This window comes from Pseudomonas sp. RA_105y_Pfl2_P56, from assembly GCF_963970845.1.
Lineage (GTDB): Bacteria > Pseudomonadota > Gammaproteobacteria > Pseudomonadales > Pseudomonadaceae > Aquipseudomonas > Aquipseudomonas baetica_A.
In genome coordinates this window covers 1-40959 of sequence record NZ_CAXAPL010000051.1, presented here as the reverse complement: position 1 = coordinate 40959, position 40959 = coordinate 1, and the positions used below count along the sequence as shown (strand labels likewise).

The 40959-nt window shown below is 57.9% G+C and carries 41 protein-coding genes and 3 tRNA genes; 17 read left to right on the top strand and 27 right to left on the bottom strand.

Annotated features, from left to right (window positions below):
* The first annotated feature begins 157 nt into the window (after window positions 1-157).
* On the top strand, window positions 158-2998 hold the full coding sequence (locus AACY11_RS25300) for a hypothetical protein (protein WP_339495986.1): 2841 nt from the start codon (window positions 158-160) through the stop codon (window positions 2996-2998).
* Here AACY11_RS25300 and AACY11_RS25295 read toward each other — a convergent pair.
* The 10 genes from AACY11_RS25295 to AACY11_RS25250 form a co-directional block, all read right to left on the bottom strand.
* Complete coding sequence (locus tag AACY11_RS25295; protein ID WP_339465927.1) at window positions 2995-4950, bottom strand: acetoacetate--CoA ligase; 1956 nt, start codon at window positions 4948-4950, stop codon at window positions 2995-2997. The two genes, AACY11_RS25300 and AACY11_RS25295, sit on opposite strands and share 4 nt — an antisense overlap.
* 33 nt (window positions 4951-4983) lie before the next feature.
* Window positions 4984-5757 carry a 3-hydroxybutyrate dehydrogenase gene (gene hbdH, locus AACY11_RS25290; protein WP_339495985.1) on the bottom strand — a complete coding sequence of 258 codons (774 nt, stop codon included), beginning with the start codon at window positions 5755-5757 and terminating at the stop codon, window positions 4984-4986.
* Between the two features lie 7 nt (window positions 5758-5764).
* Window positions 5765-7156, bottom strand: a complete 1392-nt coding sequence (locus AACY11_RS25285) for a GntP family permease (protein ID WP_339433146.1) — start codon at window positions 7154-7156, stop codon at window positions 5765-5767.
* Between the two features lie 276 nt (window positions 7157-7432).
* Entirely contained in the window at window positions 7433-8848 is a 1416-nt protein-coding gene (locus AACY11_RS25280; RefSeq protein ID WP_339433147.1) for a sigma-54 interaction domain-containing protein, read from the bottom strand.
* 168 nt (window positions 8849-9016) lie between these two features.
* Window positions 9017-10591: an ABC transporter ATP-binding protein gene (locus AACY11_RS25275; RefSeq protein WP_339495984.1), complete on the bottom strand. Its 1575-nt coding sequence runs from the start codon at window positions 10589-10591 to the stop codon at window positions 9017-9019.
* Window positions 10592-10600: 9 nt separating this feature from the next.
* Complete coding sequence (locus AACY11_RS25270) at window positions 10601-11623, bottom strand: ABC transporter permease (RefSeq protein WP_339495983.1); 1023 nt, start codon at window positions 11621-11623, stop codon at window positions 10601-10603.
* The gene (locus tag AACY11_RS25265) at window positions 11623-12684 is read right to left on the bottom strand and encodes a microcin C ABC transporter permease YejB (RefSeq protein WP_339433150.1); all 1062 of its coding nucleotides are present in this window, start codon (window positions 12682-12684) and stop codon (window positions 11623-11625) included. The genes AACY11_RS25270 and AACY11_RS25265 overlap by 1 nt, the downstream gene beginning before the upstream one ends.
* Complete coding sequence (locus AACY11_RS25260; protein WP_339433151.1) at window positions 12684-14552, bottom strand: extracellular solute-binding protein; 1869 nt, start codon at window positions 14550-14552, stop codon at window positions 12684-12686. Before AACY11_RS25260 ends, AACY11_RS25265 begins: the two co-directional genes overlap by 1 nt.
* A gap of 133 nt (window positions 14553-14685) precedes the next feature.
* Window positions 14686-14967, bottom strand: a complete 282-nt coding sequence (locus AACY11_RS25255) for a peptidylprolyl isomerase (protein ID WP_339433152.1) — start codon at window positions 14965-14967, stop codon at window positions 14686-14688.
* A gap of 96 nt (window positions 14968-15063) precedes the next feature.
* A complete protein-coding gene (locus tag AACY11_RS25250) occupies window positions 15064-15933 on the bottom strand; it encodes an esterase/lipase family protein (RefSeq protein WP_339495982.1) in 870 nt (289 codons plus the stop codon).
* A 334-nt stretch (window positions 15934-16267) separates the two neighbouring features.
* On the opposite strand from AACY11_RS25250, the gene AACY11_RS25245 reads away from it, so the two are divergent.
* Window positions 16268-17347: a hypothetical protein gene (locus tag AACY11_RS25245; protein ID WP_339433154.1), complete on the top strand. Its 1080-nt coding sequence runs from the start codon at window positions 16268-16270 to the stop codon at window positions 17345-17347.
* Between the two features lie 53 nt (window positions 17348-17400).
* Here the strand turns inward: AACY11_RS25245 and AACY11_RS25240 are convergent, their stop codons facing one another.
* Together AACY11_RS25240 and AACY11_RS25235 are read right to left on the bottom strand one after the other, a co-directional pair.
* On the bottom strand, window positions 17401-18474 hold the full coding sequence (locus AACY11_RS25240; RefSeq protein ID WP_339495981.1) for a 3-deoxy-7-phosphoheptulonate synthase: 1074 nt from the start codon (window positions 18472-18474) through the stop codon (window positions 17401-17403).
* Between the two features lie 334 nt (window positions 18475-18808).
* Window positions 18809-18937, bottom strand: a complete 129-nt coding sequence (locus AACY11_RS25235; protein ID WP_339495980.1) for a hypothetical protein — start codon at window positions 18935-18937, stop codon at window positions 18809-18811.
* 160 nt (window positions 18938-19097) lie between these two features.
* On the opposite strand from AACY11_RS25235, the gene AACY11_RS25230 reads away from it, so the two are divergent.
* The 11 genes from AACY11_RS25230 to AACY11_RS25180 all read left to right on the top strand — a co-directional run bounded on the left by AACY11_RS25230 (window position 19098) and on the right by AACY11_RS25180 (window position 26698).
* Complete coding sequence (locus AACY11_RS25230) at window positions 19098-19859, top strand: carbon-nitrogen hydrolase family protein (RefSeq protein WP_339433157.1); 762 nt, start codon at window positions 19098-19100, stop codon at window positions 19857-19859.
* Complete coding sequence (locus tag AACY11_RS25225; RefSeq protein WP_339465919.1) at window positions 19856-20299, top strand: GNAT family N-acetyltransferase; 444 nt, start codon at window positions 19856-19858, stop codon at window positions 20297-20299. The genes AACY11_RS25230 and AACY11_RS25225 overlap by 4 nt, the downstream gene beginning before the upstream one ends.
* 127 nt (window positions 20300-20426) lie before the next feature.
* A complete protein-coding gene (gene gacA / locus AACY11_RS25220) occupies window positions 20427-21068 on the top strand; it encodes a response regulator transcription factor GacA (RefSeq protein WP_016984198.1) in 642 nt (213 codons plus the stop codon).
* A 2-nt stretch (window positions 21069-21070) separates the two neighbouring features.
* A complete protein-coding gene (gene uvrC, locus AACY11_RS25215; protein ID WP_339495979.1) occupies window positions 21071-22894 on the top strand; it encodes an excinuclease ABC subunit UvrC in 1824 nt (607 codons plus the stop codon).
* Window positions 22895-22926: 32 nt separating this feature from the next.
* Entirely contained in the window at window positions 22927-23487 is a 561-nt protein-coding gene (pgsA, locus tag AACY11_RS25210) for a CDP-diacylglycerol--glycerol-3-phosphate 3-phosphatidyltransferase (RefSeq protein ID WP_221729659.1), read from the top strand.
* 60 nt (window positions 23488-23547) lie between these two features.
* Window positions 23548-23623, top strand: a tRNA-Gly gene (locus tag AACY11_RS25205).
* A gap of 44 nt (window positions 23624-23667) precedes the next feature.
* Window positions 23668-23741 (top strand) — tRNA-Cys (locus AACY11_RS25200).
* Between the two features lie 164 nt (window positions 23742-23905).
* A tRNA-Leu gene (locus tag AACY11_RS25195) sits at window positions 23906-23992 on the top strand.
* 418 nt (window positions 23993-24410) lie between these two features.
* Window positions 24411-24800 (top strand): fimbrial protein, encoded by a 390-nt coding sequence (locus AACY11_RS25190; RefSeq protein WP_339433160.1) that lies wholly within the window; start codon window positions 24411-24413, stop codon window positions 24798-24800.
* Window positions 24801-24892: 92 nt separating this feature from the next.
* Window positions 24893-25633, top strand: coding sequence for a fimbrial biogenesis chaperone (locus AACY11_RS25185; protein ID WP_339495978.1), 741 nt, complete (start codon window positions 24893-24895; stop codon window positions 25631-25633).
* 75 nt (window positions 25634-25708) lie between these two features.
* On the top strand, window positions 25709-26698 hold the full coding sequence (locus AACY11_RS25180) for a FimD/PapC N-terminal domain-containing protein (RefSeq protein WP_339495976.1): 990 nt from the start codon (window positions 25709-25711) through the stop codon (window positions 26696-26698).
* 107 nt (window positions 26699-26805) lie between these two features.
* On the opposite strand, the gene AACY11_RS25175 is transcribed toward AACY11_RS25180, so the two are convergent.
* The 9 genes from AACY11_RS25175 to AACY11_RS25135 all read right to left on the bottom strand — a co-directional run bounded on the left by AACY11_RS25175 (window position 26806) and on the right by AACY11_RS25135 (window position 34649).
* Entirely contained in the window at window positions 26806-27090 is a 285-nt protein-coding gene (locus tag AACY11_RS25175; RefSeq protein ID WP_221729736.1) for a hypothetical protein, read from the bottom strand.
* 261 nt (window positions 27091-27351) lie between these two features.
* Window positions 27352-27582, bottom strand: coding sequence for a hypothetical protein (locus AACY11_RS25170; protein WP_221729737.1), 231 nt, complete (start codon window positions 27580-27582; stop codon window positions 27352-27354).
* A gap of 121 nt (window positions 27583-27703) precedes the next feature.
* Window positions 27704-27934, bottom strand: coding sequence for a hypothetical protein (locus tag AACY11_RS25165; RefSeq protein WP_339495974.1), 231 nt, complete (start codon window positions 27932-27934; stop codon window positions 27704-27706).
* 71 nt (window positions 27935-28005) lie between these two features.
* On the bottom strand, window positions 28006-29643 hold the full coding sequence (locus AACY11_RS25160) for an ABC-F family ATP-binding cassette domain-containing protein (RefSeq protein ID WP_339495972.1): 1638 nt from the start codon (window positions 29641-29643) through the stop codon (window positions 28006-28008).
* Between the two features lie 145 nt (window positions 29644-29788).
* Window positions 29789-30826, bottom strand: coding sequence for a DNA topoisomerase IB (locus AACY11_RS25155; protein WP_339495971.1), 1038 nt, complete (start codon window positions 30824-30826; stop codon window positions 29789-29791).
* Between the two features lie 71 nt (window positions 30827-30897).
* Window positions 30898-31977, bottom strand: coding sequence for a molybdenum ABC transporter ATP-binding protein (modC, locus tag AACY11_RS25150; RefSeq protein WP_339495970.1), 1080 nt, complete (start codon window positions 31975-31977; stop codon window positions 30898-30900).
* Between the two features lie 3 nt (window positions 31978-31980).
* Window positions 31981-32661 (bottom strand): molybdate ABC transporter permease subunit, encoded by a 681-nt coding sequence (modB, locus tag AACY11_RS25145; RefSeq protein ID WP_339433167.1) that lies wholly within the window; start codon window positions 32659-32661, stop codon window positions 31981-31983.
* Window positions 32662-33429: a molybdate ABC transporter substrate-binding protein gene (gene modA / locus AACY11_RS25140; protein WP_339433168.1), complete on the bottom strand. Its 768-nt coding sequence runs from the start codon at window positions 33427-33429 to the stop codon at window positions 32662-32664.
* Between the two features lie 155 nt (window positions 33430-33584).
* Complete coding sequence (locus AACY11_RS25135) at window positions 33585-34649, bottom strand: NAD(P)H-dependent flavin oxidoreductase (protein WP_339465907.1); 1065 nt, start codon at window positions 34647-34649, stop codon at window positions 33585-33587.
* 218 nt (window positions 34650-34867) lie between these two features.
* Between AACY11_RS25135 and acuI the strand changes: the two genes are divergently transcribed.
* Window positions 34868-35851, top strand: coding sequence for an acrylyl-CoA reductase (NADPH) (acuI, locus tag AACY11_RS25130; RefSeq protein ID WP_339433170.1), 984 nt, complete (start codon window positions 34868-34870; stop codon window positions 35849-35851).
* On the opposite strand, the gene ada is transcribed toward acuI, so the two are convergent.
* From ada to AACY11_RS25110, 4 genes are all read right to left on the bottom strand, one after another.
* A complete protein-coding gene (gene ada, locus AACY11_RS25125; RefSeq protein ID WP_339433171.1) occupies window positions 35848-36915 on the bottom strand; it encodes a bifunctional DNA-binding transcriptional regulator/O6-methylguanine-DNA methyltransferase Ada in 1068 nt (355 codons plus the stop codon). The two genes, acuI and ada, sit on opposite strands and share 4 nt — an antisense overlap.
* Window positions 36916-37002: 87 nt before the next feature.
* The gene (gene alkB / locus AACY11_RS25120) at window positions 37003-37668 is read right to left on the bottom strand and encodes a DNA oxidative demethylase AlkB (protein ID WP_339495987.1); all 666 of its coding nucleotides are present in this window, start codon (window positions 37666-37668) and stop codon (window positions 37003-37005) included.
* Window positions 37669-37717: 49 nt separating this feature from the next.
* Window positions 37718-37891, bottom strand: a complete 174-nt coding sequence (locus AACY11_RS25115; protein WP_339433172.1) for a hypothetical protein — start codon at window positions 37889-37891, stop codon at window positions 37718-37720.
* Between the two features lie 28 nt (window positions 37892-37919).
* The gene (locus AACY11_RS25110) at window positions 37920-38222 is read right to left on the bottom strand and encodes a DUF1883 domain-containing protein (protein ID WP_007946189.1); all 303 of its coding nucleotides are present in this window, start codon (window positions 38220-38222) and stop codon (window positions 37920-37922) included.
* 210 nt (window positions 38223-38432) lie between these two features.
* Here AACY11_RS25110 and AACY11_RS25105 point away from each other — a divergent pair, with 210 nt between their 5' ends.
* Both AACY11_RS25105 and AACY11_RS25100 read left to right on the top strand, forming a co-directional pair.
* Window positions 38433-38789, top strand: coding sequence for a hypothetical protein (locus tag AACY11_RS25105; RefSeq protein ID WP_221729749.1), 357 nt, complete (start codon window positions 38433-38435; stop codon window positions 38787-38789).
* 71 nt (window positions 38790-38860) lie between these two features.
* A complete protein-coding gene (locus AACY11_RS25100; RefSeq protein WP_150602362.1) occupies window positions 38861-39091 on the top strand; it encodes a hypothetical protein in 231 nt (76 codons plus the stop codon).
* A 3-nt stretch (window positions 39092-39094) separates the two neighbouring features.
* Here the strand turns inward: AACY11_RS25100 and AACY11_RS25095 are convergent, their stop codons facing one another.
* Window positions 39095-39382: a hypothetical protein gene (locus tag AACY11_RS25095; RefSeq protein WP_339433173.1), complete on the bottom strand. Its 288-nt coding sequence runs from the start codon at window positions 39380-39382 to the stop codon at window positions 39095-39097.
* Between the two features lie 138 nt (window positions 39383-39520).
* Complete coding sequence (locus AACY11_RS25090; protein WP_339433174.1) at window positions 39521-39706, bottom strand: hypothetical protein; 186 nt, start codon at window positions 39704-39706, stop codon at window positions 39521-39523.
* A 257-nt stretch (window positions 39707-39963) separates the two neighbouring features.
* Here AACY11_RS25090 and galU point away from each other — a divergent pair, with 257 nt between their 5' ends.
* Window positions 39964-40803, top strand: a complete 840-nt coding sequence (gene galU, locus AACY11_RS25085) for a UTP--glucose-1-phosphate uridylyltransferase GalU (protein ID WP_105345983.1) — start codon at window positions 39964-39966, stop codon at window positions 40801-40803.
* Window positions 40804-40959 lie beyond the last annotated feature (156 nt).

Here is a 40959-nt window from a genome sequence, read left to right as displayed (position 1 = left end):
AAGCAGCATCTTAAGTAATGCGGCTCTGCGTTCAGGTGAATAGTACGGCACGACCAGTCTCTTTCCGCCCCCGATATGCTTTTTTTGGAAAAACCGGAGAGGCGACAACTATCCTGACACCGGGGGGGAATTGCAGAGCCTTCTGGTGACCAAGCAAATGGCATCAATCGATTTGGCGCCAGTGGCCGCACACTTGTTGTTGGCGGGTATTGCTCCTGAGTTCCTGGTCAAGGGTATTCCGTCTTCGTTACTGTTGGGTTCAGTAGACTGGATGAGTTATTGCCGCGCCGTGGTACTGGCCGAATCAGTACGCAAGGGCGCCTCACGTGTGCTGAGTTATGAACAAATCGTCGCTTATGCCGATCTGGAGCCCTTAACTGAAGCCCAGGTGCATCTGCGTGACCTGGCCATGATCGGTCCGATGGTCGATTGGGCATTGATCAATGAAGTGGTGACATCGTCTGAATTGGCGAGCAACGGAAAAGAAACCACAGAGCGCGCACTGTCTGCCTTTCAGGGGTATGCGGACCATTTCGTACCGCGTAATGGGCGTCTGCCGGACAGGCGCTTGATCGCAAAGCAGGCGCTGGAAGATGCGGCGCCGCTGTGTGATTTTCTGGAAGATAAAGTACTTCACCAGCATCCGGGCCTTGGGTCGTCTCCGACGGCTGCTTGCATGATCGATTTGCATATGTCTGGCGATCTGTCCGGAGGGGAGTGGGATCGGCCGCAAATCTTCCCGGATAATGTCTATTCCAATATTCCTTCCTTGCACGGTGGCGTGACCAATTACCAGCGGCCAAAACAACATGACCCTTCGGTTGCGAGTATCCACGAAGAGTTTCCCCGACTGCGTCGCCTGCGCCCCAATGACCAAGAGTTTCATCGCCAATTACGGGTCTTTGAGACAAACCTCAATCGCTCGTTGATCGCTACGGTGAAACTGGCGCTTTCCAACATGCCTCATGCAGATCTGCAGGCGTTTTTGCAAGGCACGGTCACTTTCTTTACGTTCCGCGACAACGCGATTGAAACCTCCTCGCATCGTATTGCCGGACCGCTTACCTATGAAGTGAATTACGAAACACGACAAGGCAAGGATGCCGCTACCGGACGCTTCGGGCTATTGATGTGCGTGAAAAATGGCGCTGAGCTTACCTCTTATGAGCTGTTCACTCTGCGAGGCGAACTGATCAAAAACAATCAACTGGGTAATGAACTGGTCAAGAAAGGCTTGTTTCAGCAACCCGCCAGGATTGATTTCAACGGTGACCTGAAGGCGCACGATGACCCTATCGCCAAATCGTCCTTTAATATTGATTTTTCCAAGTACCTGTATGGCGACAGTTCGGAATTCGTTTCGGGCTCTGGTCAAGCAGTTGCGGAAAAGCTTGGCGTGCTCCATGCCGATTCCACATCGGTAAAGCTGGAGCGCAGTGTTTACAGAAACTTCAGCCATCCACAACTTGTGCGCCTTGCCGAGTTCATCGTCAGTCATCATCCGATCATCAGCTTTGACGAACTGGTGGCGGCGGCTGCAGAGCCAACGGAACTGGAAAGGGAGCGGGCCAAAGGCGAGAAAATCGCCACGTATTTTGTTGATCTGGCCGTGCCTTTCAAAAAGTGCATCGAGGACATTTCAAGTGGTGAGCACAACAAAGTCGTCGATGGCGTCTATGGTTGCCTCATGGATGTCATTGCATTGGGAGGCGCATTCTACGGTGCCGGGGTCAAGGCTTTGAGTATTTCCGCCAAGGCAATCTCTGCGGCCAGCAAAGCTGCGCGGGTGACAAAACTCGTGGTGGCGACCTCCGTATCTGCTTTCAATCCGGTCGATGGAGTGCCAACGGCTATATATGGCGTCAGTAAACTCGTTCACAAGGGTTTGCTGCGATTCAGCAAGCCCACGCTGGAACTTCTGGGACTGGCCAAATCTCAATTGGGCACTATGCATGGCAGTAGTAAAGGCAAGAATCTGATCCGCTCAGTCGATAACGCCTCGGCAGCCCAGGGAACATGGCGGCCGAATGCTTCGGTCGCCGACACGCTCACGTGCCTGGCGGCGCGCAATAACTACAAGTGGTATGCACTGGATCGACTGGGCAAGCCTTGGGGGCCAGCCTTGGATAACTTCAACGTGACTGCCAGGATTCAGTTACCACGCATCAATCGAACGCTGCCTGTCAGTTACACGCGACTCTTCCTCGAGCAAAGCCTGCCGCGGGCGCGGGTAAAAATAGAAAGTGCGATCAGTGTGTTGATGAACCATGATTATCGAACTGAGCGTGATGCCCTGATAAAGATATTGATGGGCAAAACGTCAAGCGATGCGGCGAATCGTGTGTTGGATTATCTGCGGGCGATCAGGGCTGATTTTGCCGGCGTTTCCATCAGCAACTTTGTTCTCGACCCGCTCAAGCAGACGAACGATATCGCTGAGTTCGATCCGCAGGCTTACAAGCAATGGAAACGTACCGGTGGGGAGAACCCGATTGCGTTCATCCATATCAATACGCCAAATATCAATCGACAGTTTATCGATAAAGGCATGAACCATGACGTCGTGGCGGATGATGTGATCCACGAGCTATTTCATGGCGTCGCACAGAACCATGATGTTGGCTATGCCCAGGAGGTCGCTGACGCTGCCAGGGCGGGGCAGCAGTTGGACGTGACTGCACTGCTCAATCTTGCCTTGGGGCGACTGCCGGTTGCAGATTCCGACAGCCTCTTGCACCCAAGTGCCATGGCCTTTGAAAACGCTGATTCCCTGGCGGTACTCACTTCGCTTCTTGGTCAGATGAGCATTGATAAAGCGACCTTCGAAAGCAATCTGAAAGTACTGCGCGAAGCCGTTGAAAAAAATGAAGGTAGCACCGTTGCCGGCCCTGTATTGATCAGGCTGAACGTCGCCTCTACACACGATTTAACTGATCCGCCCCTGGAAGAAGGCTGGAGCAGACCGGTGTCGCAATCGGGTTCGAATATCTTTAACTAGGTCTCCAGCTCAGGCCGATCCCGAAACTGCTCCAGTGCTTCGGGATTGGCCAGTGCATCGGTGTTTTTCACCGGCCGCCCATGTACCACCTCGCGCACGGCCAGCTCCACAATCTTGCCGCTGATGGTGCGTGGAATGTCCGTGACCGCAACGATCTTCGCCGGCACATGCCTGGGTGTGGTGTTGGCGCGGATCATCTGACGAATGCGCTGCTGCAGCGCCTCATCCAGTGCCAGCCCTTCACGCAAGCTGACAAACAGCACCACCCGCACGTCATCGCGCCACAGCTGACCGATGGCGACGCTGTCGAGCACCTCGGCGATTTTCTCGACCTGTCGATAGATCTCCGCCGTGCCGATGCGTACCCCTCCCGGATTGAGTACTGCGTCGGAGCGGCCATGGATCAGCATTGCACCGTGATGCCGTTGTTCGGCGTAATCGCCCTGTGCCCAGACACCGGGAAACTGGCTGAAATACGATTGGTGCAGTTTTGTTCCGTCCCTGTCATTCCACAGACCGATCGGCATGGCCGGGAAATGCCGGGTGCAGACCAGTTCACCTTTTTCGCCAATCACTGGCTGGCCGACGTCATTCCAGACTTCAACGGCCATGCCCAGGCTCTTGCCCATGATTTCGCCACGACGCACCGCCGACATTGGATTGCCATTGACGAAGCACGAGACGATATCGGTGCCACCAGACATCGACGCCAGGCACACGTCAGGTTTGAAGTCGCGGTAAACGAAATCGTAGCTTTGTGGCGATAGCGCCGAACCTGTGCAAAGCAGCATCTTCAGGCTACCCAGATCATGACTTTCGCGGGGTTTTGCGCCGCTGCTTTCAAGGGTCGCAAGGAACTTGGGGCTGGTGCCGAACACGCTGATACGTTCTTCGTCGAGCAGGCTCAGCAAACGTTGATTGTCCGGATGAAACGGTGAACCGTCATAGAGCACCACGGCGCTGCCAACGGCGAGCGCCGATACCAGCCAGTTCCACATCATCCAGCCGCACGTTGTGTAGTAAAACAGCCGATCCCCGGGGCCAAGATCACAATGCAGAGCGTGTTCCTTGACGTGTTGTATCAGCACGCCGCCAGTGCTGTGGACGATACATTTCGGCACACCGGTGGTGCCGCTGGAATACAGCACGTAAAGCGGATGATGGAAGGGCACCGGGACAAAGTCCGGTTCGCCACCGATTTGATAAAAGTCATCCCACAGGGTCACTTCAGCCTGCGTTCGGTAAGACTCGACGCGGGCTTGCGGCCGGGCATAAGGCACGATAATCAACTGCCTCAATGTGGGCAGTTGCTCGAGTATCCCGTTGATTTTGTCGGTCTGGTCGATCGCTTTGCCGGCATAGCGATAGCCCGCGCAGGTGAGCAGCACTTTCGGTTCGATCTGGCCGAAGCGGTCAATGACCCCGTGGGTGCCGAAGTCTGGTGAAGAGCACGACCAGATCGCCCCGAGGCTGGTGGTGGCCAGCATCGCAATCAGCGTCTGCCAAGTGTTGGGCATGCACGCGGCGACCCGGTCGCCGAGGCCGACGCCCGCCGCTTGCAGGCTGGCTTGAAATCCGGCGACGTGTTGGGCCAGTTCGGCCCAGGTCAACTGTTCACGTTGACCGTTTTCCGCCACCGCGACGACTGCCACGGCATCATCGCGGCGACGCAACAGGTGTTCGGCGAAGTTCAGGGTGGCGCCCGGAAACCACTCGGCGCTGGGCATTTGCGCACCTTCGCGCAGCACGGCATCGGGCTGGTCATGAAAGTGGATATCGAAGAAATCGACGATGGCCTGCCAGAATGCTTCGCGCTGATCGATGCTCCATTGGTGCAGGGCCGGGTAGTCGTCCAGGTTCAGCGAATGGCGCTGATTGGCGAAACGCCGGAACGCGTCCATGCGCGAATCGGCGATACGTTTGGCGTCGGGTTGCCAGAGGATGTCGGACATTGTGTGCCTCTTGTTTTCTGAAGGTATCGCGGCTTATTGCGCCAACCACCCACCATCAATATTCCACGCCGCGCCGCGCACCTGGCTGCCAGCCTCGCTGCACAGGAACAATACCAATTCACCCAAATGCCGGGGCGTGACGAACTCCAGCGATGGCTGCTTCTCGGCCAGCAAATCATGCTGCGCCTGCTGTGGGTCAACGCCTTTGGCCGCGCGGTCATCAATTTGCTTTTGCACTAGTGGCGTCAACACCCAGCCCGGGCAGATGGCGTTGCAGGTGACATTGCTGGTCGCGGTTTCCAGGCCCACCACTTTGGTCAGGCCGATCACCCCGTGCTTGGCCGCCACATAGGCAGCCTTGCCGGTCGACCCGACCTGGCCATGTACGGACGCGATGTTGATGATGCGCCCCCAATCTTTGGCACGCATGCCCGGCAAGCTCAGGCGAGTGCTGTGAAACACCGAAGACAGGTTGATCGCAATGATCGAGTCCCAGCGCTCAACCGGGAATTCTTCCACGGCAGCGACATGCTGGATGCCGGCGTTGTTGACCAGAATGTCGACGCCACCGAATTCGCGCTCGGCGTAGGCGATCATGTCGGCAATCTGTGCCGGGTCGCTGACATCGGCCGGATGATGGCCGACCTTGCCGCCGAATTGGCCGACTTCGGCGATGACTGTGGAGGCATCACCGAAACCGTTGAGGATCAGGTTGGCGCCAGCCTTGGCCAGGCTCAGCGCGATGCCCAGACCGATGCCGCTGGTGGAACCAGTCACCAGTGCGGTCTTGCCCGTAAGAGTCGTCATGAATACCTCACACAATGCCAGTGGCGTAGAAAGTGCCGATCACTACGAAAACCGCCAGGGTCTTGATCAGCGTAATACAGAAAATGTCTTTATAGGCTTCACGGTGCGTCAGGCCCGTCACGGCCAACAGCGTGATCACCGCACCGTTGTGCGGCAGGGTGTCCATGCCGCCGCTGGCCATGGCGGCCACGCGGTGCAGCACTTCCAGTGGAATATTCGCTGCGTGCGCGGCGCTGATGAACTGCTCGGACATCGCCGCCAGCGCAATGCTCATGCCGCCCGACGCGGAGCCGGTAATACCCGCCAGCAGGGTGACGGTGATGGCTTCGTTGACCAGCGGATTGGGGATCTGCTTGAGCCAGTCGGCCAGCACCAGAAAGCCCGGCAACGAAGCGATCACCGCACCAAAACCGTATTCGGAAGCGGTGTTCATCGCAGCGAGTAACGCGCCGCTGACCGCGCTTTTGCTGCCTTCGGCCAACTTGCTGCGAATCGCCTTGAACCCGAATACCAGCACCATCACGATACCGATCAGCAACGCGGCCTGGACTGCCCAGATCGCTGTCAGTTTGGCAATTTCGGTGGTGACGGGCGTGGCCATGCCCGGTAGCGCGAGGCTGTGGGTCTTGCCGTACCACTGCGGAATCCACTGAGTGAACAGCAGGTTCATGATGCCCACCGCCAGCAACGGTGACAGCGCAATCCACGGGTTGGGCAGCTTGAGGTCTTCAGCCGTTTCCGGCTCATTGCGCAACGCCGTGCCGTAACCTTCACCTGCACGCTGGGCCTTGTTGCGTTGGCGCTGCAGGAACAGCATGCCAGCGCAGAAGACGAAGATCGTGCCGACCAAACCCAGCCACGGCGCCGCCCATGCGGTGGTGTTGAAAAAGGTGCTGGGGATGATGTTCTGGATTTGCGGCGTGCCGGGCAGGGCGTCCATGGTGAACGAGAATGCACCAAGGGCGATGGTCGCCGGGATCAGGCGTTTGGGAATATTGCTCTGGCGGAACATCTCCGCCGCAAACGGATAAACCGCAAACACCACCACGAACAACGAAACGCCGCCGTAGGTGAGCAGTGCGCAGACCAGCACGATCACCAGCATGGCCTGCTGGGTGCCTAGCAGGCGAATGGCGGCCGCGACGATCGATCGCGAGAACCCCGACAACTCGATCAACTTGCCGAACACGGCACCGAGCAGAAAAACGGGGAAGTACAACTTGATGAAACCGACCATTTTTTCCATAAACACCCCGGTAAACGCAGGCGCTACGGCGGAGGGGTCGGTGAGAAGGACTGCGCCGAGGGCGGCAATCGGGGCAAAAAGAATAACGCTGTAGCCGCGGTAGGCCGCCAGCATCAGCAACGCGAGGGCTGCCAAGGCAATGATCACACTCATGGTGTGTCTCTCCAGAATTGTTATTTTTGTGGGTGAAACGGGTGTGGGAGAGGCTATAGCGAGTTTTGTGCCAGGTTCGTAACGTATTGAAATGTATGGGTTTAATGAGTTTTCAGAAGGGTGGAAACAATATCTAGTCTATGTTTTGAGATTTTTATGGGGTGTGCGGGTGTCTTCACTGGCAAGTCTGCTCCTGCAGACGCAGTGATCAGCCTGTGGGAACTGGGTTGCCCGCGGTGCTTTGAATTTTGTCTTTCTTCAGAGAGTTAAGTCTCTTTATTGAGACTCTGTGATCCCCAGCGCCAGCATTTTCTTGTACAGCGTCGACCGCCCGAGCCCCAGCCGAGCCGCTGCCTCCGGCACCTTCCCCGCGCATTGCGCCAGGGCAGATTGAATCAACTGTCGGTCAAACCGTTCTCGCGCCTGAGCGAATGTTTCCTCGGTCAGCGCTTCAACCGTCGGCGTCGTCGCACGTTCAACCGGGGTAAACGTGCCGACAGCCGCACGAATGTCACTCTGCGTCAGCATCAAGTCATCACTGAGCAACGCCGCCCGTTCCAGCACATTGCGCAACTCGCGAATATTGCCCGGCCAGGCATGTTGCCCCAGTAATGCCAACGCTTCACGGTGCAGTTCATGCTGACTGCGCAGCTCTTCGAGAATGGCTTCGCTGAGCGCGGGCAAATCGTCGAGTCGTTCACGCAGCGGCGGCACCTGGATCGGCAGCACGTTGAGGCGGTAATACAAGTCCGCGCGAAACTCGCCACGCTTGATCGCTGCTTGAAGGTCGGTGGAGGTCGCCGCGATCACCCGCACATCGCTCTGGATCACTTCGTTGGAGCCTACAGGTTCGAATTCCTTTTCCTGCAACACCCGCAGCAATTTGCTTTGCAGCGGCAGCGGCATGTCGCCGATTTCGTCGAGGAACAACGTGCCCCCCTGAGCAATCTGCAGCTTGCCGGTGCGGCCCTTACGGTCGGCGCCTGTGAATGCGCCAGGGGCGGTACCGAAAAACTCGGCTTCGAGCAGCGCCTCCGGAATCGCCGCGCTGTTGATGCTGACGAAAGCTTTGTGCGCCCGGGGCGAGGCACTGTGAATCGCCTGAGCCAGCAGCTCCTTGCCGGTGCCGGTTTCACCGAGCAGCAGGACGGGCGAATCAGCACTGGCGCTGCGCCGCGCACGGCGTTTGACTTCGAGGCTGGCCGCACTGGTGCCGATGAAGTGGGCAAAGTTGTATTTGGTCTGACGTGCGCGCAGCAGTGAGCGGGTCGAGGCGAGTTCTTCCTGCATGCTCAGGTAGCGCTTGAGCATCGGGGACAGTGTGCGCAACTCATCGAACAGGGCGAAGCCTATCGCGCCGATGACTGTGCCGGCGTCGTCGTGAATCGGCAGACGCATTACCACCAACGGTTCTTTTGGCGTGTCTTGCATGTCGAGCAAAATCGGCCGTCCGGTGCGCACCACCTCACGCAAGAGGCTGCTGGGGATCACACTTTCACAAGGCTTGCCGATCGCGCCTGCGGCGGACTCCAGGCCAAACCGCCGGGCGTAACGCTCGTTCATCCAGACGATGTTGGCATCGCGGTCGACAATTACCGTGCCTTCGCTCGATTGCTCGATGATTTCGAACAGCGAGCGGATCGCCAGGGTGCGAACCCGTTGGTAGTCCTTGAGGCTTTCGGTGGTGTTCATGTGCAGACTGATCCTGATTGTGTGTTGCCAGTACCGGCCCTTTCGCGGGCAGCCCGCACCCACAGGTTTCACGGGCGTTCACAAATTATGTCTACAACAGAAGACTCTGTGGGCGCTGGCCTGCCAGCGATGTTCTAGAAACGGTTTCAAGTCGTGCGCCGATTATGCCTACCTCGAATGCGCCGCCGCCAACAACTCTTGGGTGTACGGATGCTGCGGCGAATCAAACACCTCATGACTGGCGCCGCGCTCGACCACTTTGCCGTCCTTGACCACAATCATGTCGTGGGCCAAGGCGCGGACCACCGCCAGGTCGTGGCTGATGAACAGATAAGTGAGCCCGTACTTTTCCTGAAGATCGCGGAGCAGGGCGACCACTTGTTTCTGCACCGTACGGTCCAGTGCCGAAGTCGGTTCATCCAGCAGGATCAGCGCCGGTTTCAGCACCAGTGCGCGGGCGATGGCGATGCGTTGGCGTTGCCCGCCGGAAAACTCGTGGGGATAGCGATGTCGGCTCTGCGGATCGAGGCCGACCTCCTTGAGCACGCGGATCACTTGCTCGTCGCATTCATCGGCGGTGGAATCGCGATGCACCTCCAGGCCTTCGCTGATGATCTGTGCCACCGACATTCGCGGGCTGAGGCTGCCGAACGGATCCTGAAACACCACCTGCATCTGCCGACGCCAGGGTCGTAGCTGCTTCTGATTGAGGCTGTCGAGTGCTTCGCCCTGGAAGCGGATGCTGCCCTTGGAGTCGAGCAGACGCAGGATGGCCTGACCCAGCGTCGACTTGCCCGATCCGGACTCGCCGACGATCCCCAGCGTCTTGCCGCGCTGGATGTTCAGGCTGATGCCGTCTACCGCACGCAGATACTGTTTGCGCTGAAACAGCCCGCCACCGACAACAAACTCGACCCGCAAATCTTCGACTTCCAGCACATTCTCGCGCTCATCCCTAGGCAGTGCTTCACCTTCGGGTTCGGCGTTGAGCAGGACGCAGCTATAAGGGTGTTTGGGCTCGTTGAACAGGGTTTCGCACGGCGCCTGCTCGACGATCTCCCCGGCCTTCATCACGCAGACGCGCTGAGCAATGCTGCGCACCAGATTGAGGTCGTGGCTGATCAGCAGCAGCGACATCCCGAGGCGGTGTTGCAGGGACTTGAGCAACAGCAGGATTTTGCGCTGCACGGTGACATCGAGGGCTGTGGTCGGCTCGTCGGCAATCAACAGTTCCGGTTCGCACGCCAGGGCCATGGCGATCATGACCCGCTGGCGCTGCCCACCGGACAACTGATGCGGATACGCCTTGAGCCGCTCTTTGGGTTTCTGGATGCCCACCAGTGCGAGCAGTTCGAGAATGCGTTTTTGCGCCGCTTTGCCACCGAGGCCGCGATGCAGCAGCAGAGTTTCGCCAATCTGCTTTTCGATGGTGTGCAATGGGTTGAGCGAGGTCATCGGCTCTTGAAAGATCATGGCGATGCGGTTGCCCCGCAGTTCACGCAGAACCTTGGGATCAGCGCTGATCAGTTCCTGTGCGCGATAGCGAATGCTGCCGGTGGTTTGCGCCTCGGAATCGGGGAGCAATTGCAGAATCGAATGGGCGGTTACCGATTTGCCCGAGCCCGATTCGCCCACCAGCGCCAGGCACTCGCCGGGGCGGATGTCCAGACACAGGTCGCGCACCACGGTCTGACCCTGGAAGGCAACGTTGAGGTTTCGTATTTCAATCAGGTTGTCAGTCATGGTCACGCTTCAGGATCGTGGGTCGAATGCGTCGCGTAACGCTTCGCCGATGAACACCAGTAGGGAGAGAATCAGCGCCAGGGTGAAAAACGCCGTCAAGCCCAGCCACGGTGCTTGCAGATTCTGTTTGCCTTGACCGATCAGCTCGCCCAGCGAAGCACTGCCGGCGGGCATGCCGAACCCGAGGAAATCCAGTGCAGTGAGCGTGGAAATCGCCCCGGTCAGAATGAATGGCAGATAGCTGAGCGTGGCGTTCATGGCGTTGGGCAGAATGTGCCGGATAATCACCTTGCGGTCACTCAAGCCCAACGCACGCGCAGCTTTGACGTATTCCAGATTGCGCCCGCGCAGGAACTCGGCACGCACCACGTCGACCAGCGCCAGCCATGAAAACAGCGCCATGATCCCCAGTAGCCACCAGAAATTCGGCTCGACGAAACCGGAGAGGATGATCAGCAGGTACAGCACCGGCAGCCCCGACCAAACCTCAAGCAGTCTTTGCCCCAGCAGATCGACCCATCCACCGTAGTAGCCTTGCAATGCGCCAGCCGCAATACCGATCAATGCGCTGACAAACGTCAGCATCAGCGCAAACAGGATCGACACCCTCGCGCCAAAAATCACCCGTGCCAAGACATCCCGCGCCTGATCGTCGGTGCCCAGCCAGTTGACCGATGTCGGCGGACTTGGCGCGGGTTTGTCCAGGTCATAGTTAGGCGTGTCGTCACTGAACGGGATCGGCGGAAACAGCAACCAGCCGCCGTCCTTGTGGATCAGGTTCTGTACGTAGTCGCTGCGATAATCGGCCTGGAACGGCAGTTGCCCGCCGAAGGCCTGTTCGGTGTGGCGCTTGAATACCGGGAAATACCATTGGCCCTGATAGCTGACCACCAGCGGCTTGTCATTGGCGATCAGTTCGCCGCCCAGGGTCAAGATAAACAGACCGATAAACAGCCACAACGACCACCAGCCACGGCGGTTTTTCTTGAATCGCTCGAAACGGCGACGACCCAGCGGGGAGAGATTGAGCATCAGGCGTTCCTCGCGGAAAAATCAATGCGCGGATCCACCAGCGTGTAGCACAGATCACCGATCAGTTTTATCAAGAGGCCGAACAGGGTGAAGATGAACAGCGAGCCGAACACCACCGGATAGTCCCGCGAGACAGCCGCTTCGTAGCTCATGCGGCCGAGGCCGTCGAGAGAAAAAATTACTTCAATCAGCAGAGATCCGGCGAAGAACACGCTGATAAAGGCTTGGGGTATGCCCGACACCACCAACAGCATCGCATTGCGGAACACATGTCCGTAGAGCACCCGGCGCTCGCTCAGGCCTTTGGCCCGGGCGGTGACCACGTATTGACGCGTTATTTCATTGAGGAACGAGTTCTTGGTCAGGATCGTCAAGGTCGCGAAACCACCGATCACCAGCGAGGTCACCGGCAACACCAGGTGCCAGAAATAGTCGGCGACTTTGCCCAGTGTCGACAGCGATTCGAAGTTGTCCGACACCAACCCGCGCACCGGGAACCAGTTCAGCGAGGTGCCACCGGCAAACAGCACGATCAGGAACATCGCAAACAGGAACGCCGGCATTGCATAGCCGATGATGATCGCCGTGCTGCTCCAGATATCGAAATGACTGCCGTGATGCACGGCTTTGCGAATGCCCAGCGGGATCGAAATCAGATAGGTGATCAGCGTCGCCCATAGTCCGAGGGAAATGGTGACCGGCATTTTTTCCAGGATCAGGTCGGTGACCGTGGCACCACGGAAAAAGCTTTTGCCGAAATCCAGTTGCGCGTAGTTCTTGAGCATCAGCCACAGACGCTCAGGGGCCGGTTTGTCGAAGCCGTACTGTTTTTCGATGTCCTTGATCAGTTGCGGATCGAGGCCACGGCTGGCGCGTGAAGTGCTCATGGTTTCGCTTGAGCCGCCACCGACGTTGCCGCTGCCACCGATGCCTTGCAGATGCGCAATGGCCTGTTCGACCGGCCCGCCGGGCGCGGCCTGAATAATCACGAAGTTGACCAGCAGGATGATCACCAGCGTCGGAATGATCAGCAGCAGGCGCCGCAGTATGTAACCCCACATCAGTGCGGTCCTCCGGGTCTGGCGCGTGTGATTTTTTCAGCGGTCATCTGTTGATTGGTCAGCGGCGTCCGGCTGATTTCCCACCAGCTCTCGATGGCTTCGTCATTGCTGGCCTGAACCGATGGAATGCCGAAACGATTCCACCAGACTGTCGACGTTCCCGGCGGGTAGTAGTTGGGGATCCAGTAGTAGTTCCATTGCAGTACCCGGTCCAGCGCGTGGGCGTAGTGCAGCATGTCGGATTGGGTCGAGGCGCGGATGAGTCCGTTGATCAGCGTGTCGACTGCCGGGTTCTTCAACACCATGTAGTTGTTGGCTCCCGGATCGTTGGCCGATGCTGAGCCGAAGTAGTTGAGCAACTCGCCACCTGGGGACGAGCTGACGGGATAACCGGTGACGATCATGTCGTAGTCGCGACTCATCAAGCGGTTGACGTATTGCGAGGAGTCGATGCGACGGATGTTGAGGTCGATGCCGATCTGTTTGAGCGTGCGTTTATACGGCAGCAGCAGGCGATCCATGCCGTTCTGGCTGACCAGAAAAGTGAAGCTGAGCGGCTCGCCCTTGGCATTCACCAGTTGATCGCCATCGGGTCTCCAGCCGGCTTGCTCCAGCAGTTCGAGAGCTTGCAGCTGTTTATCACGGATTATTCCACTGCCATCGGTTTTCGGCGCTTCAAAGACCTTGGTGAAGACCTCTTCGGGAACCTGTGCGCGTAGCGGTTCAAGAATCTTCAACTCAGCGGCATCTGGCAACTTCCGGGCCGCCAGGTCCGTGTTGGAAAAATAGCTCTGCTGGCGGATGTAGAGGTTGCGCATCATCTGCCGGTTGCTCCATTCGAAATCCCAAAGCATGGCCAGAGCCTGACGCACGCGACGATCCTGGAACATGGGCTTTTGCAGGTTGAACACAAAACCCTGAGCTGACTGCGGTGCTTCGGTGGCCAAATGGGCCTTTTGCAGGCGCCCGTCGCGCAGGGCGGGGCTGTCGTAGCCAATCGAATAACCGGTGGCGGAGAACTCACGGTTGTAGTCATAGGCGCCGCCGCGCAATACCTGGCGGGCGACGTCGGTGTCGCCGAAGTACTCGATGCTGAAGTGGTCGAAATTGTAGAGGCCGCGACTGACGGGCAGATCTTTGCCCCACCAATCGGGATTGCGCTCGAACGTGATGCTGCGCCCGGAGTCGACTTTACCGACCCTGTAAGGGCCGCTGCCCAACGGCGGTTCATATCCGCCGCCGCCGGCGAAGTCACGACTCTTCCACCAATGCTCGGGAAAGACCGGCAGGGTCGCGATATCCAGCGGCAGGGTGCGGTTTTCGTTGTTCTTGAAATCGAAACGCACCGTCAGCGGAGCTTCCACTTCGACGCCTTTGACGTCAGCGAACTGCGTGCGATAACGCAGGCTGCCCTGAGTCATCAATAGATCGTAGGTGTAGCGCACGTCTTGGGCCGTGATCGGTTTGCCGTCGGCGAAACGTGCCTTGGGATTGATGAAGAAGCGCAGCGACAGGCCGTCGTCGGAGCGCTCGATCTTTTGCGCGACCAGACCGTAGACCGTGTACGGTTCGTCCATCGAGCGCTGGGCCAGCGGCGAATACAGAAGGCCGTCGATCTGGGTGACACCGATGCCTTTGTCTATATAAGGAAGAATGTGGTCGAAATGGCCGATCTCGATCGCCGAACGGCGCATCGTTCCGCCCTTGGGGGCCAGTGGGTTGGTGTAGTCGAAATGACTGAAACCGGCAGGATATTTGGCGGGCTCGCCATAGACGGTGAGCGCATGTTGCGGTGTCGCGTTTGCACCAGCGGCGCCGTAAAGCAGGGCGAGGGCGGTGAGCATCAATGTGGGGAAAACCAGTCGCATTGTCAGCCTTGGAACCGGGTAATCGATAAGCGCAAGTTGTACGCGAGAGGCGCGCCAGTCGCCAGCCGTATGTGTTACTGAAACACAACGGCCCGCCAAAAGGCGGGCCGTTGAACAACCATCAGGCGACGGATCAGTCCTGACGGCTGGTGACTTCCAGCAGGTGATAACCGAACTGGGTTTTCACTGGGCCTTGCACAGTGTTGATCGGCGCGCTGAATACCACGGTGTCGAATTCCTTGACCATCTGGCCTGGACCGAACGATCCCAGATCGCCGCCTTGACGGCTGGACGGGCAAGTGGAATTGACTTTGGCGACTTCGGCGAAATCGGCGCCGCCTTCGATCTGGGCCTTGAGTTCGTTGCACTTGGCTTCATCGGAAACCAGGATGTGGCGGGCAGTGGCTTTAGCCATGAGAAAACTCTCCAATCTATTTCAGTAAAGTGTGGAGCCTACCGGATTCAGTGAGCGAATTCTCGGCAAAGTTCCGTTCGGTCGTCTGCAGTTTGATTACAGATTCGCCGCTTGCAGGCGTGAGGCATGTTCAACGTAAAGTTCAATCGGGTCTGGCGGCACGATGACGGCCACGGCCGGGCGGCGCAGGCTGGCCAAGTGATCCAGAGGATAGTCGGAACGGATGACCTGGCCCAGGTGAGAGCTGAAACGCCCGACGAAGCCGTCATTCTGTTCCCCTTCAGTTATGAAATATTGCGACAGCGCCCGGCAAACGCCTTGAACCGGGTCGAGAGTTGGCAGGCCGGCTGCCGGCAGGACGCCGCTCCAAGAGTAATAGTGCACACCATTGACCTGGGCCGGACCGTGCCCGCCCCAAGTGGTGGGCAGTCCCTGCGGAAACTTGTCGTTGAAGTCGCCCACACCTTCGGTTGTGAGCGCCTTTAGCGCCGCCAACGCGCTCTGCGGCAGCGTGATATTGCCGCTGAGCATCGAAAGAAAGTCGGCAAACAGTGTCGCCACATTCTGTGCGACGGCCTCCGGCAGCCGACCTGGAATCAGTGCCTTGCGCAGGAAATCAGCCAGCTCCGATCCGTGGTTCGGGCCGCTGACCGAAGTCACCGAGGCTACCGCGTGTGGCGCGAGCGCCGCAGCGTATCGAGCAGTCAATGCTCCCTGGCTATGCCCTATGAGGTTGACTTTGCTGGCGCCTGTGCCTCGCCGGACACGATCAATCTGGGCGAGCAGTTGCTCACCCCTCACTTCGTTGTTGTGGGTGGCGGAGAGGTGCGGAACGAACACTCGGTTGTTAGCCGTTTTCAGAGCGTCCTTGACGTCATGAAACAGCTCGAAATGGCCGATACGTTCGAACCCGAACAGGCCGTGCACCAACAGGATGGGATAACGAGTTGTAGCATTCCGTTGCATGTTCTTACCTTTTCTCAGAAGTTTGTCGGGAAATCTGTGGGCCACTCTAAAACACACAACTCGTTGAAGAAGTACGAAGAGGCTTCACTAGGCCGTTGAATCTGGACTAGAGGGCGTACGAAGTTTCGGATGTTTATGAAATCCAAATCGGAAGTTCTGGCCGTCTTCCGCCTGACAGAAGTTGATTTTGCGTTACTTGCCTACCGCAGTTGCGGCTTTTGCTCTATGGCTGTGACGTATTGGGCTGATAGCGACGGGATGAGCAATCGCGTTCAATGTTGGCTGTCGACGCCGTCAATGAAGGCAGCGTTATGTCCAAGGAATGGAGCTACGAATGAACACTCATGAAATCGAGTTTTGCTACCGGATGCGTCACCACGCCAGTCCCGGTACGACCAATGAACTGTTGCCTGCAGCAATGCTCGATTCTCTGGAGGGGGCCGTGCTCGATCCTTCGCTGAGCGAAGTCGTCGTACGTATCGCACCTTATGCAAACATGGCGAATGGGGATCAGTTGCTGTTGAGCTGGGACGGTCTGGATATCGAGGGCTTTGTTTATCAACATGAAATGGTTCGCTTTGTCAGCGAAGCCCAGGTAGGCAAAGACGTCATTTTCGTTGTCAAAGGTCTGCACATCGCAGCGCTGGATGGCGGTTCGCTGGAGGTCTACTGGACACTTGTCAGCGCAGGTCTGTCTGAACCTGCATCTTCTGCCCGTTTGCAGTTGACCGTAGGGGATGCGCGACCGCAGTTGCTGGCTCCCTGTATCGCTGGCGTTGTTGGTGGAGCGCTGGATCCGGCGCGCGCAATGGAAGGCGCGCTCATCAGTCTTCAGCCTTACGCACGGATGGCCGCAGGCGATCAGGTCACGTTGATGTGGTCTGGAGACGCATCACCGCTGTCGTTCAAGGATCGACTGAAGGTCGAAGCCTTCGCTGTCGCAGACATCCTGTCATTCTGGGTTGCTCCTGAATACATCGCAGCTCATCTCGGTGGCGAAGTGACGGTGCGCTATCGAGTCGAGCAAGCGAGTGGCGCGATGCGCGAATCGGAGCCTGCAAGAGTTCTCATCACCCCGTTCGTGCATGGCGACCTGGATGCGCCCGACGTGCTTGAGGCTGATGACGGGGTGCTGTCGATGGCAGATTCAATTGACGGTGTCACCGTGGTGATTGGCAATGCCCGGACACAAGAGGGTGAGTTGGTCTACCTCAAGTGCGATGGTGATTTTTTCAATCATCGGGATGACCGTGAAATCACTCGGGAAACCGCTGGCAAACCGCTGATTTTCATCGTGCCGCATCGTTTCTGGCGAGAGCATCTTGGCTCGACTGTACGGGTTGCCTATTCGGTCGAGCGGCTGGACGATGTCAGTCATGAGTCGGTGGCGACACTGGTGCGCGTAGAAACATAACTGCAACACGGCCTGCCCTCCGGCTTTGAATGAGCCGCAGGGCAGGTTTGCAATCACGCTCTGGCTTTGGCGCCAAGACGCCGAGCGGCATCAAGCAGCAATCGTTCCGTGGCGCTGAAACCGAGGCAGCCATCGGTGATCGAAACGCCGTAGCGCAGCGATCCACTCAGCGGCTGACAGCCTTCGAACAGATGAGACTCCAGCATCATACCGATCAGGGAGCGATCGCCGTGCAAGCGTTGTTCAAATACTTCGTTGAAGACGGCTGGTTGACGCAGCGGATCCTTGCCACTGTTGGCGTGACTGCAATCGATCATGATCCGGCTCGGAATATTCAAACGTTTCAGGTCGGCGTGAATGCTTGCCACGCTATCGCGATCGTAGTTAGGCCCCTGATGGCCACCGCGTAACACCAAATGGGTATCCGGGTTGCCGGGCGTCTGAATAATCGCCGGATGCCCCTGGCTGTCGACCCCAAAGTGGCGATGTGGATGGGCTGCCGAGCGCATGGCATCCACAGCAACGGCTGCGCCACCGTCGGTGCCATTCTTGAAGCCTACCGGCATGCTCAAGCCGCTGGCCATCTCGCGATGGATTTGTGATTCCGTCGTTCGTGCGCCAATGGCAACCCAACCGAGCAGGTCGTCGAAGTATCCTGCCGCCATGGGCTGTAACAGTTCGGTCGCTACGGGCAAGCCGAGGCTGATCATTTCCAGCATCAGTGTGCGGGACATCGTCAGGCCGCCGGCCATGTCGTCACTGCCATCCAGGTGCGGATCGTAAGCCAGGCCTTTCCAGCCGACAGTAGTGCGCGGCTTCTCGACGTACGCACGCATCACCAGCAGCATCTCGTCGCTGACATCTTCAGCCAGTCGGGCGAGTTTGCCCGCATATTCAATGGCGGACTCAGGGTCGTGGATAGAGCAGGGGCCTACGATGACCAACAGGCGCTGGTCTTTACCATTGAGGATCGCGCGAACCGCCTGGCGGTGGGCGGCGACCTGTCGGCTCAAGGCATTGCTCAGGGGCAATTGCTGTTTGAGTTGCAACGAACTGGGCAGGCGCAGCGTCAGCGCTTCGTTGGCAGAATCGAGTGACAGTGGCAGAGCAGAAACGGACGAGTTCATATGTGTTCTTCCTGGGCTGGCGGCGGTTCTTCCCGCTCGCTCGGCCCTACTGGGGTGTTCGACAATTGGCCGGATTGGCTACGTGTGCGTGTTTGCCACCTGTTGGTGACCGATCGGAGGCGGCAGGCTGTCCCGAGCGGAGGCTGGTAAATCGCCAGGCGCTAAAGCTGTCGTAACGGTAATAAGTGGCGTAGTTCATTTCGTGAATCCTCAAAGTGTCTGGTTCGTTGCTGAAAAAGTTTGGGCCTGAAAAAACAAAACCCCCGGTCGGGGAGCCGACCGGGGGTTGAGAAATCTCTGGTAGGCGACCCGTTTTCATGGGCGCCGGTGGGTATCAGGCGCGCCAGTGGCTAAACCAATACCCAAAATAAAAGCTGACCGAAGCGCAAACGTCTTTCGCCTGGGCAGCCACAACCGAGCGCAGGGCGCTGGCGGTACGAAGCTGTAAGAGGGCGTTGAACATGGTTTGTCTCCGATGAATGCGCCGAGCTTACTAGAGGCCGATACGCCATATCAATCAGAAAATGCTATCGCATCACTCACAAAACGCCTATCGCTTGAGTGCTGCAAGGGTTGTGACACACTCCGCGTTTCGCCTGATGACCAAGGAAGAATGACGAACCATGTCGACACTCACCATTGCTGCCGCCCAGATAACGTCGATAAAGGGGGATCTTGGCGCAAACATTGCCCGTCACAGGCGTTTTATCGAGGCCGCGGCGCAGCAGGGCGTCGAATTGCTGGTGTGCCCTGAATTATCGCTGACCGGCTATGAAGGGGAAAAAGCGGCTGCGTTGGCCATTGACCCGCAAGACTCTGTGCTCGAGCCGTTACGGTATTTGGCCCGAAAGCTCGGCATCACGACTGTCGTCGGTATGCCAATACGGCTGGAAGGGCGTTCGGCGGTATTGATCGGTGCGCTGGTCCTGGGTGCCGATGGCTCGCTTGAGGTGTACAGCAAACAACATCTGCACTCGGGTGAGGAGATTGTCTTCGTTCCCGGCCACGGAGGGCCGGCCTTGAGCATTGGCAAGGATACGGTTGCGCTGGCGGTCTGCGCCGACTTCTCTCATGCCAGTCATGCCGCAGCGGCCGCTGATCGAGGCGCGAATCTTTACGCTGCGGGTGTCTTGATCAGTGAGAAAGGTTATGTAGCAGACACCGCGCTGCTTGCGGGTTATGCCAGGCAACACAAGATGGCTGTGTTGATGGCCAACCACGGCGGCCTCACCGGCGGATGGCAGTCAGCAGGGCGAAGCGCGATCTGGTCCGAGGAGGGTTCGCTGATTGTTTCGGCGCCGGGGGCGGGTGATCTTCTGGTGGTTGCCCGTCGCGATGCAGGTGAATGGCGGGGTCAGGTCGTTGCCATTTCGGAGGCTCAATGACATTCCAGCTCAGGCGTGCGACTTCAGAGAACCTGGCGTTTTCGCGAAATCTCACTTGTCAGAACATGCTGCGCTATTACATTCACCATGACCTGTTGTGGCAGGACGAAGCGTTTGACGTGGCCTGGTCGGGGCGCGAGAACTGGCTGATATTAGTGGCTGATACACCTGCAGGATTTTTCAGCCTCAGCCGGGATGCGCGGGCCCTGTATATTCGCGAATTGCAAATTGCTGAAGCCTTTCAGGGGAGGGGCGCGGGTTCCTGGGCAATTGATCAGGTTATTGGCATGGCCCGTCAAGAAAAGCGTCCGGCTTTGCGCCTGACGGTGTTTGAAAATAATCCAGCGAAAAATTTGTATCAGAGAAAAGGACTGCGAGTACAAGGCGAAGACGAGTGTTTTCTGCGCATGCAGTTGGATATCAGTACACCTGTGCTCTGAAACCCATGTCCGGCAAGCCTTCTATGATGAATTGAAACTTTTTTAATGATGCTTGCCGCTAGGTCTGTCGGACACTTTTTGCTAAGGTGTCCGGCATCCCAATAAGACCATATCGCGAGGTGTCTGCTTGATTAGGGTGCTAGTGGTCGATGACCATGATCTCGTTCGTACAGGCATTACACGAATGCTGGCCGATATTGATGGTCTGCAGGTGGTTGGCCAAGCCGAGTCCGGGGAAGAATCCCTGATCAAGGCCCGAGAGTTGAAGCCCGATGTGGTTCTGATGGACGTCAAGATGCCTGGCATCGGCGGCCTCGAAGCCACGCGCAAACTGCTGCGCAGTCATCCTGACATCAAGGTGGTCGCGGTTACGGTGTGTGAAGAGGATCCTTTTCCTACACGATTGCTGCAGGCCGGCGCTGCGGGTTATCTGACCAAGGGCGCGGGGCTGCCGGAAATGGTGCAGGCCATTCGCCTGGTTTTTGCCGGCCAGCGCTATATCAGCCCGCAAATTGCACAGCAATTGGCGATCAAATCCTTTCAGCCGTCCAATGATTCGCCTTTCGACGCCTTGTCCGAGCGCGAGATTCAGATTGCGTTGATGATTGTTGGCTGTCAGAAAGTACAGATCATTTCCGACAAATTGTGTCTGTCGCCGAAAACCGTGAACACCTATCGCTATCGCATTTTCGAGAAGCTTTCGATCAGCAGCGATGTCGAGTTGACGCTGTTGGCGGTTCGTCACGGCATGGTCGATGCCAGCCTCTGACCATGACTGAAACATTCGATTCCGGCGCCTTTCTGTCGACCGTCAGTGGGCGCCCCGGCGTCTATCGCATGTTCGACAGCGATGCGCGTCTGCTCTACGTAGGCAAGGCCAAGAACCTCAAGAAACGTCTGGCGAGCTACTTTCGCAAAACGGGTCTGGCGCCAAAAACGGCTGCGCTGGTCGGGCGTATTGCTCAGGTCGAAACGACCATCACCGCCAACGAAACTGAAGCGCTGTTGCTTGAGCAGACCCTGATCAAGGAGTGGCGGCCGCCGTACAACATCCTGTTGCGCGACGACAAATCCTATCCTTATGTCTTTCTGTCTGACGGACAGTTCCCGCGTCTGAGCATCCATCGCGGGGCGAAAAAGGCCAAGGGCAAGTATTTCGGTCCTTATCCGAGTGCCGGTGCAATACGCGAAAGTCTGAGCTTGCTGCAAAAGACGTTTTTTGTTCGTCAATGTGAAGACAGCTACTACAAGAACCGCACCCGGCCGTGTCTGCAATATCAGATCAAGCGCTGCAAGGCGCCGTGTGTCGGGCTGGTTGAGCCTGATGTCTATGCTCAGGACGTGCGTCACTCGGTAATGTTTCTCGAAGGGCGCAGTCATGCGCTGACCAATGAGCTGTCTGCGGCGATGGAGGAGGCTGCGATCAATCTTGAATTCGAGCGTGCTGCCGAGTTGCGTGATCAGATCGCTTTGCTGCGTCGGGTTCAGGATCAGCAGAGCATGGAAGGCGGTACGGGCGATATCGATGTCATCGCCGCCTTCGTCAACCCGGGCGGCGCTTGCGTGCATTTGATCAGTGTCCGTGGCGGACGCGTGTTAGGCAGCAAGAATTTCTTCCCGCAAGTGGGGATCGAAGAGGACGTTTCTGAAGTGATGGCAGCGTTTCTCGGGCAATACTTCATCAGTAGCCCGGAGCGCGATTTGCCGAGCGAGCTGATCGTGAACGTGGTGCACGACGATTTTCCGACGCTGATCGAGGCGATTCATGGATTGCGTGGCCGCGAATTGGCCATCAGCCACAGGGTGCGTGGCACCCGAGCGCGCTGGCAGCAACTGGCCGTTACCAACGCAGAGCAGGCGTTGGGCGCGCGTCTGGCCAATCGTCAACATACGGCAGCGCGTTTTGAAGCGCTGGCGCAAGTGTTAAACCTCGATGAGCCTCCGCAGCGCCTGGAGTGCTACGACATCAGTCATTCCAGCGGTGAGGCAACGGTCGCCTCCTGTGTGGTCTTTGGCCCGGAAGGCGCGATCAAATCGGATTACCGCCGCTACAACATTGAAGGCGTCACGGCGGGTGACGACTATGCCGCCATGCACCAGGCCTTGACGCGACGCTTCAGCAAACTCAAGGATGGCGAGGGCAAGCTGCCGGACATCTTGTTGGTCGACGGTGGTAAAGGCCAGTTATCGATGGCCCGTGACGTCCTCAACGAGTTGGCCGTGCCGGACCTGATTTTGCTCGGTGTTGCCAAAGGCGCAACTCGCAAGGCTGGTTTCGAAACGTTGTATCTGAATGATGCCGCGCACGAGTTCACTCTACGCGGCGACTCGCCGGCGCTGCACCTGATTCAGCAGATCCGCGATGAGGCCCACCGTTTCGCAATTACCGGACACCGAGCTCGCCGCGGCAAAACCCGCCGTACGTCAACCCTGGAAGGCGTTGCCGGCGTAGGACCGACCCGGCGTCGCGACTTATTGAAACATTTTGGTGGATTGCAGGAGCTGTCTCGTGCAAGCATCGAAGAGATCGCCAAAGCCCCGGGGATCAGTAAAAAGCTCGCAGAGTCGATTTATGCAAACCTGCATAGCGAGTAGAATGCCCCTTCACCTCGTAGCCAGTTGTGCCGATGAATATCCCTAATCTGATTACCGTTTTACGCGTCCTGCTTATCCCGATCTTTATTTTGCTGTTTTATTTGCCTTACGAATGGAGTTACATGGCCTCCGCCTCGGTGTTTGCCTTCGCGGCAGCGACGGACTGGCTGGATGGTTACCTGGCCCGCCGCCTGGAACAAAGCACTCCGTTCGGAGCGTTCCTGGATCCGGTTGCTGACAAACTCATGGTCGCGGTGGCTCTGGTGCTGTTGGTGCAAGAACATGGCAATCTGTGGCTCACGCTGCCCGCCGCCGTGATCATTGGTCGCGAGATTGTCGTTTCTGCTCTGCGTGAGTGGATGGCCGAACTCGGTGCTCGCGCTCATGTCGCAGTTTCGAACCTGGGCAAATGGAAAACCGCCGCGCAAATGCTCGCGTTGGTGATCCTGCTGGCCAATCCCAAGGACTTCAGCTTCTGGGTCATTCTGGGTTACGTCTTGCTGTTGGTGTCCGCAGGCTTGACGCTGTGGTCGATGATTCAATACCTTCGTGCCGCCTGGCCGCACCTGAAGACGGATGTTGAAAAGAAATAAAACTTTTTTGAATCAAGGGGTTGACGAAGCTTCTTAATTCTATAGAATGCGCATCACCAAGCGGGAATAGCTCAGTTGGTAGAGCACGACCTTGCCAAGGTCGGGGTCGCGAGTTCGAGTCTCGTTTCCCGCTCCAATTTGTACGTGTTTGTTGTTCGCTGCTGACAGCAAATGCTTTGAGGCCGAGTAGCAAAATGGTTATGCAGTGGATTGCAAATCCACCTACGCCGGTTCGATTCCGACCTCGGCCTCCACTATAAACAAGCTCCGTAGATCCATGATTTACGGAGCTTTTTTATTTGCAATCCGCGGCAAGATTTAGTCTTGAATTTCGTGTTTGCGAACTTGCTTCACCGGGGAGTGATGTATATATTTCCCCCTCTGCTGTACGAGCAGAGATCAGCTACACCGCGCTACCGCCCGAATGGCGAAACTGGTAGACGCATGGGACTTAAAATCCCCCGCTCGTAAGGGCGTGCCGGTTCGATTCCGGCTTCGGGCACCATGAATATCAAAGGCCTGCATGAGATTTCTCATGCAGGCCTTTATCGTTTGCGCTCCGCAATTTGAAGTCTGCTCCGCGCTGTGCCAGTTCGTGATGACTTTCGCTCTGAGCCGTTCCCCGATGTAATCATCCTTCATCGCCATGGCGATATGTCCAAGTGGTAGCTTGCGCTGCTTCCTGCTTCCTGCTTCCTGCTTCCTGCAAAGTTCCGCATCCGAAGTCGCCTCGCAAAAACGAGAGATGACGCCGCTAGGAATATTCCTACAAGTGCACGGAAAACTCCTACATCAGCATCCTCCCCGTGTCTCGATAATTGCCCCAGACGAAACGCCTTGACCCGACGTCGGGCAGGCTCCGTCGATCCGTCTGAAGGCCGAGAGAAGGCTTGCAGACACTTCTCAATTATTTGGATGTGATCATGAAAAAGTTTGCCCTCAAAGGTTTGACTCTCGCTCTGGTTCTCGGTGCAGCCTCGCAGGCGGCAATGGCGGCTGATGGTGAAATCAACACCACGGCACCTGGCTGCAACGTGGCTGGCAAAAAAGCTGTGGTCAAGTTCCTGTCCCTAAGCGGTAACGCTGGCGCGAGCGGGCAATGGCTCGGTCTGGTTCCGGAGGCTGGCGTTGCTACCAACGTTGCCGTGCAGATCAAGGATGCCTCCGGCAAGGACCTGCAACTGGGTCTGGAGTCTTCTCCTTATCTGGATTTGACTCAGCCACTGCGCTTCACCGCCAACTACATCGCTACCGGCGTCGCGACCTCGGGTCCGGCCAATGCCAAAGCTGCGTTTACCGTCGACTACCAGTAGGTTCCGTCGATGCACAGCCAGTGGCGCTGCGCTCTGGCTGTCCTTCCCCTCGCTACGGCCGCGACGGTCGTAGCGACAAGAGGATGACCAAAATGCAAAATTTTGTTTTCCCTTTCAAGACGACTGCGATAGCGAGCCTTTTGTTAAGCAGCATGCTGCTCAGTGGCATCAGCCAGGCCGGTGTGATGCTCGGTGGCACGCGAATCGTCTTTGATGGCAACAAGCGTGATGCCTCCATCAGCGTCAGTAACACGACATCTCAACCTTACGCGGTGCAAACCTGGATCAACACCGAAGCGGACGACAACACCACGCCGACACCGTTTGTAGCGACGCCGCCACTGTTTCGTCTGGACCCTCGCAAAGAGCAAATGGTCAGGGTTCAGAAGGTCCCGGGCGACCTGCCGAAGGATCGCGAATCGGTGTTCTATTTCAATGCCCAGGAAATTCCGGTCGCCGGCAACGCTGACGAAAACACCCTGAAAATTGCTATGCGTACTCGGATCAAGTTGTTCTATCGACCAGCCGACCTCAAGGGTAATCCGCTGGACGCCCTTGACCGTCTGCGCTGGAGCCTCACGCAAGTGCAGGGAAAGCCTGTGCTGGTGGTTGAAAACCCTTCGGCGTTCCATGTCTCGTTTTTCGGTGTGAAAGTCGTTGCGGGTACACATTTCGTCGAAGTCAACGAACCGAAAATGGTCGCCCCTATGAGTAGTCAGCGCTATCCGCTGCCGGGTTTCAGTGGTCGCAGCGGGGAGGTGATGTTCTCTGCGATCAACGATTACGGCGGTTACAGCCCACCTCAGACAGTGACCCTGACCAGCGCCCCATAACGCTCTCGTCCTTTTCCTTGCGAATGTCTCTGCACGCTGCCTCGGCCGAGTGGCGGCAGCGTATTGAGTATTGTCATGCGAACCCATGCCCCGAATCTTGACTGCCTGTCTGTGCCTTTTACTCCGCTGCGGTTGTCCGTCGCCATCCTGGCGGCGTTGGTGCCAGGGTGGGTGCACGCTAACGAGCCGGCGAAATTTGACTCCAGCTTCATGCAGTCATTTGGCGGCACCCATGCTGGTCCGAACCTTGATCTGGACGCCGTCGCCAACAGCGGTAGCATTGGGCCGGGCACCTATCCGGTGGTCGTTCGCTTGAATCAGAGCTTTTTCGACCGACGTGACATCACCTTCGTCAAGGATGAGCAGAGCGCTCAAGTGCGTGCGTGTCTGACGGCCGGCTTCTTGACCGAGCTTGGGGTCAAACTGGACGCGTTCCAAACGCCTGGAAAAGCACTGAGCGATTGCATCGATCTGGCTGCGCTGATTGAGGGCGCGTCAGTGAGTTTCGATGCCAACCGCTTGGCGTTGGACATCAGCGTGCCGCAGATCGCCTTGCGCCGCGATGCCGCTGGTTATGTTGCTCCTCAGGAATGGGATCGCGGGATCACTGCCGGTATGCTCAACTATCAGCTCTCGGCTGCGCAGACGCAAAGTGACGCTCGTGGCAACAGCAACCAATACAACCTTTACGGCAACGGTGGTTTTAACCTGGGGGAATGGCGCTTTCGTTCCAGGCCTTCGTTCCGTCAGGATCAGGACGGCGAGCGTGATTGGCAGCGCGGCAACACCTACGCGCAACGTGATCTGACCTGGATCAAGGGCACCTTGACGCTGGGGGAGAGTTTTACGCCCGGTGATGTGTTCGACAGCATCCCGTTTGCACAGGCCTCACTGGCTTACGGCTTGCCGTTCGATCTGACCTTATATGGTGGCCTGTTGGGCGCCGATTTCTATCGCGCCGGGGTAGCGCCGCTTAAGGCGCGATATATCCAGACCGCAGAGGGGGCTACGCCCACACCGGGCAGCGCAAACGGCTATGCAAGTTTTTCGGTTACTTACCGTTAAGCCAAAGGCTATTGGTTGGCCGTGCGGCCAAAACAAAAAAAACGCTCTTCTATATAACCACCGTAAAAAACGGGCTGATATTTATCAGTCCGTTTTTTTATGCCGCTCTAAACGAATGCCTGCCCGGCAAATCCGCGAGGCAATCGCTGGAGTCCTGCTATCGCTGTCAGACGCTCAATCCATTCCGCACGCCAGTTTGCTGCGCCGTGGGAGGCTTTTGCTTGGCGTGCAGTGCGTCGAGCCGCATTGCGGTGGTCTTTTCTGGCCTGTTTGTAGGCATCGGTGTTACGGCAACTACGGCACTTCACTCGATTGAGTTCTCGACTCGCAGTGAGATGTTTACCTTTATGACCGCAGGCCAGATGCCCGTCGACGTTGAAGTGGATAACCATGAGCCGTCTCCTTCGTGACATGTACAGTTTATGACAGCCCACAGCCGGTGCCGTTCGGTGACTGCAGCAGACAAAAAAACACCCGCATGCGGGCGGGTGAGAGAGGTGTGTACTAAAGGAGTGATTTCACTTTAAGCGTACTGATGTGATGGCGATGTGAAAAGTAAGCGCGAGCGCCGCAGGCCCGTAAATACCGGGCAGGCGACAATCCTGTGAGGCATGTGCCACCGCTGATAAGGCCCGAAACAATGACTGCTGGCGCTATTTGAATCGAGGCAGTGGCCGATCGATTGGCTTGAGCGCCGACAGCGTGTTGCGAATCAGCGGCGCGTCCTTTTCGATATCGTTCAGGCGATCACGGATGCGCAGCGCGGTCGGGTGTCCGCCTTGGTGATCGACCCAGTCGGCGATCTCTTTGCAAGCCGCTGCGAGGCGTGCTTGCCGGGCGTCGAGCAGGGTGAGGAGGGTGGTGATGGACTCTTTTTCGGACATGAAACACCTCCGTTCTATGAAACCGCTGAGCGGCAGCAAAAAGCCCGCGAGTTGCGAGCTTTCTGCCATTGGGGCGCTGCTCCTTCAGCAGGTTTCAGTATAGACCCGCATTTGATCAGCATCAGGCCGAAGACTGTCGGGCCGGTATGGGCGAACTGACTGCATTGAGCCGCTTGCATTCGCGCCGTGCGTCCTCCTCGGCGTCGTAGCCATCACCGATGAAGCCGCCTGTGCGCGTATCGCAGATGCGAAACCAGCCCAAGGCTTCGGCTGGATCATGCTGGCTGTCTTCGGCGCGTCGACCGTGAATGATGATCTTGTTGCAGCGCTTCACGACGAAAATGTCTTCCATGGCGTCACCGCAGCTGATTCGTGTCACATCAACTATAGAAGGCCTTGGCTATCGTGCAAAAAATAGACAGTTCAGCTCGTCGGTTGCCAGCGCCAACCTGTGGGCCCCCAGGTCAGCCAATGAGTGGGGTTTAACGCTCGGAGAAACGCTTGGTCGTGGGAAATCGCGACAATTGAGCCGGGAAAGGTCTTTAAGGCTTGTTCGAAGGCTTCTACGCAGGGCAGATCGAGATGGTTGGTTGGCTCATCGAGCAGCAGCAATTGCGCGGGCGTCTGGCGCCACAGTGCCAATGCAAGGGCCGCTTTCAGGCGCTCACCGCCACTGAGTGAGGCACAGGGGCGGGTGACACACTGCGCGTTCAATTGCAGGTGCGCCAGGTAGCTGCGCAAGGTGCCCTCGTCCAAGGGTGTTCGCTGCGCTTTGAGCTGCTCAACAATGCTCATGCGATTATCCAGCTGCGTCAGGTGTTGATCGAGGAAGGCGCTAGGCACGTGGGTGGTGCAGTCACCGAACTCAGGTGTTAACTCACCGGCGAGCACTTTCAGCAGGATGGATTTGCCACACCCGTTTGGACCGCTGACGGCAACGCGCATCGGCCCGTGGAGGCTCAGGTTCAGCCAGGTTGAAGGCGCATCGACCGGCAGCCACGGCAAGCAGGCCTCGACGAGTGTGCAGATCTGGCGAGTACTCGGAACAGCGCTCCCCGGCAAATGGATCAGAATACCGTCGTCGGGCGCAACGTTCGTGTAGGCGTCACGCACTCTGGTATCCAGTTCGGATTTCCGTAACAGATGACCGGCCCGTACACGCCCCATGATTTCCCTCGCAGCCGCCTTCGCCGCACTTCGCTCGAAGCTCGCCATGTTGGCAGTTTGCGCATGGCGACGGCTGCAAGCGGCATGACGCTGGATCGTGTCGTGCTCATGCCGCAGCCGAGAACGCTCGCGCTGGCGTTCGTTTCGAGCTTGATCAAGCTGTGCTTGCGCGGCTGCTTGATGCACTCGACGCTGTTCGGAATACGCTGAATAGTTGCCGCTGAAGGTTGTCACACCGACTGGTGTGACTTCGACGATTCGCCGCATCTGCTCGAGTAATTGCCGGTCATGGCTGACGACAATCAAGCCACCGCGCCAGCGTTCGAGTTCACGCATCAGCCATTGCCGGCCCGCGTGGTCGAGATGATTGGTCGGTTCGTCCAGCACCAACAATTGCGCCTGACTCAACAGCGCGCCGATCAGCGCGATCCGGGCTTGCTGGCCACCGCTGAGATTGTCAGTCAGATCGTACGTGCCGATGTTGGGCAGCCCGGCCTCATCAAGTCGCTGACGCAAGCGCTCCGGCAGATCCCACCCTTCGCCGATGAGGTCAAAATCCTCGGCACTGGCGCTGCCCTGCTCGAGTCGCACCAGTGCTGCGAGTGCTCGCGCTGTGCCCGTAGCATCGGCAATAGTCTGACCGGGCCTGGAGGTGAAGGTTTGAGGGACGTAGCGCACCGAAACTGAACGCGTCACGTTGCCGGCGGTAGGCTCTAGCTGCCCGGCAATCAGCCGCGCGAGCACGCTTTTGCCGACACCGTTGCGCCCGACGACGGCGGTCGGCAGATGATCGAATTGCAAATTCAGTGCGTTAAAAATCATCTCGCCATTGGCGAACTGAAAATTCAGTTGATTCAGGGAGACGAGTGCAGACGTACGCGAGACGTGAGCCATCGGCACCTCCAAAAAATGTAGTGAAAACTGACAAACGCCGAGAACGGCGTGCCGCGCTTACATTTTTAGAAGGCCTGGTTGTTCACGTCTGCGGTCGTCCTGAGAAATGGAGAGGTCGATAGCCTAGATGACGCTGCCCAGTCGATCAAGTTGCGTGCGTCATATCGCCCATTCGTTCGAGAAACATCGCCAACGCTACTTCCTCGGTTCGCAAGCCCTTGCGCACGCGTGGGCGCGGCAGTTCAGCGAGAGCGCCGAGCATGAATTTTTCCACCACAGCGGGATGGATGTAACACTTGCGGCACACCGCCGGGGTGTTGCCCAACTGTTTGGCGACGCCTTTCACCATCTCCACGACATGCCGTTTCGCTTCGGTTTCTGACTCCCATTGCAGCTCGCGTAACACCGCCAATGCCAAGGCACTGCCTGCCCAGGTGCGGTAGTCCTTGGCGGTGAACTCGGCGCCGGTCAGGGTTTGCAGGTACGCGTTGACGTCGGAGGAACTCACGGTGTGCCGTTCGCCCTGCTCATCCAGATACTGAAACAGGTTTTGCCCGGGAATCTCCAGGCAGCGCTTGATGACGCGTGCCAGGCGTCTGTCCTTGACGGTGATCTGGTGTTCGATGCCGCTCTTGCCGCGAAACTGGAACAGGATCGCGTTGCCGTTGACCTCGACATGGCGACTGCGCAGGGTGGTCAAACCGTAGGAGCGATTGTCCCGGGCGTACTGCGTGTTGCCGACCCGGATCAACGTTGCGTCGAGCAACGTGATCACGGTGGCCATGACCTTGTCGCGGCTGAAGCCGGGAGCGGCCAACAGCGCTTCCAGTTGTTTGCGCAGTTTTGGCAGTGCCAGGCCGAACTCACGCAGCCGCGAGTATTTGTCGGCATCGCGCACTTTACGCCAGCGCGGGTGATAGCGGTATTGCTTGCGACCCCGGGCATCACGACCGGTAGCTTGCAAATGGCCGCGCGGGTCAGGGCAGATCCACACATCGGTATAGGCTGGCGGCACGGCGAGGGCGTTGAGGCGCTTGATCTCATCGGGATCGGTGATGCGCTGGCCCGAGGGCTCGAAATAGCTGAACCTGGCGCGCAGTTTTTTGCGGGTGATGCCGGGCTGTGTGTCGTCGACGTAATGCAGGTCGCAGGGCAGAGCGTCGGTCAACTCGGTATCGGGCATGGCAGCTTCCTTGGATGGCGCAGCGGTCGGTAAAACGATTGACCGCGCACTGAAGCCGTCGTGCCAATGATTTACGCGAGTACGGCGACCGCTTTGATCTGCGCCCAGAGCTGCTGGCCCGGATGCACGCCCAATTGATCCCGGGAAAATCGCGTAATGCGCGCCACTAACGCAGTGCCCCCAGCCTCGAGACGGATGAGCACATGGGCGGTGTTGTCTGCGGCCAGCTCGCTGACCACGGTCACCGGCAGCCGATTGAGAATGCTGCTGAACTCGCTGTTTTGCAGGGCCAGGCTGATGTCGCGCGCGTGCACCTTGCAGCGCAGGGCTTGGCCGATGGCCATTGGTGCGTGTGCTACGCGAATGCTCATATCGGTCGCCGGCAGTTGCAGGCTGAGCAACTGATATTGCGCATCGTAGGCGCTGACCAGCCCTTCAATGATCACGCCTGCGTCATCGCCCATCGCCATCGGCAAGTCCAGGCGAGCGAGCGTTTCCCCGATCGGGCCGCTGGCCAATGCCTTGCCGTCGCTGAGCAATACCAAGTGATCGGCCAGGCGCGCAACCTCGTCCTGCGCATGACTGACGTACAGCACCGGAATATCCAGTTCGTCGTGCAGGCGTTGCAGGTAGGGCAGGATTTCGCTTTTGCGTTGGCTGTCGAGCGCGGCGAGTGGTTCGTCCATCAGCAGCAGTTTCGGACTGGTCAGCAGCGCACGGGCGATACCGACGCGCTGGCGTTCGCCGCCCGATAAATGCTGCGGATGACGCCCAAGCAAGTGGCCGATACCCAGCAGTTCGGTGGCTTGTGCCATGTCGACCCGGCGTGCGGATTTGGCGATGCGCTTGAGACCAAATTGCAGATTGGCCTGCACCGACAGGTGTGGAAACAGGCTGGCCTCTTGAAACACATAACCCAGTGCGCGTTTGTGCGGCGCCACGAAAATGCCGTTGTCGCTGTCGTGCCAGACTTCGTCGTTGATGCGGATGAAGCCTTGCTCTGCACGTTCCAGCCCGGCGATGCAGCGCAGGCAGGTGGTTTTGCCCGAGCCGGAATGACCGTACAGCGCGGTGACGCCGCGCCCCGGCAAATGCAGGTCGACGTCCAGATTGAAGCCGGGATAAGCGACTTTCAGGCGTGCATCAATCATCGATCAGCTCCAGCCAGCGCGGGTTTTGCGGCTGGAATAGAGCGCCAGCAACACCAGAAACGAGAACACCAGCATCGCGCCGGCCAGCCAGTGGGCCTGGGCGTATTCCATCGCTTCGACGTGGTCGTAGATTTGCACCGAGACCACGCGAGTCTTGTCGGGGATGTTGCCGCCAATCATCAGCACGACGCCGAACTCACCGACGGTATGTGCGAAGCCGAGGATCGCCGCGGTGATAAAGCCGGGGCGGGCCAGCGGCACAATCACGCTGAAAAAAGTGTCCCACGGATTAGCACGCAAGGTCGCGGCTACTTCCAGCGGGCGAGTGCCAATGGCGCAGAACGCGTTTTGCAACGGTTGCACCACGAACGGCATGGAGTAGATCACCGAACCGATCACCAGCCCCGTGAAACTGAACGTCAGCGTGCCGAGCCCTAGCCATTGGGTGAACTGGCCGACAACACCGTGCGGCCCCATCAGCAATAGCAGATAGAAGCCGATCACGGTCGGCGGCAGCACAAGGGGCAGGGCGACGATTGCTCCGATCGGGCCGCGCAGCCACGAACGGGTGCGCGACAACCACAGGGCAATCGGAGTGCCGACAACCAGCAGGATCGCGGTGGTCAGGGACGCCAGTTTCAGGGTCAGCCAGATCGCCGCGAAGTCGGCACTCGAGAGCGACATTTAGAGCTGATAACCGTACGATCTGATGATCGCGGCGGCTTTCGGGCCTTTGAGGTAGTCAACCAGGGCTTGGGCGGCAGCGTTGTTTTTGCCTTTGTTCAAGATCACTGCGTCCTGTTTGATCGGGTCGTGCATGGTGGCCGGAACAATCCACGCTGAACCGCTGCTGACTTTGCCGTCCTTGTAGATCTGTGACAGCGCAACGAAGCCCAGTTCGGCATTACCCGTGGAGACGAACTGGTAAGCCTGAGTAATGTTCTGGCCTTCAACGATCTTGGCCTGGGTGGCTTCGCCCAGTTTCAACGTTGCCAACACTTGTGTAGCGGCGAGGCCATAGGGTGCCGTTTTGGGGTTGGCGATGGACAGATGCTGGTATTCGTTGTTCTTCAGCACATCGCCTTTGGCGTCGACATATCCTTCTTTGGCCGACCACAGCGCGAGTGTGCCGATGGCATAAGTGAAGCGCGATCCCTTGACGATTTCGCCTTCGTTCTCAAGTTTTTCCGGTGTGGTGTCGTCCGCCGAGAGGAACACTTCGAAGGGAGCGCCGTTCTTGATCTGAGTGTAGAGCTGGCCTGTAGCGCCGTAGGCGGCGACCAGTTTGTGCCCGGTGTCTTTTTCGAAGTCGGCGGCAATGGCCTTGATCGGCGCGGTGAAGTTGGCGGCGACGGCAACCTGGACTTCATCAGCCTGGACTGCGCCGATGGCGAAAACCGCGAGCAAAGAGGCCAGGCAGGCAGGGACTAAACGTGAGGCACGAGTGATCATGTAACAGCTCCGTTGTAGGCGTGTGCAGAGGGTAGCTATTGCGCCGTTGCAATGAGTAAAAACGCTATATAGCGAAATATATAGCGAATTGCCGCCAAACGGAAAGTGCAGGTGAAAAACAGGGTGAGGACTTGCGTTCATCACCCTGATCTTCTTCACCGATGAGCCAGTTTGGTCAACGCCCCTTCGGCGAGTTGCCGAGTCAGTTCGGCACTGCTGACGTCCTGCCCCAGAGTAAAAGCCTGGCCAGCCCAGAGGTTGGCGAACTGCGCCTCATCTTTGGCCCGCAGTGGCATCAGTGCACCACCGGCCAACGGAAAGGCTGGCGCTGTGGGCGACATCGGCCCCAGTTCACGCATGACGCGGTTGAGAATGCCGCGGGCCGGGCGCCCGGTAAAAATGTTGGTGACGGCGGTTTCGCTTTCTTTGGCGGTGCGCAGAGCCCTGTGATGCGCGGCGCTGACGTTAGCTTCCGGGGTAAACAGGTACGCGGTGCCCACCTGAACCGCAGATGCGCCCAGCATAAACGCCGCCGCCACGCCACGAGCGTCGGCGATCCCACCGGCGGCAATCACCGGCACCTTCACCGCGTCGACCACCTGCGGCACCAGGGCGAAGGTGCCGACCTGGGTGTTCAGATCTTCGCTGAGAAACATCCCGCGATGTCCACCGGCCTCGTAGCCCATGGCGATGATCGCGTCACAACCGTTCTGCTCCAGCCAGAGGGCTTCATCGACGGTGGTGGCCGAAGACAGTATTTTCGCCCCGGTGGCTTTCACCCGATCCAGCAAGGATTTTTCCGGCAGGCCAAAGTGGAAGCTCACCACCTCAGGCCGGAACTCCTCCAGCACTTCGCACGCTGCCGCATCGAACGGCGCCCGGTTGGACACCGGTGTTGGCGCATCGAAGTCGACGCCCAGTTCGCGGTAGTACGGCTCCAGCCGGTGCTTCCAGTCGCGCGCGCGTTGCTCATCGACGGCGGGTGGCTGATGACAGAAGAAATTCACGTTGAAAGGTTTGTCGGTGTGCTGGCGAATCGTTTTCAGCGCTTCACGCAATTGCTCAATGCTCAGCATTGCCGCTGGCATCGAGCCAAGGCCACCGGCGTTGCACACGGCGATCACCATGGATGAATTCGTGGCGCCGGCCATCGGGCCTTGGATGATCGGCCATGCAGTGCCGAGCAAATTGATAATGCGGGTATCTGGCCATTGGCTCATGGGCACGGCTCTCCGAACGATGAAACGGGGCAAGGCCGGTTTTTTTAACAGCAAAACCGGACTCAGGGCCACTCTGAAATTCAGAACATCGCGCAGCGCAGTCGCTCAGCGCGGGTGGTGACCGATGCGCGAATTGGCAGAAAGTCGTGTGTGGCAACGCTCCGAGATGTGGTATTTGAAGGCTACGACAACCCTAAATCCATCCATGAGAGGCCATCATGTTCAACGGTATTCTGATCGACAAAGACGACAGCGGTTATCGCGCCAACCTGCAGCAGATCAACGAAGAGCACTTGCCCGAAGGCGATGTGACCGTAAACGTTGCGTACAGCACGCTCAATTTCAAGGACGGGCTGGCGATCACCGGCAACGGCCCGGTGGTGCGCAAGTTCCCGATGGTGCCGGGTATCGATCTGGCAGGCACGGTCGAGTTCAGTTCGCACCCGGACTATAAAGTGGGCGATCAGGTACTGCTCAATGGCTGGGGGGTGGGCGAAGGCCATTGGGGCGGACTGGCGCAGAAAGCGCGACTCAAGGGGGATTGGCTGATTCCGTTGCCCAAAGCCTTTAGCGCCGCGCAAGCCATGGCCATTGGCACGGCAGGTTACACGGCAATGTTGTGCATTATGGCGCTGGAGCGTAACGGCGTGACGCCGCAGCAGGGCGAGGTGCTGGTCACTGGCGCCAATGGTGGCGTTGGCAGTTTTGCTATCGCGTTGCTGAGCAAGCTCGGTTATCAGGTGGTGGCGTCCACGGGGCGGGTGTCTGAGCACGAATATCTGAAACAGTTAGGCGCAAGCGAAATCATCGACCGTGCAACCCTGTCCGAGCCGGGCAAACCACTGGCCAAGGAGCGTTGGGCGGGAGTGATCGACTCGGTCGGCAGCCACACATTGGCGAATGCCTGCGCCAGCACGCGCTCTGAAGGCACGGTCGCTGCGTGCGGTTTGGCCCAGGGTATGGACTTTCCGGCCTCGGTGGCACCGTTCATTTTGCGCGGTGTGACCCTGGCCGGCATCAACAGTGTGACCCAGCCCAAAGCGCGTCGACTGGAAGCATGGGATCGCCTGGCCAAGGATCTGGACTTTGCCTTGCTGCCCTTGATCAGCCATGAAATCGCCTTGAGCGAAGCCATCGATGCGGCGCCCAAATTGCTCGCCGGACAGCTTCGCGGCCGGGTTGTAGTCGACGTCAATCGCTAGGATTGCGTTTCACGCTCAAGCAATTGGCGTTTGCGCTCGACACCCCAGCGATAGCCCGAAAGATTGCCATCGCTGCGCACCACGCGGTGGCAAGGGATCGCCACGGCCAAGCGATTCGCGCCGCACGCCTGAGCGACGGCGCGCATGGAGGTCGGCGCGCCGATGCGCTGGGCAATATCGGCGTAACTGGCGGTGCTGCCGACCGGAATTTCCCGCAACGCCTGCCATACACGTTCCTGAAACGCCGTGCCGCGCACGTCCAGCGGCAGATCCAGACCAATCGCCGGGGCTTCGATAAACCCCACGACTTTGGCGATCAACTGTTCAAATCCAGCATCGGCGCCGATCAGGTTCGCCTTGCGAAACTTGTCTTGCAGATCGCACACCAGTTGGTGCGGATCATCGCCCAATAGAATGGCGCAAACTCCGCGCTCGCTTTGCGCCACCAGAATCGCCCCAAGCGAGCATTGGCCAACGGCGAAACGAATGTCGTTATTCTGCCCGGCGGCACGGTAGTCAGCCGGTTTCATTCCCAGCAATTGATCGGCGGATTCATAAAAGCGGCTGTTGGAGTTGAAGCCCGCATCGTAAAGCGCATCGGTCACCGAGCCACCATTGGACAGACGCTCACGTACTTTGCGTGAACGATGGGCGGCGGCGTAGTCCTTGGGCGTCAAACCTGTTGCAGCTTTGAATACTCGATGGAAATGAAACGGGCTCAGTCCCGCTGTCTTCGCCAGTTCGTTGAGCGCGGGCAAGGTTTCGGCGCACTCGATTTGCCGACAGGCCGCCGCGACTGTGGCGGCGTGCTGCGCGCTCACTTCGCTCTGATCTTTACTTGCGCGCTTACTGGGGCGATAACCGGCGGCTTCAGCTTGCTGCGCAGTATCGAAAAACTCGACATTCTGCGGCTTGGGCAATCGCGCATGGCTGCTTGGGCGGCAATAGATGCCCGTCGTTTTCACCGCGTAGACAAATTGTCCGTCCGCTTGTGGATTGCGCGCAACGACAGCAGCCCAGCGTGGATCGTCTTCAGTGGTGGGACGGGGCGAGAGCGTTTCCATGATCGATAGTCCGTTGACCTGTTTGATTCAGATTAACCGCAGTCGCCAACCCCAACACTCCGAGCCTTGCGGTCAAATTCTCAACGATCAGCCGGCGAGTCGAAAGGTCAGATTGATGCGCTGCTCACCCAACTGTGGATGCTGGCCGTGCTTGATCGGCAATACACCGTGAAAGCGCAATCGATCAACGCCACCCCAGATCACCATATCACCGTGCAGCAGAGGGATTCGCCGGCTCCTGTCGTTACGGTTGAAACCGCCGAATAGAAACATGGCCGGCAACCCTAGCGACAAAGAAACGATCGGCGCAGCGTAGGCTCTTTCGTCTTTGTCTTGATGCAATGACATCTTGGCGCCGGGGACATATTGGTTGATCAGGCAGGAGTCCGGGTAAAAGTCGGCAAATCCCGCACGCTCGGCGGCGCAGTGCGCAAGGTCGGACAATATCAAGGGCATGTCCGGCCAGGGCTGGCCGCTGAGTGGGTCGACGCTTGAATAGCGATAGCCGCTGCGATCGGTGATCCAGCCCAGGTGCCCGCAACTGCTGGTGCCCACCGACATGCTGAAACCGCCCGGTGTGACCATGTGGCGCAATGGCGCTGCCGCCAGAATCGCGGCCAATACCGGTAACAGTTGATCGACTATGGGCAGGGCAAACCCACGCAGCAACCACGATTGCTCGCCGATCTGCTCGGCGCGGGGTTGCTGCTCAGGTTCGTGATCGGCGAATAGATCAAAATGGCTCGGTTGCATGCGGGTCACAAAGTGTCGTGGACGCTAGCGGTCGAATTCTGGCGAAAGGTTACAGCGCTTTGCTGACGGCGATATCGCTGACTACGTCAGCCTGGTCGTGAATTGCACTCAGCGCTGCCTTGGCTTCTTCTTCTGTACCGTTTTCCAGTTGAGCGAACTCGAAGCGCCGCTCACCGTTGAGTTTGTACTTGATGACGTATTTGGTCGTTTGGGCCACGGTCATGTTTACCTGCCTGAAAGGGTGGGGCAGCTCAGCTGAGTTTGGTGCTGGAGCGGCGGATGATCTTGATCGAGTGAGTCAGCGTCGGCTTGCGGGTAACGCTGATTGGGCGACGGTTGACGGTGTCGATGGTGATGTTCCAGAAACCGGTGCTCGGCGCCGTAATGCGGGCCGGGAAGGTGTCGAAAGCGCCGCCGTGATAGGTGTGGCGACCACCATTTTTAAAGCTGCGAAAGTTGGCGTCGTTCATCAGACGGATGTTGCAGGTTTGCGAGCATTGGATGACGACGATGTCGTCTTCGTTGAGGTGCTCGCGCTGGTGAATAAATTTCATGGGCGCCTCCGGAAGGGCTTTTTCTACAAAATCAAAACGATAGCTTGTTAATGGGCGCAGTTTATCAGCCCGCACGGGTTATTATCTGGCCGTCGGACGTTGGATTGACAATTTTGAACACATATTCGCGATTGGATGCGGGTTAAATGCAAGAGACCTCGGAGAAAAACGGCATTTGTGCTGTCGGACGGTCTTTAACGGAGGTTTTGTATGAAGTGGGGTGTGGTGTGTCTGCCGTTGGTTTTGGCTGTAGGTGGTTGCGCAAGTGTTTCCGAAATCAATGAAACACTGCCGACCATGAGCGTGATCTCCGGCAAGAAGCCCCATGAGTACGCTCAATGCCTGGCCGAAAAACTGGCCGATAGCCGTGGCGCGCTGCAAGTGCAGGCGCACAAGGATGGGGTTCGAGTCATCGTTCCCGGGAAATTGTCCACGGGCGCGGCGGCCGTGTTTGACATCGAAGATCGCTCCGGCGGCAGCAGCATCAAGCTGCACGAGCGCATGTCCAATGTACCCGTGCGCCCACGTGATGTGCGTAACGCTGCCAACGCGTGTATTTCCGGCTGATAGACTACGGGTCATCAGCATCAATGCCGTCACAGTCATGCTGTGACGGCATTTTCATTTCTGGAGTTGCGATGAAGCGAGAGCAAGTACGAGAGCGCCACGCAGAGGGCCTGATCTCTGCCACCCATGTAATTCAGAACCCGGCGAATTCGGGCGAGTGGATCGTGTTTTTCAAGAAAAGCGCTGGGCGCAGTTATTTCCTGGTGGACGATAACGACGAAGTCGAGTCTTTCAATCGGCTTGACGATCTGATCGAAGTTGTACGCGGACTCGGGATCAAGTTCGCCGAAATCCACATGTAAGGTCTATTTGCAGACCACTACCACGCTGCGGTTTTTGTAGTTGCCGACATCGATACCCAATGTCTTGTCGCTTTCCTTCGAAGCTGGCGTGCCGTCCGTACCGACGATGCGATACCCGGTGCCCGCACAGGAGGCATCGGCCTTTTCATAGCAAGTGGCCCAGGAATTGGCTTCGCCGGAGCACTCGATGGTCAGGCCCTGTTCGCCGTTGTTCAGGTAAGTGGTTTGGGAGGTGGCACAACCGGTCAGGGCCAGTACCGCAATCAGTGGCAAAAAGCTGTTCAGGTTCATATTTGTCGTCTTTAACGAGGGGGACTAGACGCTCTGACAGCGCTGGTATGAAAAGGTTATAGCGATAGGCCACTTGTTTGCAGGCGAGCACAAAAAAGCCCTGCGCAAGGGCAGGGCTCCGGGGGAGGGCGCAGCAGATCAGTCCTGATCTTTGCCACGGCGCTTCGCCGATGCGGGAGTGTCCGTGAACACCGACGCGACATCAGTCGCCAGTTGTTCACTGTCGAAAGGCCCAGCGATGTGTTCGCCATTGGTGGTGGTCAGATTCCACTTGCCGTCTTTCTTGTCGATCACGTACCCGTTGATGATTTTTACCGCGGCCATCTATCTGTCTCGTTCGCTGGTTCAAAGGCGCCATGATACCGGCAAATGCTCGCATTGGGGGGCGATGAGCGTATGGTGATTCGGCTTGTCGGCATCTTTGAGCTACGCTGATCTGGCTACGCAAGATGCCGATGGAACTATCGGCGAGAATATTTCTCTATGATGGCATCGGTTAGCCAGTGCGGGGCATTGTAAGGTGCACGCCGCCTGATTAGACTGCGCCGAAACTCGTACACACAGCCCTTTCAAGGACTTATATGATCAAGAAATGCTTGTTCCCAGCAGCCGGTTACGGTACTCGCTTCCTGCCAGCGACTAAAGCCATGCCTAAAGAAATGCTGCCGGTGGTAAACAAGCCACTGATCCAGTACGGCGTTGAAGAAGCTCTGGACGCTGGCCTGACGGAAATTTCGATCGTTACCGGTCGTGGCAAGCGCGCTCTGGAAGACCACTTCGACATCAGTTACGAGCTGGAAAACCAGATCAAAGGCACCGACAAGGAAAAATACCTGGTCGGCATCCGCAAATTGCTGGACGAGTGCTCGTTCTCCTACACTCGTCAGACCGAAATGAAAGGCCTGGGCCACGCGATCCTCACCGGTCGCCCGCTGATTGGCGACGAACCGTTTGCCGTGGTGCTGGCGGACGACCTGTGTGTCAACCTTGAAGGCGACGGCGTACTGACCCAGATGGTCAAGTTGTACAAGCAGTTCCGCTGCTCGATCGTGGCCATCCAGGAAGTCGATCCGCAAGAAACCAACAAGTACGGCGTGATCTCCGGCGAGATGATTCGCGACGACATCTACCGCGTTCACAGCATGGTCGAGAAGCCAAAGCCGGAAGACGCTCCGTCGAACCTGGCGATCATCGGTCGTTACATCCTGACTCCGGACATCTTCGACCTGATCGAGCAAACCGAGCCAGGCAAGGGTGGCGAAATTCAGATCACCGATGCTTTGATGAAACAAGCCCAGAACGGCTGCGTAATGGCCTACAAGTTCAAAGGCAAGCGTTTCGACTGCGGTGGCGCTGAGGGCTACATCGACGCGACGAACTTCTGCTTTGAAAACTTCTACAAGACTGGCAAGGCTTACTGATTGTTCGGCTGGCTAGACATGAAAACGGCACCTTCGCAGACTGTGTGAAAACCTAGCAATCTGCGCAGCGCTCAATGAAAATGCTCCGTATCGAAAGATACGGAGCATTTTTCGTTATGGCTTACATCCAAGGAGAGTCTCGCAGCCAGACCAGCC

Excerpts from the sequence above, each read along its gene's own strand:
- AACY11_RS25300 (WP_339495986.1), top strand. The coding sequence starts at position 158 with ATGGCATCAATCGATTTGGCGCCAGTGGCCGCACACTTGTTGTTGGCG.
- AACY11_RS25295 (WP_339465927.1), bottom strand. The coding sequence starts at position 4,950 with ATGTCCGACATCCTCTGGCAACCCGACGCCAAACGTATCGCCGATTCG.
- hbdH (WP_339495985.1), bottom strand. The coding sequence starts at position 5,757 with ATGACGACTCTTACGGGCAAGACCGCACTGGTGACTGGTTCCACCAGC.
- AACY11_RS25285 (WP_339433146.1), bottom strand. The coding sequence starts at position 7,156 with ATGAGTGTGATCATTGCCTTGGCAGCCCTCGCGTTGCTGATGCTGGCG.
- AACY11_RS25280 (WP_339433147.1), bottom strand. The coding sequence starts at position 8,848 with ATGAACACCACCGAAAGCCTCAAGGACTACCAACGGGTTCGCACCCTG.
- AACY11_RS25275 (WP_339495984.1), bottom strand. The coding sequence starts at position 10,591 with ATGACTGACAACCTGATTGAAATACGAAACCTCAACGTTGCCTTCCAG.
- AACY11_RS25270 (WP_339495983.1), bottom strand. The coding sequence starts at position 11,623 with ATGCTCAATCTCTCCCCGCTGGGTCGTCGCCGTTTCGAGCGATTCAAG.
- AACY11_RS25265 (WP_339433150.1), bottom strand. The coding sequence starts at position 12,684 with ATGTGGGGTTACATACTGCGGCGCCTGCTGCTGATCATTCCGACGCTG.
- AACY11_RS25260 (WP_339433151.1), bottom strand. The coding sequence starts at position 14,552 with ATGCGACTGGTTTTCCCCACATTGATGCTCACCGCCCTCGCCCTGCTT.
- AACY11_RS25255 (WP_339433152.1), bottom strand. The coding sequence starts at position 14,967 with ATGGCTAAAGCCACTGCCCGCCACATCCTGGTTTCCGATGAAGCCAAG.
- AACY11_RS25250 (WP_339495982.1), bottom strand. The coding sequence starts at position 15,933 with ATGCAACGGAATGCTACAACTCGTTATCCCATCCTGTTGGTGCACGGC.
- AACY11_RS25245 (WP_339433154.1), top strand. The coding sequence starts at position 16,268 with ATGAACACTCATGAAATCGAGTTTTGCTACCGGATGCGTCACCACGCC.
- AACY11_RS25240 (WP_339495981.1), bottom strand. The coding sequence starts at position 18,474 with ATGAACTCGTCCGTTTCTGCTCTGCCACTGTCACTCGATTCTGCCAAC.
- AACY11_RS25235 (WP_339495980.1), bottom strand. The coding sequence starts at position 18,937 with ATGTTCAACGCCCTCTTACAGCTTCGTACCGCCAGCGCCCTGCGCTCG.
- AACY11_RS25230 (WP_339433157.1), top strand. The coding sequence starts at position 19,098 with ATGTCGACACTCACCATTGCTGCCGCCCAGATAACGTCGATAAAGGGG.
- AACY11_RS25225 (WP_339465919.1), top strand. The coding sequence starts at position 19,856 with ATGACATTCCAGCTCAGGCGTGCGACTTCAGAGAACCTGGCGTTTTCG.
- uvrC (WP_339495979.1), top strand. The coding sequence starts at position 21,071 with ATGACTGAAACATTCGATTCCGGCGCCTTTCTGTCGACCGTCAGTGGG.
- pgsA (WP_221729659.1), top strand. The coding sequence starts at position 22,927 with ATGAATATCCCTAATCTGATTACCGTTTTACGCGTCCTGCTTATCCCG.
- AACY11_RS25190 (WP_339433160.1), top strand. The coding sequence starts at position 24,411 with ATGAAAAAGTTTGCCCTCAAAGGTTTGACTCTCGCTCTGGTTCTCGGT.
- AACY11_RS25185 (WP_339495978.1), top strand. The coding sequence starts at position 24,893 with ATGCAAAATTTTGTTTTCCCTTTCAAGACGACTGCGATAGCGAGCCTT.
- AACY11_RS25180 (WP_339495976.1), top strand. The coding sequence starts at position 25,709 with ATGCGAACCCATGCCCCGAATCTTGACTGCCTGTCTGTGCCTTTTACT.
- AACY11_RS25175 (WP_221729736.1), bottom strand. The coding sequence starts at position 27,090 with ATGGTTATCCACTTCAACGTCGACGGGCATCTGGCCTGCGGTCATAAA.
- AACY11_RS25170 (WP_221729737.1), bottom strand. The coding sequence starts at position 27,582 with ATGTCCGAAAAAGAGTCCATCACCACCCTCCTCACCCTGCTCGACGCC.
- AACY11_RS25165 (WP_339495974.1), bottom strand. The coding sequence starts at position 27,934 with ATGGAAGACATTTTCGTCGTGAAGCGCTGCAACAAGATCATCATTCAC.
- AACY11_RS25160 (WP_339495972.1), bottom strand. The coding sequence starts at position 29,643 with ATGGCTCACGTCTCGCGTACGTCTGCACTCGTCTCCCTGAATCAACTG.
- AACY11_RS25155 (WP_339495971.1), bottom strand. The coding sequence starts at position 30,826 with ATGCCCGATACCGAGTTGACCGACGCTCTGCCCTGCGACCTGCATTAC.
- modC (WP_339495970.1), bottom strand. The coding sequence starts at position 31,977 with ATGATTGATGCACGCCTGAAAGTCGCTTATCCCGGCTTCAATCTGGAC.
- modB (WP_339433167.1), bottom strand. The coding sequence starts at position 32,661 with ATGTCGCTCTCGAGTGCCGACTTCGCGGCGATCTGGCTGACCCTGAAA.
- modA (WP_339433168.1), bottom strand. The coding sequence starts at position 33,429 with ATGATCACTCGTGCCTCACGTTTAGTCCCTGCCTGCCTGGCCTCTTTG.
- AACY11_RS25135 (WP_339465907.1), bottom strand. The coding sequence starts at position 34,649 with ATGAGCCAATGGCCAGATACCCGCATTATCAATTTGCTCGGCACTGCA.
- acuI (WP_339433170.1), top strand. The coding sequence starts at position 34,868 with ATGTTCAACGGTATTCTGATCGACAAAGACGACAGCGGTTATCGCGCC.
- ada (WP_339433171.1), bottom strand. The coding sequence starts at position 36,915 with ATGGAAACGCTCTCGCCCCGTCCCACCACTGAAGACGATCCACGCTGG.
- alkB (WP_339495987.1), bottom strand. The coding sequence starts at position 37,668 with ATGCAACCGAGCCATTTTGATCTATTCGCCGATCACGAACCTGAGCAG.
- AACY11_RS25115 (WP_339433172.1), bottom strand. The coding sequence starts at position 37,891 with ATGACCGTGGCCCAAACGACCAAATACGTCATCAAGTACAAACTCAAC.
- AACY11_RS25110 (WP_007946189.1), bottom strand. The coding sequence starts at position 38,222 with ATGAAATTTATTCACCAGCGCGAGCACCTCAACGAAGACGACATCGTC.
- AACY11_RS25105 (WP_221729749.1), top strand. The coding sequence starts at position 38,433 with ATGAAGTGGGGTGTGGTGTGTCTGCCGTTGGTTTTGGCTGTAGGTGGT.
- AACY11_RS25100 (WP_150602362.1), top strand. The coding sequence starts at position 38,861 with ATGAAGCGAGAGCAAGTACGAGAGCGCCACGCAGAGGGCCTGATCTCT.
- AACY11_RS25095 (WP_339433173.1), bottom strand. The coding sequence starts at position 39,382 with ATGAACCTGAACAGCTTTTTGCCACTGATTGCGGTACTGGCCCTGACC.
- AACY11_RS25090 (WP_339433174.1), bottom strand. The coding sequence starts at position 39,706 with ATGGCCGCGGTAAAAATCATCAACGGGTACGTGATCGACAAGAAAGAC.
- galU (WP_105345983.1), top strand. The coding sequence starts at position 39,964 with ATGATCAAGAAATGCTTGTTCCCAGCAGCCGGTTACGGTACTCGCTTC.